The sequence below is a fragment of the Catellatospora bangladeshensis genome (assembly GCF_016862575.1).
GTDB lineage: Bacteria > Actinomycetota > Actinomycetes > Mycobacteriales > Micromonosporaceae > Catellatospora > Catellatospora bangladeshensis.
Genome location: NZ_BONF01000015.1, coordinates 1 through 57,671, shown reverse-complemented (window position 1 = coordinate 57,671; position 57,671 = coordinate 1). Strand labels below are relative to the sequence as shown.

General features: G+C 72.1%; 45 protein-coding genes and 1 pseudogene (1 of these 46 running past the window's edge). 22 read left to right on the top strand and 24 right to left on the bottom strand.

Annotation, left to right across the window (positions count from 1 at the left end; genetic code table 11):
* The 3 genes from Cba03nite_RS14835 to Cba03nite_RS14825 all read left to right on the top strand — a co-directional run.
* On the top strand, positions 1-137 hold the 3' portion of the coding sequence (locus Cba03nite_RS14835) for a DUF6357 family protein (protein ID WP_203746164.1). The gene continues 1,126 nt to the left of window position 1, outside the view; only the last 137 of its 1,263 coding nucleotides appear in the window; its start codon lies off the left edge, out of view; its stop codon occupies positions 135-137.
* Between the two features lie 146 nt (positions 138-283).
* Entirely contained in the window at positions 284-853 is a 570-nt protein-coding gene (locus tag Cba03nite_RS14830) for a SigE family RNA polymerase sigma factor (protein ID WP_203746216.1), read from the top strand.
* Positions 850-2,397: a WD40 repeat domain-containing protein gene (locus tag Cba03nite_RS14825; RefSeq protein WP_203746163.1), complete on the top strand. Its 1,548-nt coding sequence runs from the start codon at positions 850-852 to the stop codon at positions 2,395-2,397. Before Cba03nite_RS14830 ends, Cba03nite_RS14825 begins: the two co-directional genes overlap by 4 nt.
* Positions 2,398-2,937: 540 nt before the next feature.
* On the opposite strand, the gene Cba03nite_RS14820 is transcribed toward Cba03nite_RS14825, so the two are convergent.
* On the bottom strand, positions 2,938-4,059 hold the full coding sequence (locus Cba03nite_RS14820; protein WP_203746162.1) for an AI-2E family transporter: 1,122 nt from the start codon (positions 4,057-4,059) through the stop codon (positions 2,938-2,940).
* A 233-nt stretch (positions 4,060-4,292) separates the two neighbouring features.
* Between Cba03nite_RS14820 and Cba03nite_RS14815 the strand changes: the two genes are divergently transcribed.
* Positions 4,293-5,549, top strand: coding sequence for a GDSL-type esterase/lipase family protein (locus Cba03nite_RS14815; protein WP_203746160.1), 1,257 nt, complete (start codon positions 4,293-4,295; stop codon positions 5,547-5,549).
* Between the two features lie 191 nt (positions 5,550-5,740).
* Here Cba03nite_RS14815 and Cba03nite_RS14810 read toward each other — a convergent pair whose 3' ends face one another.
* The 3 genes from Cba03nite_RS14810 to Cba03nite_RS14800 all read right to left on the bottom strand — a co-directional run bounded on the left by Cba03nite_RS14810 (position 5,741) and on the right by Cba03nite_RS14800 (position 10,526).
* Complete coding sequence (locus tag Cba03nite_RS14810) at positions 5,741-7,462, bottom strand: MFS transporter (RefSeq protein WP_239125740.1); 1,722 nt, start codon at positions 7,460-7,462, stop codon at positions 5,741-5,743.
* Positions 7,432-8,988 carry an AMP-binding protein gene (locus Cba03nite_RS14805; RefSeq protein WP_203746158.1) on the bottom strand — a complete coding sequence of 519 codons (1,557 nt, stop codon included), beginning with the start codon at positions 8,986-8,988 and terminating at the stop codon, positions 7,432-7,434. Before Cba03nite_RS14805 ends, Cba03nite_RS14810 begins: the two co-directional genes overlap by 31 nt.
* A gap of 290 nt (positions 8,989-9,278) precedes the next feature.
* Positions 9,279-10,526 carry an MFS transporter gene (locus Cba03nite_RS14800; protein WP_203746156.1) on the bottom strand — a complete coding sequence of 416 codons (1,248 nt, stop codon included), beginning with the start codon at positions 10,524-10,526 and terminating at the stop codon, positions 9,279-9,281.
* A gap of 64 nt (positions 10,527-10,590) precedes the next feature.
* Here Cba03nite_RS14800 and Cba03nite_RS14795 point away from each other — a divergent pair, with 64 nt between their 5' ends.
* Positions 10,591-11,559, top strand: coding sequence for an ArsR/SmtB family transcription factor (locus Cba03nite_RS14795; protein ID WP_203746154.1), 969 nt, complete (start codon positions 10,591-10,593; stop codon positions 11,557-11,559).
* A 63-nt stretch (positions 11,560-11,622) separates the two neighbouring features.
* On the opposite strand, the gene Cba03nite_RS14790 is transcribed toward Cba03nite_RS14795, so the two are convergent.
* Both Cba03nite_RS14790 and Cba03nite_RS14785 read right to left on the bottom strand, forming a co-directional pair.
* Complete coding sequence (locus tag Cba03nite_RS14790; RefSeq protein WP_203746152.1) at positions 11,623-12,372, bottom strand: GNAT family N-acetyltransferase; 750 nt, start codon at positions 12,370-12,372, stop codon at positions 11,623-11,625.
* An 84-nt stretch (positions 12,373-12,456) separates the two neighbouring features.
* Positions 12,457-14,115, bottom strand: coding sequence for a glycosyl hydrolase (locus Cba03nite_RS14785; protein ID WP_203746150.1), 1,659 nt, complete (start codon positions 14,113-14,115; stop codon positions 12,457-12,459).
* Positions 14,116-14,975: 860 nt separating this feature from the next.
* Here Cba03nite_RS14785 and Cba03nite_RS14780 point away from each other — a divergent pair.
* The 3 genes from Cba03nite_RS14780 to Cba03nite_RS14770 are packed head-to-tail and all read left to right on the top strand — an operon-like array spanning position 14,976 to position 20,441.
* Positions 14,976-15,818: an SCO2525 family SAM-dependent methyltransferase gene (locus tag Cba03nite_RS14780; RefSeq protein WP_203746148.1), complete on the top strand. Its 843-nt coding sequence runs from the start codon at positions 14,976-14,978 to the stop codon at positions 15,816-15,818.
* Positions 15,721-16,662 (top strand): methyltransferase domain-containing protein, encoded by a 942-nt coding sequence (locus Cba03nite_RS14775; RefSeq protein WP_203746146.1) that lies wholly within the window; start codon positions 15,721-15,723, stop codon positions 16,660-16,662. Before Cba03nite_RS14780 ends, Cba03nite_RS14775 begins: the two co-directional genes overlap by 98 nt.
* A 59-nt stretch (positions 16,663-16,721) precedes the next feature.
* Positions 16,722-20,441, top strand: coding sequence for a P-loop NTPase fold protein (locus Cba03nite_RS14770; protein ID WP_203746144.1), 3,720 nt, complete (start codon positions 16,722-16,724; stop codon positions 20,439-20,441).
* A 54-nt stretch (positions 20,442-20,495) separates the two neighbouring features.
* On the opposite strand, the gene Cba03nite_RS14765 is transcribed toward Cba03nite_RS14770, so the two are convergent.
* Positions 20,496-21,482, bottom strand: coding sequence for an FAD-dependent oxidoreductase (locus Cba03nite_RS14765; RefSeq protein WP_239125739.1), 987 nt, complete (start codon positions 21,480-21,482; stop codon positions 20,496-20,498).
* 228 nt (positions 21,483-21,710) lie between these two features.
* On the opposite strand from Cba03nite_RS14765, the gene Cba03nite_RS14760 reads away from it, so the two are divergent.
* Both Cba03nite_RS14760 and Cba03nite_RS14755 read left to right on the top strand, forming a co-directional pair.
* The gene (locus Cba03nite_RS14760; protein ID WP_203746142.1) at positions 21,711-22,628 is read left to right on the top strand and encodes an SCO2521 family protein; all 918 of its coding nucleotides are present in this window, start codon (positions 21,711-21,713) and stop codon (positions 22,626-22,628) included.
* Positions 22,629-22,652: 24 nt separating this feature from the next.
* Complete coding sequence (locus tag Cba03nite_RS14755; protein ID WP_203746140.1) at positions 22,653-23,681, top strand: DUF6879 family protein; 1,029 nt, start codon at positions 22,653-22,655, stop codon at positions 23,679-23,681.
* A 4-nt stretch (positions 23,682-23,685) separates the two neighbouring features.
* Here the strand turns inward: Cba03nite_RS14755 and Cba03nite_RS14750 are convergent, their stop codons facing one another.
* From Cba03nite_RS14750 to Cba03nite_RS14740, 3 genes are read right to left on the bottom strand one after another with little or no spacing between them, the layout of a single operon-like run.
* Positions 23,686-24,759 (bottom strand): SCO2522 family protein, encoded by a 1,074-nt coding sequence (locus tag Cba03nite_RS14750; RefSeq protein ID WP_239125738.1) that lies wholly within the window; start codon positions 24,757-24,759, stop codon positions 23,686-23,688.
* Positions 24,744-25,673, bottom strand: a complete 930-nt coding sequence (locus Cba03nite_RS14745; RefSeq protein ID WP_203746138.1) for an SCO2523 family variant P-loop protein — start codon at positions 25,671-25,673, stop codon at positions 24,744-24,746. Before Cba03nite_RS14745 ends, Cba03nite_RS14750 begins: the two co-directional genes overlap by 16 nt.
* A 2-nt stretch (positions 25,674-25,675) precedes the next feature.
* Positions 25,676-27,523 (bottom strand): SCO2524 family protein, encoded by a 1,848-nt coding sequence (locus tag Cba03nite_RS14740; RefSeq protein ID WP_203746137.1) that lies wholly within the window; start codon positions 27,521-27,523, stop codon positions 25,676-25,678.
* A 277-nt stretch (positions 27,524-27,800) separates the two neighbouring features.
* Between Cba03nite_RS14740 and Cba03nite_RS14735 the strand changes: the two genes are divergently transcribed.
* Positions 27,801-28,955, top strand: coding sequence for an aminotransferase-like domain-containing protein (locus Cba03nite_RS14735; RefSeq protein WP_203746136.1), 1,155 nt, complete (start codon positions 27,801-27,803; stop codon positions 28,953-28,955).
* Positions 28,956-29,051: 96 nt separating this feature from the next.
* Here the strand turns inward: Cba03nite_RS14735 and Cba03nite_RS14730 are convergent, their stop codons facing one another.
* From Cba03nite_RS14730 to Cba03nite_RS14715, 4 genes and pseudogenes are all read right to left on the bottom strand, one after another.
* On the bottom strand, positions 29,052-32,759 hold the full coding sequence (locus Cba03nite_RS14730) for an FHA domain-containing protein (protein ID WP_203746135.1): 3,708 nt from the start codon (positions 32,757-32,759) through the stop codon (positions 29,052-29,054).
* A gap of 49 nt (positions 32,760-32,808) precedes the next feature.
* Positions 32,809-33,252, bottom strand: a complete 444-nt coding sequence (locus Cba03nite_RS14725) for a CBS domain-containing protein (protein WP_203746134.1) — start codon at positions 33,250-33,252, stop codon at positions 32,809-32,811.
* Positions 33,253-33,429: 177 nt separating this feature from the next.
* Positions 33,430-35,319, bottom strand: a pseudogene (locus Cba03nite_RS14720) (propionyl-CoA synthetase).
* Between the two features lie 257 nt (positions 35,320-35,576).
* Positions 35,577-36,701 carry a peptidoglycan DD-metalloendopeptidase family protein gene (locus Cba03nite_RS14715; RefSeq protein ID WP_203746126.1) on the bottom strand — a complete coding sequence of 375 codons (1,125 nt, stop codon included), beginning with the start codon at positions 36,699-36,701 and terminating at the stop codon, positions 35,577-35,579.
* 276 nt (positions 36,702-36,977) lie between these two features.
* On the opposite strand from Cba03nite_RS14715, the gene Cba03nite_RS14710 reads away from it, so the two are divergent.
* On the top strand, positions 36,978-37,769 hold the full coding sequence (locus tag Cba03nite_RS14710) for a DUF6928 family protein (RefSeq protein ID WP_203746124.1): 792 nt from the start codon (positions 36,978-36,980) through the stop codon (positions 37,767-37,769).
* Between the two features lie 57 nt (positions 37,770-37,826).
* On the opposite strand, the gene Cba03nite_RS14705 is transcribed toward Cba03nite_RS14710, so the two are convergent.
* The 3 genes from Cba03nite_RS14705 to Cba03nite_RS14695 form a co-directional block, all read right to left on the bottom strand.
* Entirely contained in the window at positions 37,827-38,192 is a 366-nt protein-coding gene (locus tag Cba03nite_RS14705) for an ADP-ribosylation/crystallin J1 (protein WP_203746122.1), read from the bottom strand.
* A gap of 116 nt (positions 38,193-38,308) precedes the next feature.
* Positions 38,309-39,454, bottom strand: a complete 1,146-nt coding sequence (locus tag Cba03nite_RS14700) for an NUDIX domain-containing protein (RefSeq protein ID WP_239125737.1) — start codon at positions 39,452-39,454, stop codon at positions 38,309-38,311.
* Between the two features lie 108 nt (positions 39,455-39,562).
* Positions 39,563-40,891: an aminoglycoside phosphotransferase family protein gene (locus tag Cba03nite_RS14695; protein ID WP_203746120.1), complete on the bottom strand. Its 1,329-nt coding sequence runs from the start codon at positions 40,889-40,891 to the stop codon at positions 39,563-39,565.
* 232 nt (positions 40,892-41,123) lie between these two features.
* On the opposite strand from Cba03nite_RS14695, the gene Cba03nite_RS14690 reads away from it, so the two are divergent.
* Together Cba03nite_RS14690 and Cba03nite_RS14685 are read left to right on the top strand one after the other, a co-directional pair.
* Positions 41,124-41,663: a DUF3558 family protein gene (locus Cba03nite_RS14690; RefSeq protein WP_203746117.1), complete on the top strand. Its 540-nt coding sequence runs from the start codon at positions 41,124-41,126 to the stop codon at positions 41,661-41,663.
* Between the two features lie 133 nt (positions 41,664-41,796).
* Positions 41,797-43,227: a serine/threonine-protein kinase gene (locus Cba03nite_RS14685; protein WP_203746115.1), complete on the top strand. Its 1,431-nt coding sequence runs from the start codon at positions 41,797-41,799 to the stop codon at positions 43,225-43,227.
* A gap of 57 nt (positions 43,228-43,284) precedes the next feature.
* Here Cba03nite_RS14685 and Cba03nite_RS14680 read toward each other — a convergent pair whose 3' ends face one another.
* Positions 43,285-43,779 (bottom strand): class I SAM-dependent methyltransferase, encoded by a 495-nt coding sequence (locus Cba03nite_RS14680; RefSeq protein WP_203746114.1) that lies wholly within the window; start codon positions 43,777-43,779, stop codon positions 43,285-43,287.
* 83 nt (positions 43,780-43,862) lie between these two features.
* On the bottom strand, positions 43,863-44,216 hold the full coding sequence (locus tag Cba03nite_RS14675) for a DUF1062 domain-containing protein (protein ID WP_203746113.1): 354 nt from the start codon (positions 44,214-44,216) through the stop codon (positions 43,863-43,865).
* Positions 44,217-44,530: 314 nt separating this feature from the next.
* Here Cba03nite_RS14675 and Cba03nite_RS14670 point away from each other — a divergent pair, with 314 nt between their 5' ends.
* Complete coding sequence (locus Cba03nite_RS14670) at positions 44,531-45,922, top strand: DUF1996 domain-containing protein (protein ID WP_239125736.1); 1,392 nt, start codon at positions 44,531-44,533, stop codon at positions 45,920-45,922.
* A 41-nt stretch (positions 45,923-45,963) separates the two neighbouring features.
* On the opposite strand, the gene Cba03nite_RS14665 is transcribed toward Cba03nite_RS14670, so the two are convergent.
* The 4 genes from Cba03nite_RS14665 to Cba03nite_RS14650 form a co-directional block, all read right to left on the bottom strand.
* Positions 45,964-46,365: a carbohydrate-binding protein gene (locus Cba03nite_RS14665; RefSeq protein ID WP_203746112.1), complete on the bottom strand. Its 402-nt coding sequence runs from the start codon at positions 46,363-46,365 to the stop codon at positions 45,964-45,966.
* 253 nt (positions 46,366-46,618) lie between these two features.
* On the bottom strand, positions 46,619-47,278 hold the full coding sequence (locus Cba03nite_RS14660; RefSeq protein ID WP_203746111.1) for a LuxR C-terminal-related transcriptional regulator: 660 nt from the start codon (positions 47,276-47,278) through the stop codon (positions 46,619-46,621).
* Positions 47,275-48,456 (bottom strand): sensor histidine kinase, encoded by a 1,182-nt coding sequence (locus Cba03nite_RS14655; RefSeq protein WP_203746110.1) that lies wholly within the window; start codon positions 48,454-48,456, stop codon positions 47,275-47,277. Before Cba03nite_RS14655 ends, Cba03nite_RS14660 begins: the two co-directional genes overlap by 4 nt.
* 115 nt (positions 48,457-48,571) lie before the next feature.
* Positions 48,572-49,051, bottom strand: coding sequence for a GNAT family N-acetyltransferase (locus Cba03nite_RS14650; RefSeq protein ID WP_239125744.1), 480 nt, complete (start codon positions 49,049-49,051; stop codon positions 48,572-48,574).
* A gap of 178 nt (positions 49,052-49,229) precedes the next feature.
* On the opposite strand from Cba03nite_RS14650, the gene Cba03nite_RS14645 reads away from it, so the two are divergent.
* From Cba03nite_RS14645 to Cba03nite_RS14625, 5 genes are all read left to right on the top strand, one after another.
* Positions 49,230-49,910: a hypothetical protein gene (locus Cba03nite_RS14645; protein ID WP_203746108.1), complete on the top strand. Its 681-nt coding sequence runs from the start codon at positions 49,230-49,232 to the stop codon at positions 49,908-49,910.
* 196 nt (positions 49,911-50,106) lie between these two features.
* Positions 50,107-50,622 carry a serine hydrolase domain-containing protein gene (locus tag Cba03nite_RS14640; protein ID WP_203746107.1) on the top strand — a complete coding sequence of 172 codons (516 nt, stop codon included), beginning with the start codon at positions 50,107-50,109 and terminating at the stop codon, positions 50,620-50,622.
* 94 nt (positions 50,623-50,716) lie between these two features.
* Positions 50,717-51,040 (top strand): PadR family transcriptional regulator, encoded by a 324-nt coding sequence (locus Cba03nite_RS14635; protein WP_203746105.1) that lies wholly within the window; start codon positions 50,717-50,719, stop codon positions 51,038-51,040.
* Positions 51,037-51,732, top strand: a complete 696-nt coding sequence (gene lepB / locus Cba03nite_RS14630; RefSeq protein ID WP_203746103.1) for a signal peptidase I — start codon at positions 51,037-51,039, stop codon at positions 51,730-51,732. Before Cba03nite_RS14635 ends, lepB begins: the two co-directional genes overlap by 4 nt.
* A 288-nt stretch (positions 51,733-52,020) precedes the next feature.
* Positions 52,021-54,843: an AbfB domain-containing protein gene (locus Cba03nite_RS14625; protein WP_239125735.1), complete on the top strand. Its 2,823-nt coding sequence runs from the start codon at positions 52,021-52,023 to the stop codon at positions 54,841-54,843.
* A gap of 48 nt (positions 54,844-54,891) precedes the next feature.
* Here the strand turns inward: Cba03nite_RS14625 and Cba03nite_RS14620 are convergent, their stop codons facing one another.
* The gene (locus Cba03nite_RS14620; RefSeq protein WP_203746101.1) at positions 54,892-55,974 is read right to left on the bottom strand and encodes a glycoside hydrolase family 18 protein; all 1,083 of its coding nucleotides are present in this window, start codon (positions 55,972-55,974) and stop codon (positions 54,892-54,894) included.
* 115 nt (positions 55,975-56,089) lie between these two features.
* On the opposite strand from Cba03nite_RS14620, the gene Cba03nite_RS14615 reads away from it, so the two are divergent.
* The gene (locus Cba03nite_RS14615) at positions 56,090-56,668 is read left to right on the top strand and encodes a DinB family protein (protein ID WP_203746099.1); all 579 of its coding nucleotides are present in this window, start codon (positions 56,090-56,092) and stop codon (positions 56,666-56,668) included.
* 255 nt (positions 56,669-56,923) lie between these two features.
* The coding region (locus Cba03nite_RS14610; protein WP_203746097.1) for a VCBS repeat domain-containing M23 family metallopeptidase at positions 56,924-57,671 on the top strand (748 nt) is incomplete at its 3' end.

Below are 57,671 nucleotides of genomic sequence, written 5' to 3'. Positions count from 1 at the left end.
TCGACGGGATCAGCGGGTACCGGAAACTGGTGAGCGCCTTCGTCCGCGGCGGCTGCGCCGCACTCGAACAGCACGGTCCCTGGATGTCGGACGTCGTCGAGTTCGAACTCGCGCGTCGTCGGCGTGACGCTCGCTAGTCCCAGCGGGAACCCGGGCGGCACCCCGCCGACCGGTCCGTGCCGCCGCGCCCGGCGACCATTCTCCCGGCGGGTTCCCTCCGCGGGCCGTGCCCGTGGCGTCGTGAGGGGCATGGAGGGGCGACGTGACACATGATGAAGCCTGGGTGCCGGCCGGCCCGGGTGCGCCACCCGAGCAGCAGGCGCGGTTCGACGACTTCGTACGGGCCCGCACCGGCGCGCTGTGGCGCACGGCGTACCTGCTCACCGGCGACCGGCATCTCGCCGAGGACCTGCTGCAGACCGCGCTCGAGCGCGCCGCGGTGCGCTGGCGGCGGCTGGACCAGCCCGAGGCGTACGTCCGGCGGGTGCTCTACACCCAGTCGGTGTCCTGGTGGCGCAGCCGGCAGCGGCGGGTGCGCGAGGTGCTGCTCGACGCCGCGCCCGAACCGGCCGGGCCGCCCGGCGACCCCGAGCTGCGGCTGATGCTGGCCCAGGCGCTGCGCCGGCTCACCCCGCGCCAGCGCGCCGTGCTGGTGCTGCGCTTCTACGAGGACTGCTCCGAGACGGAGACGGCCCGCATGCTCGGCGTCGCCGTCGGCACCGTGAAGAGCCAGACCAGGCACGCCCTGCGCCGCCTGCGCGAACTCGCCCCGGAACTCGGCGACCTCATCCCCGATCCGGCCGCCGCGGCCGGCCGCATCCGGCACGACGAGACCCCGGTGGTGACGCGATGAGCCTCGGACAGCACCTGCGTGCCATCGCCGACGAGCAGCCGCAGCCGCCCGTACCCGCGGATCTGTTCCAGCGGTCGCGCCGCCGCGCCCGCACCCGGCGGGTGACCACCGCGGGCCTCGCGCTGGTGGCCATGGCGGGGCTCAGCTCCGCGCTCGGCGCCGGCGGAACAGCGCCGCACCAGTCCGTGGCAGGCCCGGACCTGCTCCGCGACCTGGCCGGACCCGGCCTCGGCGGGCCGCTGGGCTGGCTGCTGCTGGCGGCACTGCTCGGCCTGCTGGCCTGGCGCTGGCGCGCCGCGCCCCGCGCGACGCTGCTCCGGCGGCTCGCACTCACCGCGGTCGCCGGAACGCTGCTGGTGATCGCCGCGCCGCCCGGCGCCGCGCTGTGGGGCGAGCCGCACGGGCAGCGGCCCGGCCTGCCCGACCGGTTCGCCGCGCCGTCGACCTGGACCTGGGTCGCCGAGATACGGCAGTCCCCGCCCGGCCGGGTCGCAATGGTTCTCAGCGGCCCGGACACACACGGCGGGTTCGAGGAGGGCCGGGCCGTGTTCGTCGCCGCGGACGGCGACCGCTACCGGGTGCTCGACGTCTTCAGCGACCCGCTGGACCAGCCCTGGACGTACGAGGTGGGCTTCGGCCGCATCCAGCTGCTGTCCCCGGACGGCCGCTACCTCACGGTGAATCAGGACGTCGTGGACCTCGCCACCGGCGCGGCCCCGCCCGTCGGGCCGCCGCGGCCGCCGGTCGCGTGGTCGGCCGACGGCAGCCGGATCGTGGTCGGCGTCCCCGACGTCGTCGACGGCGGCCAGCGCGCCTGGGAGGTGTGGGACACGCGGTCGCACGTCCTGGCGCGCACCATCACGCTGCCCGCCGGGGCGACCGCCGGTGGTGTCGCGCTCTCGCCCGACGGCGCCCGCGTCGCGGTCGAGGAGGGCGACCGCCTCGCGGTGTACCCGGTCGACGGCGGCGAGCCCGTGCAGTGGCAACTGGCAGGCTGGCGGCTCGGCGACGGCGTCGCCTGGAGCACCGACGGGAGCCTGCTGGCGCTCGTCCGGCGCGACGGCTGCCCCACCTGCTACCACGAAGCCGGGCAGGCGCGCGCGATCCGGATGGTCGATCCGGACACCGGGCAGGTGGTCGCGGGCGGCGAGTTCGCTCCGCTGCCAGCCGGCGCCGAACTGGCGGTGCAGGGCTGGCGCGGGCCCGACCAGCTCGTCGCCCAGGTCGGCGGGGCGGTCGAGGTGTTCACCCGGGGCAGGGCGGCCCCGGCCCGGCTGTTCGACCTGCCCGCGGGCGTCACCCACGTGGAGATCGCCACCGACATGCTGCGCCTGCCGCCGCGCCCGGCCGGACCGGCGACCTACGGGCCGCCGAACCTGTTCTTCTGGTACCTGCTCGCGACGTTCACGGCACCGCTGGCGGCACTGCTGTGCATGGACCTGATCATCCGGCGAGTCGTACGGCGGCAGTCGGCGGCGGCCCGCCCGCCCGGCCCGCCCGCCGAGGGCACCGGCCCGCCCGCCGAGGGCACCGGACCCGGCTGAGGGCGCGGCCGGGCGTCGCAACATGATCGATGATCGTCGTTCTCGGACGGTAGGGGCGACCGGTCGGCGCATGGGACGTGGCGCAGGTGACCGTTTCGGCCGACCGGCAGCGGGCATTTGATCACTGTTCGGGTAAGGAGGAAAGTCCATGTCCCCGCGTTGCTCCAGCCGCCAGGACCTGACGGTGCAGGACCTCGTTCCGTTCGCCGGTCAACGGTCACGGCCGCCGCGCCGGGTGCGGTGCGAACGGCCACGGGGCCACCACGGTGACCACATCGCGTTCGTCCAGCGTACGGGCGGTAGCAGTCATTACGCGTGGTGGCTCAGCTGGTCCCCGGACAGCGGCGCCCGGTGCATGATCGAGCTGGCCTGCAACTGCCCGGCATGCGCCCCGGCCGTCACGTGCCCGCCGGAGGCGCGTCAGCCGCGCGGTGCCGGCGGAGGGTTGGTGCTCGGGTAGCCCCACCAGGGGCGAAAGCCCGGTCACCCAACCCGTCCGCCACCCGGCACGCCGACATCGGGAGCCGGACCGGACCGGTCTCAATCGGCGGCGGCCCTCATCGCCGGCACGGCAGGGTCCGCTTCAGCGGCGAGCTGACTCAACTCGGGATCGTCGACCGGATGGTCGATCGCATAGCCGGGCGGAGGCAGGGGAGTGCGCAGCTCGGCGATCACGGCCTTGATCGTGGCGGCGATCGGGATGGCCATCAGCGCGCCGATGAGACCCAGCAGCGCCGCGCCGACGAGGCCGGCGAGCAGGACGGCCAGTGACGGCATGTCCAGGCTGCGTCGCATCATCCGCGGCACGATCCAGTAGTTCTCCAGCTGCTGGTAGGCCAGCAGCCACAGCACGATCGCGATCGCGGCCGGCCAGAGCCCGGCGGCCATCGCGGCGACGGTGCCGCAGACCGCCATACCCAGGGTGGCCCCGACTAGCGGGATGAGATCGGTGATCGCGACGATCAGTGCGAGCGGGAGCGCGAACGGGACGTCGAAGATCATCAGGCCCAGGTAGGCGACGGCGCCGGCGATCAGCGAGATTACGGCATTGCCGATCATGTAGGTGCCGACCTTGTCGACGGCCGTGTCGACGATGCGGCGCACCCGCTCCCGGTGCCGGTCGGGTGCGATGAGCTGGGCCCGGCGCCGCAGCCGCGGCATGTCGGCGAGGAAGTACAGCGACAGGACCAGGACCGTGACCGCGGTGGCCAGGCCTTCCAGGAACGTCTGGAACATGCTGAGCAGGTTCGTGGCGATCCAGGCCGGCACGGACGCCGCGAGTTCGTTGAGCCGGTCGTCCAGCCCGTAGCGGGTGCTGAGGTCACGGAAGAGGGGCGAGCGCTCGTCGAGGCCGGCGATGTAGCCGGGCAGATCCCGGACCAGGTTGCCCGCCTGGCTGACCAGGGACGGCCCGACGCCGATCACCAGCGCCGCCAGCGAGCCCACCACGATGACGAGGATCATGGCGACCGCGTACGGCCGGCGAACGCGGTGCCGGACCAGCCAGCGCACCGCGGGGTCGAGGCTGACCGCCACGAACAGGGACACCAGCACCAGCGCAAGCACGCCGCGCACGGTCCACAGCGCCACCAGAACCAACCCGACCAGGGCAAGGCCGCACGCACCTGCCGCCGCCCAGCGGAAGACCTCGCCGGCGGTCACCCGTCCGCTTCTCACGGCCTGCGGATGCCCACGCTCCGTGCAGGCAAACCTTCGCTGAGGCAACGCCGAGCGGCTCGACGCCCGCGTCCCACGACGACCCCGTGCCGAGCACCGGCTCGCCCGCCGCTCGGCTGATCGACGTATTGACGTGCGTACCGTGAACTGACTTTGATGACCTCCTACGCGGACACCGCGCGACGTGGCGCACCGTCCCGGCAGGAAGGTCGACGCCTGTGGCCCATCCCTCGCAGCGGCGGATCGTCATCGCCGCGGCCGTGCTCGCCGCCACCGTGCTCGCCCTGGCCGTCGCGTGGGGGCGGGCGGGCGGCCGGGCCGAGGCCGCCGGGGGCGAGGGCTGGGTCGGCACCTGGTCCGCGGCGCAGGCCCCCGCGGGCGGCGGCATCGCGGGCAAGGGCTTCACCAATCAGACGGTACGGATGACCGTGCGCACGTCCGTCGGCGGCGACGAGCTGCGGGTACGGCTGTCGAACACGTTCGGGACGCAGGCGCTGACGATCGGGCGGGCCACGGTCGCGCTGCCGGTCGCCAACGACACCCCGCAGATCCAGCCCACCACCCTGCGCGAGCTGACCTTCGACGGCCGCCAGCAGGTGACCGTGCCCAAGGGCGGCCAGGTGCTCAGCGACCCGCTGCCGATGGCGGTGGGCCCGTTGCAGGAGCTGACCGTCAGCGTGTTCCTGCCCGTGGCGACCGGCCCGGTGACGTTCCAGTTCAACGCCCGCGAGCCGGCCTACATCGGCGCGGGCGACCAGGCGGCCAAGGCCGAGTACACCGTGGCCGACAGCCGCAACTACTGGTTCTTCCTCAGCGGCGTGGACGTGCGCACCCGGCACGCGGCCGGGGCGGTGGCCGTCATCGGCGACTCGCTGGTCGCCGGCAACGGGTCCACGCTCGGCCTGCACCGGCGCTGGACCGACTACCTGGCGGCCCGGCTGCGCGACGAGCCCGGCGAGGCCGACCCCGGCATCCTCAACCAGGGCCTGGCGGGCAACGCGCTGACCCACGACGGCAGCGAGATCGGCTTCCCGGAGCTGGGCGTCAACGGGCTGGCCCGGTTCCTGCGCGACGGCCCCGGGCAGACCGGCGTGCACACCGTGGTCGTGGCGCTGGGCGTCAACGACATCCAGATCTACGACGATTCCCCCGAGCGCATCATCTTCGGGCTGCGCCAGCTCGCCGCCCAGGCCCGCCAGCTCGGCCTGCGGGTGCTGGTGTGCACGGTCGCGCCCTTCCAGGGGTTCAGTTCGTGGACGCCGGGCAAGGAGAACACCCGGCTGGCGGTGAACGCGTACATCCGCGACAGCGACCTGTTCGACGAGGTGCTCGACCTCGACGCGGTGCTGCGGGACCCGGACGGGACGGGAAAGCTGAAGCCGGCCTTCGACAGCGGCGACCACATCCATCCCAACGACGCGGGCAACGAGGCGATCGCCGACGCCGTCGCGCTGGAGTGGCTGCTCGACTCGTAATCAATCGAGATATCTACGTGCTTGACACTTCATTGCGTGCGCAGGAAGCTGGGTTCAAGCACGTCAGGCAATCCTTCGGAAGGTGGTGTTCACCATGTCCGCATTGGAGTTCGCTCTCGAGTACGCGCTGGAGTTCGCGCTCGAGTAGGCCGTTCCCGGCCTCTGACGCAAGCGGCGGCGGCGCATCCCGGTCACCCGGGGTGCGCCGCCGCTGTCTGTGCCCCGGCCGGCCCGGCAGGGGGCGCGGTGGCGGCTGAGTCGAGGGCGTACAGGCGGGCCTCGGCGGCGGCGAGCTGGGCGCGGAGGCGTTCGGCCTCGGCACGGGCCTGGTCACGGTCGCCGGTGACGATGTGCTCGGCGGCGGCGTACGCCTCGGGCAGGTCGAGCCCGGCCACCGTGCGCAGCGCGTCGGCGGCGTCGAGGTCGCGGGGCGGGCCCAGGCCGGTGCGGCCCCTGGCGGCGGCGAGCCGCCACGTGCCGTCGGCGTAGGCGAGGGTGACGGTCAGCGGCGGCACGGGTTCGGGCAGGGCGAACGCGGTGGTGGTGTGGTCGAGTTCGCGCCAGGTGCGGTAACCGAACACGGGGCTGAGGGTGGCCGCGAGCAGCAGCAGGCCGCAGACGAGCAGGCCCGCCGTGAGCCCCGCGCTCTGCGCCAGCCAGCCGCCGAGCAGGCTCCCGACCGGCAGCCCGGCGTACGCGAACGCCGCCGCCAGCCCGAACACCCGCGCCTGGTACGCGACCGGCACCCGCTGGTACAGCACCGCGCCGATGATCGGGTTCACGGCGGCCAGGCCGACGCCGGACAGGAACAGCACGGCGACCACGGTCGGCAGGTCGTCGGTGAACGCCAGCACCAGCAGCCGGGGAGCGCCGCCCACCAGGTAGCCCGCGGTGAGGGTGAGGTAGCGGGGCAGGCGCTTGGCCATCGCGGTGAAGGCGAGGTTGCCCACGACCGCGCCCAGCGCGAACGAGCCGAACACGACCCCGAGCCCGGCCGGGGTGCCCAGCTGCCGGCTCACCCACAGCGGCACGAACACGACCTGGTGTGCCTGCGTGGCCAGGTTGCTGACGAACAGCATCACCAGCACCCCGAGGATCAGCCGGTCGTGCCGCAGGTACCCGAACCCGCCGCGCAGCGACTCCAGGTAGGACTCCGGCGGGGCGGGCGAGGACGCGGGCAGCGAGCCGGGCAGGCGTACCAGCGCCGCGACGAGCAGGCCGGAGACGGCGAAGGTGATCGCGTCGACGCCCATCACCGTCAGCGGGTCGGTCCAGGCGATGAGCAGGCCGCCGACCGGTGCGCCGATCAGCGTGGTGAGGCGGCCGATGCCGTCGTACACGGCGGTGACGCGGGTGGTGTCCGCCCCTGCCAGTTCGATCATCGGGCGCAGCAGCACCGCGCGCGAGCGGTCGGACAGGCCGCGCAGGCCGCCCGCGACGGCGACCAGCACCAGCAGCGCGCCGCAGCCGAGGTCGCGGTAGCCGAGCACGATGCCGACCAGGGCCAGCGCGCTGAGCAGGTCGGTGTCGACGGTGGTGCGCCACGCGCCGAGCCGGTCGATCCACGGCGCGCCGAGCACGCCGGCGGCGACGTACGGCACCATCTCGGCGGCGGCGACCAGACCCATCATGGTGGGGCTGCCGGTGTCCGCGAGCACCAGCCAGGGCAGCGCCACGAAGGTCATCTTCGTGCCGACCTGCGAGACGGTCTCGGCGGTGAGGACGGCGACCAGCCCGCCGCGCCGCCGCGAGCGGCCCTCGGGCGGGCCGCCGGCGGCCTCACCGCCGGGCGTCACGCTGCCGGAGGCGACGCCGCCTGACGTCGCCCCGCCGGACGTCGCCCCGTCGGGCGTACCGGAGTGGGGCGCCGACCCGTCGGAGGTCACGCGGCGGCCGGGGCGGCGGCGAGCCACCGCGCCCGCAGCGCCTTCTTGTCGACCTTGCCCATCGCGGTGAGCGGCAGCGCGTCGACGAACGCGACCGTGCGCGGCGCCCACATCTCGTTGAGCTCGCCGATGACGAAGTCGCGGACCTCCTCGGCGGTGATGTCCGCGCCGGGTTCGGCGACGACGTACGCGTGCACCGCCTCACCGGTGTCGTCGGCCGGGACGCCGATCACCGCCGCCGCGCGGACCTGCGGGTGCGCGGCGAGCGCGTCCTCGACGGGGCGGCTGTAGATGTTCGTGGAGCCGTACCCGGTGATGATCATGTCTTTGGCGCGGTCGACCAGGAACAGGTAGCCGTCGGCGTCCAGCCGGCCGATGTCGCCGGTGCGCAGCCAGCCGTCGACGATCGTCTCAGCGGTGAGTTCGGGCTGGCCGTGGTAGCCGTCCATCATCAGGCTGCCCTTGATCCACACGTCGCCGGTGCCGCCCGCGGGCAGCACCGTGCCGTCGGAATCGCGGATCTCGACGCGCATGTCGCCGTAGGGCAGGCCGCACGAGCCGAGCCGCTCGGGATGCGCCGGGTCGAGCGTGAGATTCGGCTGGGCGGTGATGAAGGGCGCCTCGGTCATGCCGTACACCGGGCGCAGCACCGGGCCGAACCGGGCAACGGCCTGGGCCAGCCGGACGGGCGCGGCCGCGCTGCCGCCGCACGAGATCATCTGGAGGCTGCTGGTGTCGCAGGCGTCCAGGCGCGGATCGTCGAGGAACTGGTAGAGCAGCGGCGGCGGCAGCAGGATGCTGGTGATCCGGTCCTGCTCGACGGCGTCGAGGAACGCCTGCGCCTCGAATTTGTCGTGCATCACCAGGGTGCCGCCGGTGAACAGCGTCATCAGCACCGGCACCTGAGCGCTGACGTGCCAGAACGCCGACACCGCGAGGTGGCGCAGCCGATGGCCGCCGGTGGCGGTCCAGTGGTCGGAGAACAGGGCCAGGGTCTGGAAGAACGCATGCCGGTGCAGCACCAGCTTCGGGGTGCCGGTGGTGCCGCCGGTCTGGAACAGCGAGTGCGGCTCGGCGCCCGGCCCGTCGCGGCCGATCGGCGCGGCGTCGGCGGGCTCCCGCGCGAGCAGGTCCGGGCCGAGGCCGCCCGGCCCCAGGCACAGCACGGACACGTGCGGCACCTCGGCCAGCAGCTCGCGGCCCAGCTCGTCGTGGGTGCGGGCGTCGTACACGAACACGTCGGCCTCGGCCAGGCGCAGGAACTCGACCCGGTGCCGGTGCGGGGCGGACGGGATCATCCACACCGAACGGCAGCCCAGCAGGTGCAGCGCCAGCTGCAGGAAGATCGCCTCGCAGGGGTTGCCGACCAGCACCGCCACCGAGGTGCCCGCCCGCACACCCTGCTCGTGCAAGGCCGTGGCCATGGTCAGCACGGCCGTGCGCAGCTCGTGATAGGTCAGGGTGCGGCCCGGGGCCCGGATCGCCTCGGCGTCGCCGTATGCGGCGAACGAGTCCAGCGCACGCCACACGTAACTACGGACACCGTCGTCCACAGCCGAGCCCCCTCCGCCTGGTCAGAAGCGTCACAGTAGCGGCGCACGGCTCGCTACGTCCAGATCCATCGATACGATGCCGGGCCGCCGACCGGATGATCGGCCGCCGCCGTCCCGGAAGCGGACAGGTACACCGGTGCGCTGCGAGAGCTGCCTGATGGTGAGGCGGTGGTTCACGAGAGAAGTCTCGACCTTCCAGCAGATGAAGGGTCAAGCCTATTCGCCGGAGGGGAGCCGACCTGCTCCAAGAACACGCGGAGTTCGCAGTCCCGCCGGCAGGCATCACGGCACTACGCACGCTGCGCGCCGCCGGCCTGCTGGCGGCTTCCCGGCCACGAAGCCAGCGGGCGGAGCGCGAGCAACGCCGCGAGCAGCCGCACCCCACCGGCGATCAGCCACGGCGCGGCCAGCCCCCACCATCCGGCGACGAACCCGCCGAGCAGCGCGCCGACGGGCTGGGTGCCCCACGCCAGGAGCAGGCCGACGCTGCTCACCCGGCCCATGAGCGCGGCCGGCACCGTCCGCTGCCGCACCGACGACGACGCCACGTTCCACAGCGACGCGCAGAACGACGTGACGCTCGCGAGCAGGGTCAGCGTCAGGACGTCCTGGGCGAACAGCCCGAGAGCGATCATCGCCACCGGCGTTGCGAAGATCGTGACGGTGACCGTCCGCCGGCCGCCGAGCGTGCCGACGATCCGGTCGCTGAGCAGGCTGCCCAGCACCCCGCCGACCCCGGTCAGCGCGACCACGACGCCGTACGCGGCGTCGCTCACGCCCAGTCGTTCCCGCGCGAACAGCACGAAGGTCGCCATGGCCATGAAGTTCGCCAGGTTCGCCACTCCCGACAGCAGCGACAACGTGCGCAACAACCGGTTCGAACCCAGCCACCGCACGCCCTCACCGATCTCCACGCGCAGGGTGCGCCGGTGACCGGGTGTGGTGGGCGTCCGGATACGCCACGCCAGCGCAGCGGACACGGCGAACGTCGAGGCGCACCACCACAGCGGCAGCGAGGCCGCCAGCGAGAACAGCAACGCCCCCAGCGGCGGCCCCAGGAACATGCGGTTGGCGAACACCGTCGCGTTCTGCCTGCCGTTGGCCCTCTCCAGATCCCGGGCGCCGACGACCGCCGGCACCAGTTTCTGCGCCGACACCTTCACCATCGTCTCGGCCAGCCCCACGGCGAACGCCGCGGCGTACAAGACGGCGACCCCGCACACGGCGGTCAGGGTCGCGGCAGCCAGCGCGCCGAGCAGCAGCGCCTGAGCCACCTGGAATCGGGCCATCGTCCGGCGGGCGTCCCACCGGTCGGCGAGCGCACCGGCCGGCAGCGCGGCCAGCAGCCAGGGCAGCGTTCCCCAGGCGGTCACCCCGGCGATCAGCCTGGGATCCGCGGTCATCGAAGCGGCCAGCAGCGGCAACACGGCGAGGAACGCTCCGTCGCCGATCGTCGATACGGCGCTCGCCGTCCACAGCAGATGCCAGTCCCGGCGCGGGCGGCGCGAGGCGTTCGGCACGGTGTCGGTCATGGTCATGTCCGGGATGCTGCGCCCACCGGCCCGGCCGCGGCCATCATTTAGCCCAGGCTAAATTGTCGTCGTGGCGGTGCGGATCTCCCTGGCCGGGCTGGAGCTGGCCCGTGTGCGCTTCGCCGTCTCTCCCGCGTACGAGACGGTCATGGCGCTCGCGGCGATACAGCGGCCAGGCGTCCACGCCGTACACCTGCCGTGGGTCAGCTGGGCACGACCACGCCTGCCCGACACCCCGGGTCTGCGGCTCCTGCTCGACCTGACCGGCGACGACAGGGCCAAGCCGGGCTTCCTCATCCCGCCGCCGGACACCCGCCTGCCCACGCTGGCGGGCGAGCTGCGCCGTATCAGAGCTGTCGCCCCCGCTCGAGTACGTGAGGAGCTGACCACGCTGACGGTGCACACCTCCAGGACCCGCCGTCTGGCCGACCACCCGTCCGCCGGCCTGCGCGAGCTCGCCGAGGCGATCGCCTGCTGCCACCGCGAGCTCATCGCCCCGCACTGGACCCGGATGGTGCGGCTGCTGGAAGCCGATATCACCCACCGGGCCGGGTTGCTCGCGGCCGGGGGACTGGAGCGGCTGTTCACCGATCTGCATGACGAAGTGCTCTTCGACGGCGGCGAACTGGTGGTGCACCGTACCCGGCCGCCGCTGGACGCCGAACCCGTCAGCTTGCACGGCAACGGGCTGGTCCTGTGCCCCAGCGTCTTCTGCTGGCCCCGGGTCACCGCCGCGACACGACCGGTCGCGGCCGGCACGCTCCGCTACCCTGCGCGGGGAGTGGTGACCCTGTGGGAGCGGCCGGCACCGGTCTCCGACGCCCTGGCCACGTTGCTGGGCCGCACCCGGGCGCAGATCTTGGTCAGTCTGGCTCAGCCCGCGACGACCGCAGACCTGGCCGGCCGGCTGGACGTGACGGCTGGCGCGGTTTCACAGCATCTGGGTGTGCTGCGTGCATGCGGGCTGGTCAGCACGAGCCGATCCGGCCGTACGGTGCTGCACCTGCGGACCGATCGCGGCGACCACCTTCTGGGCTGATGCCTACCGCGCCGGATTACCGGGGCGGGGCCGTTCCTCCCGGGGGGCCGCGGTCCCGGGTCCTCAAGAGAGCCGGATGCTCAGCTGGGTGCCGAGTTCATGGAAGCCGAGCGCCCGTGCCACCCGACGCGACGGTTCGGGACGGGCCCGCCATTGCGGCAGAAGGCCGCCGGTCAGGGCGTCAGCCACCGCCGTGCCCGCGACGAGGCGGGCAAGCCCGCGCCCACGCTGACGCGGCGCGGTCAGTACGCAGACATGCGCCGCCTGACCCGGCCAGCGCCGGTAGCCGGCCGCCGCCAGGACCTGTCTCCCGCCGCGCACCACGAAGGCGGGCGAGGTGATCTCTGCGAGCCCGCACTCGTCGGCGTCGTCCGGAGGAACCGAGGCGAGGAATGCCGCGAGATCAGCATGGCTCGCGGGGATGACGTCGACCACGCCGGGTTCGGTTGGGCGGAAGCTGCGCTGGTCACAGTAGGCCAGGGTCGCCGGACCCAGCAGCTCGGCGACAGGCAGGGCGTCGTACACCCGGTCAGGGTGGGTCAACGTGGCGACCGGTGCTCCGCCCAGCCGCTCCCGTACCAGCGCACCGGTGCGCTCCGCGGGAACGGTGATGATCGCGGCGTTGCCCAGCGTGACGATCCCGACCCAGCCGGGCGGACACAGCAGCGACCTCTCCGAGACCACCACCTGCATGCCCTCGGCGGGGAAGGTGACAGGGACGCCGGCCAGCTCAAGCCAGACCCGCTGCGCCCGCGTGATCAAGAAGTCATCGGCCATGATCGCATCCTGATGGTTGCCGAGCACGCTCGCCACCGAGTTGCGGCTGAAGATCCCCGTTTCAAGGCCGGAGCCCTGAAACGAGGATGTCGCCGGCGATCAGGTGGTGAGGCGCCGGGATCAGGGTGCGGCGCAGTTGCCCGCCGCGTAGCCGACCGCCGCGTCGAAGAGCGCCCCGCCACCGGACTCGAAGGCGGCCGGGCTCGTCGCGCTCGCCGGGAACGCGATCCGGCAGCCCGGCGCGGGTGCCCCGCCGACCATGCTCGCCCCGGACTCGTACACGAAGATGCCGGGCTGCCCGGAGACGGTCGCCACCGTCGTGGCACCGCCCGCACCGGTGTTGGGTATCCCGAAGCCGATGGTCTGGTTCGTGGCGTAGAGGCCCACCGTGCCGGTCCGGCCCGCGGCGAGCGGGTGACCCGCGGCGGTGACGGCGGCGGAGGACGCGGAGATGTTGCCGTAGCTGACGTCCGCGGTGGTGCCCGTCATCCGCATGTCGTCGTAGATCCACGGCTTCCACGTCAGCACGGGCACGGTGACCTCCCGGAACCGCGAGGTGAGGCCGGAGGACACCGACGCCGAGATCAGCACCGCGGCCTGACCCGTGGCGTCACCTGCCGTGACCGTGCCGTCGTCGGCGAGGGTCACGGTATAGCCCGCCGCGGTCAGCCGGTTGCGGACGGCGGTGTCACCCGTGGTGAGTGCGGCCGGATCCCCGACCACGAAGAGCAGTCCGCTGCCGGGCGGCGGAGGCGGGGGTGGGGGTGCGCCCTCGCCACCGAAGTACGGGTCCGCCCCCATGGCCGCGAAGGCGTCGCGGGACTGCGCCGAGGAGTCGGCCCACCAGTCGCACGCCGGGTACTGGCTGTTGTCGTGCTCGGTGTGGAAGTAGAGCGCCCCCCGGAACTGCTCCCACCCGGGCTGCTTGAACAGCGACTGCGCGGCGGCGAGCCACGCCGCCTTCCGGCTGGGCTGGGCGGGGTCCTCGATCGTGGCGAACTCGGGCAGCCAGAGCTCCTCGTCCGGGTGCTGCGTCCCGAACTGCCGCAGCGGATCGATGATCGACTGCAGCGACTTCCAGCCCTCGTTACTGCCCCGGCAGGTGTACCAGTTGTAGGAGTCCGCGCCGATGCCGTCGACGACGTCGTCACCCGGATACCACTTCTCCGCGCGGCGGCGGTCGGTCGGATTGACGAAGAAGCTGTAGTCGGTCATGGTCAGCAGGTACTTCGCGTTCGTCACGCCCTGCTCGCGGAACACCGTGACGATCCGGCGCCAGGCGTTCTTGAAGTCCGTGGCGTCTCCGTTCTGGAGGTTGGTCGACGCCTCGGGTTCGTGGTTGAAGATGAAGTAGATCGGTGCGCCCCAGTTCTTGATCCTGGTCGACCACGACACGATGTCGTCGTAGATCGCCTGGCCGGGTGCCGCGTTCGCGATGCTGCTCCACGGGATGCGCTGGCCGTTGAGCCGGCGCGCCTTGACCGACAGCAGCAGCGTGTGGTTCGTGCTGCGCAGCCAGTTGTGGTAGCTGTCGGGGAACTGCTGGTCCCACAGGACGAAGATGCGCGAGCCGCGCAGGCTCTGGCCGAGCGACGCCTCGAGGTTCTGGACCGCCTGCTGCTCGCTCTCACCCCCACGGCGGGCGACGTGCGCTCCCCAGATCATGGGCTCGGCGGCGGCCGTCGCAGGCGCGATCGGCCCCAGTAGAGCGGTCATCAGCACCATGGTCAGGGCCAGCAGCCCTCGGCGCGGTGCGGGACGTGGGCGAATCCTCTTCATGCTGGCAGCCTCCGTGCGTTGTCGGCGCGAACTGAAGGTCCCCAGGGCCGCTAGATCATCTCCCCACCTGGGCGCGTTCAGGCTAGTTGCTGCGGAGGGCGCGCAGCGGTACCACGCCGGGCGTGGCGGTCGTTGTCGCCGGGGTGGTTGAGACGCTTCGTCCGCTCGGTGGGGCGGCTGCCGTCCAGTTGCCAGTGAACTGTCCGCCGTCCGGCTGCCGACGGCGGCGAGCGGTCCTCAGCGATTCATCCATGTCGTTGTCATGGGATCGACCTGTGGACAGATCTGTGCGGGTCGCGGGGCAGTCGGGGAGTTGTCAGCCGGGGCGGGGGCGGTTCGGGAGCAGCTCGGATCGACCATGTGGACCGTTATCGGCGGGCAATCTCGGATCCTGCTGTTTCCGCAGCTCAGGACATTCGAAGGTCGCCGGTGTGAGGCATGTCCGTCGATGTCGACGGCCCTTGGCCGCGATTGTTCGCCGAGGATCTTCGGTGAATGGGGGCGATCGGCCGGGCCGGGTGGGGGATGCTGAGCTAACGATATGCCCGCGACGTCGTTGAACGTCGCGTGCGCGGCTGCTCGAGCTGGCCCGCGCGAGGTACTATAGACAGTCTCCAATCTAAATGGCTGTGCGAATCGAACTCGTTTCGGGTGGCGTGGGCCGCCCGGCGGGCGTCGATGAGCCGCCAGGTCGTCGCTGACGCCCAATCGGACGAATCGGTGCAGGTCCGACACGCGGTTACGGTGACGGCGCGTATGCAAAAACCACCCAGATTGATAGAGTTCCGCCACCGCGGTCGGCGCACCTTCCGGACACCAACGGGAATGCTCTGCGGCAGTCATCGACCGAACGGAGCAGAGTGTCCGCCACCGGGAAGGCAAGCCTCGTGCCAGCTGTCAACAACGCCGAGTGCCCCTGGGACCTGTTCGACTCCGAGTCGTATCAGCAACGCAACTATGCCACGCTGCACGAACTGGACCAGATAATCATCCCGAAGCTGGCCGGCTTCTTCGCGAAGCAGAACCTCGGCAGCGATCTGGAGGCGATCGACGTCGGTCCGGGGACGAACCTCTACCCGGCGATGTCGATGCTGCCCTTCACGAAGAGCATCACTCTGCTGGAGTACTCCTCGACCAACATCGCCTGGTTAGAGGACGAGATCGGCAACTACCGTGAGTCATGGAACGCGTTCTGGCGGGCGCTGGCCGACAGCTCCGACCACTATGGCGCCATCGCCGATCCGGGCGTGCTGCTGAAGAAGGTCGCCGACGTCCAGAAGGGCAGCATCTTCGATCTCAAAGAAGGCCGGTGGGACCTCGGGACGATGTTCTTCGTCGCCGAGTCCATCACCGGGATGCGAGACGAGTGCGCCAAGGCGACCACCAGGTTCGTACGTTCGCTGAAACCCGGGGCGCCGTTCGCGGCCACGTTCATGGAGAACTCCCGGGGCTACGTGGTCGGCGGACACACCTTCCCGGCCGTGGCCGTCACGGAGGCGGACGTGCGGACGCTGCTGAGGGGCGTCGCCGGTGACATCGAGCTGCACCACATCCGGTCACCTCACCTGTTCCGTCACGGCTACGACGGAATGATGCTGGTCACGGGTGTTCGCAGCGACACTCGAAGCGAACCCTCGCGTGAACCCGGATGGACCACAATCGGAAGGACGGGCCGACGTGACCGACAGCACGCCGCGCGCTAGCCTCGAGACGAAGGCTGCGATCGACAAGGCATTCACGACCTACGACATCCAGGCGTGCCTGTACGACACCCGCCGGGTCAAATACCTCCAGGACGCGATCGTCAAGACCGTCAAACCGGGTGACGTCGTGGTGGACGCCGGCAGCGGCACCGGCCTGCTCGGCCTGCTCGCCGCCAAGGCGGGGGCCAGGCGCGTCTACTGCCTCGAGTTCAACGCCGACTTCGTCCCGGTCATCGAGGAGAACGCCCGGCGCAACGGCCTGGCGGACCAGATCATCGCGATCCACGCGGACGCGACGAGCTGCGCCCTTCCCGAGGCCGTCGACGTCGTCATCAGCGAGGTGATCAGCGCCGGGTTCTTCTACGAGCCGCAGCTGCAGATCACCAACAATCTCCGCCGCTTCCTCAAGCCGGGCGGCGCGATGATCCCGATGGGCATGCAGAACTATGTCGAACTCATCTCGGCCCAGGAGGACATCTACGGGCTGAAGCTGAACTTCGACACCAGGTTCACCGAGCTCGAAGAGGACCGCCCGCTGACCGACAGCCGGCAATACCTCGACAACAGGTTCGAGGACTGGACGGATCCGGCGATTCGCGGACGAGCGCGGCTCAAGGCGTCGACCGCCGGCCGCGCGAACGCCGTCAAGATCGCGTACCGGATCGATTTCGCCGAGGGGATCTCCGGCGACAAGCCGACCGACTTCCTGCTGAATCCGCAGGTGGTGTTCCTGGAGAAGCCGATCGACCTGCAGCCGGGCGACCAGTTCGACATCTGTTTGGACTACCTGGCGAGCAACAGCCCGCTGGAGGCCGACATCACCATCACGCCCGTCCTGTCGTAGGTCCGCGGTGTAGCGTCCACATCGGATGACAATGGATCCATCCTCGAGATGGGATCCGGATGTCGGTGACGGACGAAGGCACGTGGATCGGCAGCGAACCAGGCGGTGTCGGCGCCCTCGCCGCCTGGACCGCGCTTGACGGGCGGCCCCGGGTCGCGTCGTCCGGCACCGACGGCTCCATCCAGATCTGGGATCCCGAGTCGGCAGAGCCGGTGAGCGCGCCGGTGCCCGGCCAGGCTCAGCTGGTGCTGCATCTCGGCGCGTGGGCGTGGCCAGGCGGCCGGCTGCTGGTGTCGACCAGCGAGGACGGCTCCGTGTACGCCTGGGACGTCTCGTCGGACGACCCTGTGGGCAGCCGCCTCGACGGCCACCGCGGCTGGGTGCCGGCGGTGTGCTTCTGGGACACGCCGGCCGGGCCGCGGCTCGCCACGGCGGGCCAGGACGACGGCACCGTACGCCTGTGGGATCCCCTCGCCGGGACCGAACTGGGTCCACCCCTGCTCACCGGCCAGGGCCACCTCGCCGCGCTGGCCTCGTGGCCGGCAGTCGGCGGTGACCTGCTCGCGGTCGGCTTCAACGACGGCCGCATCGAGATCTGGGACATCGACGGCCGGCGCCGCCTCGACCGGCACACCCTGCGCCACGACGGCGGGCTGTGGGCGCTGTGCGCGTGGACCGACCCCTCCGGAGCGGCCCGGCTGGCCTCCAGCGGACCCGACGACCGGATCCGGCTGTGGGACCCGGACACCGGTGCGGCAGCCGGCGAGCCGCTCGCCGGCCACAGCGGATGGGTGCCGATCCTGACCGCCTGCCCGCAGCCCGGCGGCGGCACCGCGCTCATCTCCGCGGCGGCCGACGGCACCGTCCGCATCTGGGACGTGTCGGCGCCCGCACCCACCGGGCGGCTGATCGAGGGCACGGGCGGCGCGCTGCCGTCCGCCGCCGTGTGGACCTCGACGGGCGGATCGCCACGGGTCGCCGTCGCCCAGCGCGCCGGGGTGTGCTCGTACGACATCGCCACCGGCCAGGCCGTAGGGAACCCGCTGGTCGGTCACGTCGCGGGCATGTGGGCGCTGACGAGCTGGCAGGAGCCGGACGGCACCCGTCTGGCCCTCGGCGGCGACAGCGGCATCGTCCAGGTGTGGAACGCCGACACCGGCCAGACCGCCGGCCGGCCGCTGACCGGGCACACCGCGGCGATCTGGCAGCTCGTCCACTACCGGGACGCGGCCGGCCGGTCGATGCTCGCCTCCACCGGCGACGACGGCACCGTGCGGCTGTGGGACCCGCAGGCCGGGACGGCGCTCGCCACCCTGGCCGGGCATCGGGACTGGGTCCCCGCGCTGATCGCCTGGACCACTCCCGCGGGCACCCCGATGCTGATCTCCGCCGGGATCGACGGCACCATCCGCCGCTGGGACCCGCTGACCCGGTCCGCGATCGGCGCGCCGCTGACCGGCCACGAGGGGCGGGTGCTGTCACTGGCCGCATGGGACGGTGCGGCGGGGCCGCGGCTCGCCTCCGGCGGCGACGACGGCACGATCCGGATCTGGGACCCGGTCACCGGCGAACCCGCCGCCGAGCCGTGGACCGGCCACGACGGGTGGGTGCGTACCCTGTCGGTCTGGCAGGGCCCCGGGCGCCACCTGCTGATCTCCGGCGGCTACGACGGGACCGTGCGGCTGTGGGACCTGGACACCGGAGCGCCGGTCCACGAGCCGCTGCGGGCCCACGCCGGCCGGGTGGGCGCGGTATGGACCTGGGCCGAGCCCGACGGCGGGGCGCGGCTGGTCACCGCAGGCGCGGACGGCGTGATCTGCCGCTGGGACCTGGACCGGGTAGCACCGATGGAACCCGCGCTGCGGGGGCACGAGGGCGGCATCTGGGCGGTGACCGGCTGGACCGACGCGCAGGGCGAGGTAAGGCTCGCCACGTCGGGTCAGGACGGCACCGTGCGGCTGTGGGACCCGCGGCGCGCCCGGGCCGTACGCACCCTGGAGATCGGCCCGGTCTCCATCTGGGGTGTGTCCGACGCCCCCACCAAACGCGACGTCATCGGCCGGCAGGCCCTCGCCGAGGCCATCGCCCAGCAGATCCGGCACCCCGGCGGCGGGCCGGCCGGGGACGGGCCCACGGTGGTGGGCATCGAAGGGCCATGGGGATGCGGCAAGAGCACGCTCATGAACCTGGTCCGCGAGCTGCTGCGCGAGGGCCGGCCCGTCCCGGCGGCTCCGCAGGGGCGTGGCCTGACCGTGCGCGCCGCGCTCCGGCACATCGCCGCGCCGGGCGCCGGGCCGCAGCCGGTGGCGGCCGGGGTCAGCGCGGGGGTGGTCACGGCCTGGTTCAATCCGTGGGCGTACCAGTCCGGCGAGCAGATCTGGGCGGGGCTGGCCAGCGAGATCATCGACGCGGCGGACGGCGTGCTCTACACGACGACGGCGGACAGGCAGGCGTACTGGCTTCGCCGCAACCTCGGCCAGGTCGACCGCTTCGCGCTGCGGCGGGCGCTGCGGCGCCGGACCCGCTCGCCCATCTTCGGCCTGTCCGCCGCGGCGTTCCTCGCGCCGGCGGTCGTGACGCTGCTCGGTGTCGAGGAGCCGGTGTCCCTGGCCGGGATGTCCGTGGGCGCGACGTGGCTCGCCACCGGCGTGGCGGTGACCACGATGCTGGCGGGCGTCGCGCACACCCTGTGGCGGCGCCGGTTCGGGCTGGCGTCGGCGTACCTCCCGCCGGTGATGCTGGACGGCCCGGCCATGGACGTGCCGCGCCTGGACGCGCCGGCCGGCGCCGAGCCGGAGCCCGATCCGCTGCGCCGGGCCCGGTCGGGCGCGCTCTACCTCTACCAGCACCACGTGGCCGATCTGATCGACGACCTCACCGAGGCCGGTCACCAGCTGGTCGTGTTCGTCGATGACATCGACCGGTGCCGTCCGGGCACGATCGCCGAGGTGTTCGAGGCGATCAACGTGTTCCTGGCCGACGTGGTGTCGCGCAGCGGGCTGCGGGCGCGGTTCGTGGTGGGCCTGGACTCCGGGGTGGTCGCCGGGCACCTGGACCAGATGTACCGCGATCACGGCGACCCGACGGCGGTGCACCACGGCGAGGATCCCTCGCCGGGCTGGGCGTTCCTGCGCAAGCTGATCCAGTTGCCGGTGCTGGTGCCGCAGGTGTCCGACCGGGGCCTGGCCCGGCTCGTCGACTCGGTGACCGGGCAGGGGGCACCGCCGCCGCTTCCGGCCGTGCCGGTGCAGCGGGCGGCCGCGCAGCTGCCCGCGCCGCTCGTGGCAGCCGTCCCGGCGCACCGGCCCGCGAGCCGCCCGGTGCGCGCGGCGCACACCCGCGTGCGGACCCTCACCTGGCGCTCGGCGGAGCGGCATCCGCAGGTGCGCGCTCTGCTGCTCGATCGGCTGCGGGCGCAGCCGGTCCGCTCGATCCGCGAGACGAAACGGCTCATCAACGTGTGGCAGCTGTACGCCCGCCTGATGGAGGGCCTGGAGCCGCTGTCCCGGCCGGACGCGCTGATCGCCAGGGCGCGTCACCTGCTGATCCTGGCCGAGATCGTCACCCGCTGGCCCGCGCTGCAACGCGGGCTGCACCGCCACGTGGGCGGCACGCGCGGCCTGCGGCTGCTGGCCGGGGCCGCCGCGGACGAGCAGGCCTGGCAGGCGGCGGTGCGAGGGCTCGGCCTCGACGGCTCAGCCGGGTTGACCGGCCTGCGGGAGCTGCTGATCGGGCATGACGGGGCCGCGGTCGCGGACCTCGCTGATCAGGTGCTGTGACGGCGGCGATGCCGGTCGTGTCCCGCGGCGCCGGAGGCCACCACCGGCAACGGCTCAGTCCGGCCGGCCCGGCCCGTCGAGGGCGGCGCGGACCAGGGCGGCCGCTTCCAGGGCGCAGCCCCACGAGACGGTCAGCCCGGATCCGCCGTGGCCGTAGTTGTGCACGATCACCCGCCCGTCGACGTCGGTGCGTTCGAGCCGGATCTGCGGTCGCTTGGGCCGGGTGCCGGTGCGCACCTCCACGATCTGGGCGGTGGCCAGCTGCGGCTCGATCTCCGCGCACCGGCTCTTGATCTCTTCGGCGACGGCGTCGTGGTCCAGCGCGGAGCCCTCGGCCACGGCGCAGCCGCCAAGGACGACGAGGTCGCCGTGGGGGAGGATGTAGGTCAGGTCGCCGTGTTCGGCGTCGTCCTGGAAGAAGCGCACCACCGGCGGGTCGGGGTTCTTCACGACCACCAGCTGCCCGAGCACGCCCTGCATGGTGGCGTCGGGCACGAGTTCGCGGGCGCCGATGCCGGCGCAGTTGACGATGACGCGGCCGAGGTCGGAGAGCTGCGCGAACGAGTCGACGGTGCGTTCGGACAGGGTCGCCCCGGCGGCCAGCAGCCGGTCCTGCAGGTAGGTGAGGTAGGTGGGCATGTCCACCAGGGGCACCTCGTAGTGCCAGCCGCTGCGGAACCTGCCGCGCAGCTCGTGGGGTTCGCAGCGGCGGAAGCCGGGCATGGCCACCGCCCAGGCGGGCGGTTCGGCGTCGGCGGCTTCGGCGGCGTCGATGCCGGCCACGATGCGCACGCCGCAGCCCTCGGCCGCGAGCTGTTGCAGGATCTCGCGGGTCTGGCGGCTCCATTCGAGCCCTCGGGCGTCGCCCTCGAGCATGTACGGCCCCCAGCTGGCGCCGGCCGCGTACGACGTCCGCTCCGGCAGCGCCTGGTGGGACAGCACGTGCACGGACAGTCCGGCCTCGGCCAGGCACACTCCGGTGGTCAACCCGGACACACCCGCGCCGACGATGATCACGTCAGGCTTCACTGGAATCACCATTCGATTACATTAACGTGTATCTACGCACGAAGAGGAGTCGCTTCGTCGCGCTCGGCGACGAATTCCTTGCCCGGCAACGAATCCGGAAAGCGGCACGGTGCATGACTGTCAATGCCTGAATGTGTCGTGCAGCCGATCGGATGACACGTGATCAGGGACGCGTCGGCCCATTGCATCGATCGGCCACCATGGGGTGCAATGAATGCAGCGCATGCCGGGGGGTGCGGGGTGGCCGAACATCTGGTGACGGTGGGCGAGGTGCACACCGGACTGCTGCGCACCTCCACCGCGCTGGCCGCCACCGACACCGAGGCACTGCTCGACCTGGTGCAGGGTCGGCAGGTGCGCCGCTCGGAGCGGCCGATCGCCCACGCCCAGTCACCCGACCGCCATATAGGCGTCGACTGCCCCCTCGCGAACTCCGGAGCCCGGGTCCGCGGCGTCGGCACGGTCTGCACCCGCGCCACGATCACCGGCGGTCACGTCGCCCAGGCGTCGGCGTACGCCCGGGTGGTCCGCGGCACCGCCGGCCGCCGCCTGCCCTGGTCGCACTACCTGGCCACACCCGGCACCATCGAGACGATCGGCAAGGTCGACGCCGGCCGGATCACCGACGCCGTCCTGACCGGCGAGCCCGGCGACGCGCTCAACCTCGACGCGATCGGCAACCGCACCCTCGACCAGGTGCAGCACGACCACCGCCTCGACCACCGGCCCGCCTTCCGCACCGCCCGCACCCGGCTGCGCTGGGCGGCCGGACCCGCGGGCACGCCTGTCGCGGTCAGCCTCCGCGTCGACGACCCGACCACCCGCACCCTGCGGCTGCGCCACACCGCCGCCGACGACCGCGCCGTCGTCGAGTTCTGCGAGGACCTCGCGCTGCACGACTGGCTGCTCACCACCCTGCTCGCGATGGTGGAGAGCCGTCCGGCCGGGTCCGCGCGCGCGGAGACGGTCGCGCGGGTGCGTCCCGCGATCGACTTCCTGCTGCACCTGTGGATGCCGGCCGCCCGCACCGACCCCGCTTTCGAAGAACTCTGGCGCGACCTCGAACACCGCCCCGGGTTCAGCCGCCAGTGGCGCGTCAACGTCGACCGCATCCGGGATCAGCTCGCACTGGACACCATCGAACGGCTGGGACGCTGACCGCCTCGACCGATCGGAGAGCGCATGGCCGCCCCCAAGTTACCGACGACCCCGACCAGCAGCTTCCGTTCCCGGATCCTCACCAAGGTGGGGGTCTCCGTGCTGTTCGGCCTGGTCGCGTTCACCCTCGCGCAGGCCCTGGGCGGCGACCTGACCTCCGACATGGTGCTGGGTCTGGGCCTGTCGGTGTTCATCTCCGGCGTCGCGTTCATCACCCAGTTCCTCATCGAGGTCGACCACCGCGTGGCCAGGGTCGGCGCCGGGCTGGCCGTGCTCGACCACAGCTTCGCCCAGCACGTCGCGGGCACCAGAGTCATGATCAAAGACGAGTTCGCGAAGGTGAACGAGGCCACCCAGCTGTTCGGCGCCGTGGAGGCGTCGGCGCTCAACACCGACGCCATGACCCAGCTGGTCAAGAACGCCACCACGATCGGGCGTACGCCGCGCTCGCTGCTGTTCGACTTCTCGCGGGCCGAGATCGCGCGCCTGTCCGGCTACCTGAAGGACCTCGGGCAGGCCGGTGACGTCACCTACGAGGGCGAGGACCGCGACTGGCTGCTCGGGCTGACCAAGGTCGCCGCCGAGTCGATCGACGCGACCAGCCTCACCACCGTCGATGCGGGCGGCCGCAACTCCGTCGACGGCGGCCTGTGGACCAGCGACCTCGGCCAGCTCTACATGGAGGCGCAGCGCGAGGCGGTCCGCCGCGGGGTGACCATCCGGCGGGTGTTCATCATGGACCGCCCGATCCAGATGGACGGCGAGTTCACCAACATCCTCGACCAGCACGTCGCGATCGGGGTCCAGGTGCGCACGCTCAACCCGGCCGACATCAAGGGCACCCGGCGGGCCACCCTGTTCGACTTCATCGTCTTCGACGGCGTGCTGAGCTACCAGTCCACCACCGCCTCGCGCATCAACGAGACCAACCGGCCCATCATCATCACCACGACCCTGGTGACGAACCTGGACCGGGTCAGCGAGCGCAAGGACCGCTTCACCGACCTGTGGGCGTCCGGCAAGCCCTACCCCGGCCCGGCCGCCGGGTCCTGAGCCGTCACCGCCAGCGGCTGCCGGTGAAGGCGTACTCGATCCGATCGACGACCTCCGCCGGCAGCGCCAGCTGCTCCCGCTTCGCCCGCGCCTGAACCTGGGCGGTCACCGCCCGCTCCACCGCCACCTGGCTCAGGATGGTGCGCACCGCCTGCTCCACCGGCAGGAACCGGCCCGCCAGCACGGAGAACGTCCGGTATGCCGAGAAGTGCGCCGCCTCCGGGCGCAGCCGGATCACCGGCGGCAGGTCCGCCCAGTCCTCGGGGAACTCGCCCTCCCACAGCTGCGGCTCGGCCACGATCGCACCCCGGTCGCGCACCATGCCCAGCCGCAGCAGCTGCCACACCGAGGCCAGGAACGCGCACGACCAGAGCCGTCCGTCCGGCTCGTCGCGCCACAGCTCCACGTCGATGAAGACGGAATGGTTGCCGGCGCCGTTCTCGCTCGGCCCGCGCCAGCTCGCCCCGGACCGCATCGCCTCGGCGACGTCCACGGCGGGGCTGCTCGCCCCGTTGCTGCGCCAGCCTGACTCGGCCGTCGGCGGGCGCAGGTCCCGCTCCTGCTCGCGGGTGCCGTTGGTGAGCCAGCCCGCCTCATGCTCGGCCTCGCTCACGCCGCTGGCGCCCGGTGCCGGATCCGGGACGAGCTGCGCCTGCACCAGGCTCGCGAGCGGCACCCCCGACGCGACGGCGCACGCCGACTCCCGGGCCAGGTAGTCGATCGTCAGGCCGGCCTGCTCGGCCGCGAGTAGCAGCTGCGGGATGACCGCCCGCGGCGACCAGGGCAGATCGCTGCGGGCCAGCCGGCCGGCCACGTCCGGCCGGGTGAAGTAGTCGTCGACCAGAAAGCAGGTGCTGATCCTGGCCGTACGCGGCGCCACCCCGGCCCCGCAGACCGCCATGGCCGTCCGCACCCAAGGCGCGACCTGCTCGAACGTCTCACGCAGCCGGGCCGGGCCGGCGATGTAGTCCTCCATGTACAGATGGCCCAGCTCGATCGACAGGTGCGCCAGGGGCAGCTCCGCGACCCGGTCCTGCGCCGCGGCCTCGACGTATACGGCGCTCACAGCATCGCCCACGCATTCTCGCTGTCCAGATTGCGGGCCAGCGCCACGAACGCCTCCACCGTCTCGGCATTGGCCACCTGCCGCGAGACCGTGTCCGTGTCGGTGATCAGCTGCTCGCGCCACTGCAGCACCGGGTCCAGCGGGACCGAGCCGATGGTCGTCGTACGGCCGATCCGCAGCTTCGTGGCCAGCGCCTTGAGGTCGGTGTCGCACTTGCGCAGCCAGGCCACCTGCTCCGGGCGCAGCCCGGCCAGCGAGTCGGACTCCGGGTCGACCACGGCGGTGCGCACGAAACGCACCCGCTCCAGCAGCCAGGCGGGGTCGAGTTTGGGCGTGCCGTTGTTCTCCCTGCCCAGCTCCAGCAGCCCGTGCTTGCCGAAGACCAGCCCGTGGGCGGCGATGATGTGCTGGCGGGTCCAGCGGTGGAACACCAGCCAGCGGCTGTCCACCCGCTGCAGCTCCGGCAGCGCCGTCGCGGCCAGCACGATCTCCGTGGCGTGCGAGCGCCCGGCGCTCAGGTCGATCAGGCAGACGTCGAACTCGGCGTCCAGGCGCGCCAGCAGGCGCGCGCAGCGCTTGACGATCTCGCGGGTGCCGGGGAACTCGCCGCCGAACTCGTCGCCGGGAAACAGCACCAGCTTGCCCGCCCGGCTGGGCCGTCCGCGCAGGCTGGACCGGTCGGAGTGCGACCACACGTCCAGGCGCAGCGGCGGGTCGGCCCGGCCCTGCAGGTAGGAGTGGATCCCGCCGCTGGCCGCGCCACGGCGTACCGAGTCGATGTCGAAGATCGTCCCGGCGGTCGGCGAGCCGAAGTCGAAGTCCAGGTAGGCGACGTTGCTGCCGGTCAGCGCCCTGCGATAGGCGAGGTTGCTGCTGGTCACCGACCGGCCGGTGCCGCCCTTGTCCGAGGTGGCGAAGACCAGCATGATCAGAAGACCTCCGTCGTGTCCCGGGACGCGACGAGGGAGTCCAGGTCGGCCAGCGCGAGCAGCAGCAGCGACACCGCGGTGCCCGGCCGGGAGGGCATGATCTCGCGGGCTCTGCGGATCCGCTGGCGCACCGCCTCCAGCCGCTTGCGTTCCGGCGCGCCGCTCTCCGACGTGCCCGCCAGCAGCTCCTGGGAGTAGAGGTGGTCTGCCTCGGCCAGCAGGCTGTGCGCGTGGTCGAGCAGCGACTCGCTGCGCAGGGGCTGGTCGTAGGCCAGGCGCGCGGCCAGGACCAGGCTCTCCACCACCCGGACCGTGTGGTGCCAGGACGGGCTCGGGTCGCCGGGCTGCAGCGGGTAGACCCGGCTCGGGTCGTCCCACAGCCCCGGCTCCTCGTCGACGACGCTGCGCCGCTGCGCGACGTGGTCCCACAGGTCGTCGGCGAGGTTGACCGCGTCGCCGCGCAGGTCGATGCGGTCGACCAGCCCCGCGACCATGACCGCCCGCTTGAGCAGCAGCGGCGCGAAGTCGGCGGCCACCCAGCTGAGCCGCGGCGAGAACTCCGTGGCGCCCTCGACCTCGATCGCGACGCCGGGGGAGTGCAGGTTCAGCGCCGGGTCCTCACGCAGCGGCCGCCGGGTCATCCGGCTGCGGTTGGCCAGCTCGGCGAGGATCTCGCCGAGCCGCTGCAGGTCCAGGTCGTTCGGGCGGACCGACAGGTTGCGGGCCGCGATCGAGGTCACCAGAAGGCTGAAGTAGTCGGACTCGACGCCGTCCACGGTGCGCCACGGGATGTCCTGCAGCGGCCACCGCTTGGTGCCGAACGAGGCGACGATGGACCAGTACCGCTGGGTGAGGTCCCAGCGCAGGCGCAGCGCGGTCGCGATCTTCAGCTGCTCGTCGTCGAGCAGGCGCAGCAGCCGGGTGCGGTCGTTGTTGAGGTCGGCGATGGCGTCGAGCGCCACCACGGTGAAGTACAGGTAGGGCGCGTCGAGCGCGACGCCGGGGACCTGCTGGCCGAGGTCGACCGGGAAGTCGACCGGCGTGGCGTTGCTGTGCACGCTCCAGGACCAGCCGCACTCGAAGAGCATGTCCTCGCGTTCGATCTGCTCGACCTGGGTCAGGCCGAAGGTGAGGTCGCGCAGGCCGGCCGCGACCTCCCGCAGCGACACCCGCAGGTCCTCGACCACCCGGCGGTGCGGCTCGTTGCCCTGGTTCACCGTGCGCAGCAGCGTCGTCGCGAACTCGCTGTCGACGGGGAAGACACTGATCGAGAAGCTGCGCAGCAGGCCGATCATCGCGGCCGACAGGCGCCGGCTGGCCGCCTCCTCGACCTTCGCCAGCCGCGCCCGCAGCTCGGGGCGGGTCACCGACCGGCTGAAGACCTTGATGAAACCGAGCGACGACAGCATCAGCGGGATCGAGGCCGCGAACGACTCCACCACCGGCAGCGCGCGCTGCTCGGCGGTGGGCTCCTCGCCGGGGAACAGGGGAGAGAAGTAGCTGCCGCCCGAGAAGATCGGTGTGCCGTCGGGGGCGGTGTAGCGCTCCAGGTACTCCATCACCAGCCCGATGAGGAACTGCGGGATGTCGATCGCGCCGCCGAAAGGGCGCAGCACCGTCAGCAGATCCTCATCGGTGGAGTTGGGCTCGTCCAGCCGGAACTGCGGGATCTCGGTGGACGGCAGCATCAGGCAGAGCAGCTGCTCGGCGTCGGAGATCGAATTGGAGCCGTCCCGGCCGCCCCAGCGCCATTCCCGCTTTCCCCGCGAGCCCGGCACCGGGACGAAGGCGACTCTGGCGGTCGCGCTCCAGATGTCCATGAGTTCTTGCCTCGGCTTGATTCTCATGCGCCAGGACACCATCCCCACGGTAACGGCCTGCCGCCGCCCTGCCCTGCTCACGCGGCGGCTCAGCAGGCATCGCAGCGCAAGCGGACGGCGGTCTAGATTAGATTGCTCGCCACATCGTATGTCACGGATGCCACGATGTCGTTTCTTGCACATGCGAAAACACACCGACGATAGACGGCGCCGCGGCCGTATGAAGCGACCGGCAGAAAGGCGCATGAATCCGCCTTTCGAGATCCGGGCTTCCGCGATTCGCCGACATCCCTATGGTTGGTCGGTGGACATCCATCAGGCGAAGATCCAGTACGTCGGCCGGCCGGGGATCCTCGACCTGGCGTGGGGTCATCCGCGGCCCGAGCTGCTGCCCGTCGAGCAGTGGCTGGACGCCGCGGGCGGCGCGCTGCGCGCACACGGGTGGCAGGCGCTGACCTACGGCGCCGCGGCCGGCCCGCGACCCCTCGTCGAGTGGCTGGCCGACGTCGACGGCGGCGGCACGCGCACCTCGGAGGTCTTCGTCACCAACGGCGCCTCGCACGGTCTCGCGCTGGCCGCCGAGCTGCTCGTCCAGCCCGGCGACGTGGTGCTGGTCGACTCGCCGACCTACCACCTCGCGTTCGGGACCCTGTTCGACCGGGGTGCCGAGCTGGTCGGCGTGCCGGCCGACGCGGAGGGCATGGACGTGGCCGCCACGGCGGAGCTGATCGGGCGGCTGACGCGCGGCGGGCGGCGCGTCCCGATGCTGTACCTCGTGCCCACGTTCGCCAACCCGACCGGCCGCTGCCTGCCCCGGCAGCGCCGGGTCGAGCTGGTCGAGCTGGCCGCCCGCACCGGGCTCACGATCGTGGAGGACGACACGTACCGCGAGCTGGTGTACGAAGGCGCGGCTCCGCCCTCGCTGTGGAGCCTGGGGGAGCGGGGCACCGTCGTCCGGCTCGGCACGTTCGCCAAGACCGTCGCACCGGGGCTGCGGCTGGGCTGGATCAACGCCGACGATGCGTTCGTGCGGCGGCTGACCGGCCTCGGGTACATCACCAGTGGCGGGGGCGTCAATCACACGACCGCGCTGACCATGGCCGCCTTCGGCGCGTCCGGGGCCTACCTGAGCCATGTCGCCGACCTTCGCCGGCAGTACGCCGCACAGCGTGACGCGCTCCTGGCGGGCCTGCGCGAATCAGCACCGGACCTGCGGGTGTCGACACCGGACGGCGGCTGGTTCCTGTGGGCCGAGCTGCCCCCGCCGCTGACGGCAGGCGCGCTTGCGCCGTCCGCCGAGGCGAACGGGGTCGCCTTCGTGGAGGGATCCCGGTTCTTCGCCGACGGCACCGGCGGCCGGTCCCACCTCCGGTTGTCGTTCTCGATGCTGGCAGCCGACGACCTGGCCGAGGCCGCGGCCAGGCTCGGCCGGGCAGTGGCGCAGTGCCCACGCTCTTGAGGTCCGGCCGGCCGCGGTCATACCGGCCGCGGTCTTGCGGGCCGCCGGCAGGGTGCTCGGCGCTGGAGTTCCAGCACGTCAGCTCGCGATGGGCGGTCAATCGGGGAGCAGCAGCGGACCGCCGTGACCGGGCAGCCCCCGGTCCACCGGAATCGGTTCCTCGACCGCCCCGTGGGCGACGACGCCCTGAGCGCGGGTCTGCCCGGCCAGGCGCTCGTAGTAGGCGGACACCGCCGCGAGCACGTCACGGACGGCCGTCAGCAGCGTGCCTCCCGCCTGCTCGACGACGTCGGCCTCGTGCACCTCGAAGGCCCGGATGCCCTGCAGCACGGCGGCTTTCAGGTCGCCGAGCAGTTGCACGTCGGCGTGCGCGTACGTCCGGCACAGCGCGGTGACCCGGGGGAGGTCCTCGCCGATCAGCAGCAGCTCCTTGACGGCGCTTACGGAGCTGCGCACCAGGGTGACGTCCGGCCGTTCCGACAGGGCGGCGAGTTCGGCGTCTAGCTGCCGGACGTCCTGCCGCGGGTCGCAGAAGCCGACGGTGTGCTGCCACAGCGTGCGCAGGTCGTCGTGCAGGAGCCCGTCGAGATAGCTGACCAGGAACCTGCGGTGCCCCTCGATGACGTACTGCGCCTTGAACGGCGTCAGCTCCCGGGGGTCTTCGCCCATCGTGGTGACCGAGGTGGTGAAGCCGTAGTCGGCGGTGAGCGCGTTCCGCATCGCGACCAGCATGTACAGGAACCGCACCCAGGTCCGGAACAGCTCCTCCAGCGGCAGCGAGTGCAGGCCGTCCTCGTCGAGCACCACGCCCCAGCGGGCGCCGAACTGCAGCCGGCGCAGGTGGCCGATCTGGTACATCGACAGCTGGGAGTCGATCTCGGCGTGGGCGTGGTGCAGCACCTTGCGGTACGCCGCGGTCGCGTCCATGCCGACGTAGTTGCGCACGATGTGCGGCCCGCCGATGTGCAGGTGGATGAACTCGCTGACGTCGATCACGGCGCCGCCGATCGCCATCCAGTAGCCCGCCTCGGGCGTGTCGTGCTGCGCCAGGTCCGAGATCTCGAAGCGAGGGGTCTGCTGCGCGTGGCCCAGATACGTGGTGAACACGTCCTGGGCGAGGCGTCCGTCGGCCACCAGCTGTCGCAGGAACTCGCGGCCGTCGCCGGGCACGATGCCGGTAAGCGCCTGGAGCACGGCGACGGCGAAGCGTGAGCTGCCGCAGACGTACACGAACGCGCCGCGGCCGCCGTCGGCGACGGGCCGCAGCAGCTCCCACAGGGCGTCGGCCTCGGCGCGGATCACGTCGTCGACGCGGCGCCGCTGCCCGGCCCCGACGCCGTGACGCCGGCCGTCGAACTGGATCGCGGCATCGGCGCGGGAGAACGCGACGGACAGGTGCAGCCGGCCCGCGGCGACCGCCGTATCCAGCTCGGGGTGTTCGACGAACTCGTCCGGCGTACGGATGCCCAGGTAGAGACGGTTCTCGCCGGGCCCGGTGCGGGCGGCGACGAACCCCAGGAACGGGGCGATGCCGGAGCCGGCGGCGAACATGACGACGGGCCGGGCCGGGTCGGCCGGCAGCCGGAACCTGGGCGTGGCCACGATCTGCAGGGCGAGCCGCTGCCGCCCGTCGAGGCCGGCCCGGCGCAGGAAGTGCGAGGCCGCACCCTGGCGCTTGCGCGGGTACGACCACGGCGTACGGGCGGAGGTGTAGTCGAGCCCGGCGACGACCAGCTTCAGGGCGGTCGCCGGTTCGCCGGGCGGCGGAGCCGAAGCGATCGAGTACAGCCGGAACGGCTCGGGCGCGATGACCGCGCAGAAGGCGTCGTGCTCGCCCGCGTCGGCCTTCCACAGCCGGGCGACGTCATACCCGCCCGCGTACAGCAGGTTCAGGACGTCCCACAGCTCCCACTGGTCCTCCATGCGGGCGTCGACGACCCGCTGCCACGCGCCGACGGCGGTGAGCTTCACCAGCCGTTTGGCCACCTCCCGGCCGATCGGCCGGAGCCGGGCGAAGCGCAGCAGCGTCCGCAGCGGCAGGACGTCGACCTCGCCGTAGCCCTCCCGGCAGGCCACCGCCGCACGCCAGCTCGGGGTGAGCGGCACCAGTTCGTCGCCGGTGGCCTGCAGCGCGGCGACGGTGCGGCGCACCAGGTCGTCGTCGTGCTCGGCCAGCACCCCGACCCGGTCGCCGGGCAGGTGGTGCACGCCCTGGCCGGTGACGTCGATGTCCAGGTAGCAGGTCCAGGCGCCGGACTCGCCGGTGACGACCCGGCCCCGGCGAGCGGTCCCGAACACCACGGGCGCGCCCACCGGAGGGCGGCGCTCCTCGCGGACGACGGCCAGCTCCCCGTCCACCTTGTCCCAGGTCCGGTCCTTGAACAGGCCGGTGAACCGGGCGCCGGTGGTCACCTGCCGGCCGACCTTGAACGCCACCTCCAGGAAGCCGTACGCCTTGATGCGGTGCAGGCCCATCCAGCCGCGGTCGCCGACGTAGGCGTTCAACATGGCGTTGTAGACCCCGCGCAGGGCGCTGCTGCGGCTGTCCTCCACGTACTGGCGCACCGACACCTCACGCAGCGCCGCCACCAGTTCCTGCCAGTGCCGCGGGAAGTAGCCGGCGAGGTAGGTGCTCTGCTGCCCGACCAGCGAGCCGTAGTCCCGGCGTTCGAGGAACGCGTCCAGCGCGTGGATCTGGGGCTGGGCGGTGCCGCTCGGGCTGGGCGCGCCGTCGAAGATCGGCACTCCGGCCGTGCCGACGGTCTTGGCCCACAGCACCTGGTCCAGCGGATGCCGGGCGCGGGGGTTGGGATCGATCTGGGGGTAGATCGCCTGGGTGACGTGCTGCAGCTGGTCGAGGATCACCAGGAGCGCGCCCTCCAGCGCGGCCGGGTCGTCGGCGACCACCGCCTCCTGGGCGTCGAGCATGGCGCCCAGGACGGGGGTGAGCCCCATCGCGAACTCGGTCGTGACCAGGTAGAACACCCGCTCGGCGGCGTTGTTCCACGTCGGCACGAGCAGATCCATGTTGTCCAGCGCCCGGGGGCCGGCCGGGTCGCGCAGGCGCCAGTTGTAGAAGAACAGGTCGATGTACGACACGGCCGGCGTCTGCTTGCCCAGCCGCCGGGAGACGGTGGTCCACGGCCGCAGCAGCGAGTCGGGCAGCGCGGCGGGCGGGTCGATCGCCATGTACTGGTAGGCGTGGGCGAAGACGCCCAGCATGGTCGAGGCGCGCAGCAGGTACCGGTCGGGCAGCGCCTCCGGTCTGGCGTCGAGGACCGGCATCGCGTCGAACGCCCGGCGCAGCGTGAGCCGCCGGAACAGGTCCGGCAGCCGGTCGGTCATCTCGTCCCAGGCGCGGTGCGAGTCGGGAAAGGCCAGCAGCGGCGGCTGCGCGGGCAGGAACCCGTGCGCGACCGACAGGAAGCCGTCGAGCTCGTGGCCGACCCGCTGGTTGTGCGCCTGCGCGGCGGTCACCACCCGCCGGGCGGCGACGTCGGGCGGGGCGTCCGGCCGGTGGACGGTCAGGTGGGAGCCGTCGACGGACATCGTGGCGTTCGGGTCGACGTACCGCCACGTCAGGTCGTACCGGCCGATCCGGATCCGGTCCCCGGGAGCGAGCGCCTGGCGGCGGGTCAGCCGCTGGTCGTTGACGTAGGTGCCGTTGGTGCTGCCGAGATCGGTGAGCACGAGATAGTCGTCGACCATCTCCAGGCGGGCGTGGCGCCGGGAGACGCTGCTGTCGTCGAGCGCCACCGCGGCCATGCCCGCGTCACGGCCGAACGTGATCGGCAGCGCGCACACCCGCTCGCTGGTCGCCTGGGTGTGCCGATCGGTCAGGATCAGCCGGAGTTCAGGAATGGTAGATCACCGCTCGGCACAGGTCGGCGCGGGACAGCGTGCCCACGAGCTTGCCGTCGTCGACGACGGGAAGCCGCCGGATCCCGCGGTCGAGCATCACGATCGCCGCGCGGGCGAGTTCGTCGGTCGAGCGGACGCTCGCCGTGTCGCGCACGACGAGCGGGTCGACGGGGCGGTCGGCGAGGGTGCGGCCGCGCTCCAGGAAGATCCGGAACGCGTCGGCGAGCGTGCCGCCGCCGGCGGTGACGTCGTCGAAGCCGGGCAGCATGGCCCGCACCAGGTCCTCTTCGGACAGTGAGCCGACGAACCGGCCTTCGTGGTCCAGCACCATCAGGTTGCCGACCTCCGACACGCTGACCACCTCGGCCGCCCGCCGGATCGTGGCGCCGAGCCGTATGTACGCCGGGAACGCCGACATCACGTCGCTGACCCGCACGCCACCTCCACAAGGGCTCTGGACCGGCTTGCCGCCCGTCCGGCGTACGGCCTGATAGGCGAATCGGCCGCCACTGTCGAGTTTAGCCAGACCGGTGCCCGGCGATGATCCGATGATCGGCGAATGCCGGGATCCGTTAGGTCGACCTCGGCGTCAGCGGCGCGACGTGGGCCCTGTTCACCACTGTGCTGATCGAGGCGTCAACAGCGGCCGCAGCGTCTCCAGCACCGCCGGATCCTCGATGGTGGACGGGGCCGGCTCGTCCCGCCCGTCCGCCATCGCGCGCATCGTCTTACGCAGGATCTTGCCGGACCGCGTCTTGGGCAGCGCAGATACGACGTCGACGGCGGACGGCGCGGCGATCGGGCCGATCTGCTCGCGCACCAGCCGGACCAGGTCCTGGCGCAGAGCGTCCGCCTCGACCTGGGCACCGGCCTTGAGCACGACCAGCGCCCTCGGCACCTGCCCCTTGACCGGGTCGTGAACACCGATGACCGCGCATTCGGCCACGGCCGGGTGACCGGCGAGCACCTGTTCCATCGCACCCGTCGACAGGCGGTGGCCGGCGACGTTGATGACGTCGTCGATACGGCCCATGACGTAGAGATAGCCGTCGGGGTCGACGTGCCCGCCGTCGCCGGTCAGGTAGAAGCCCGGGTGCGCGGACAGGTATGACTCCACGAACCGGGTGTCGTCGCGCCACAGCGTCGGCAGCGTCCCCGGCGGCAGCGGCAACCGGATCACGATCTCCCCGTCCTCGCCGGCCGGCACGGGCCTGCCCAGCGAGTCGACCACGCGCACGTCATAACCCGGCACCGGCACCGTCGCGGAACCGGGCCGCGGCTCACGCGGCTCCAGCCCCATCAGGTTCGCGGCGACCGGCCAGCCCGTCTCCGTCTGCCACCAGTGATCGATGACGGGCACGCCCAGCAGCCGCGCCGCCCAGCCGTAGGTATCCGGGTCCAGGCGCTCGCCGGCGAGGAAGAGATACCGCAGGCCGGACAGGTCCGCGTCCCGGACCCGAAGCCCCTCGGGATCGTCACGGCGGATCGCCCGGAACGCCGTCGGCGCGGTGAACAGCGCCTTGACCCCGTGCTCGGCGATGACCCGCCAGAACGCACCGGAATCCGGCGTGCCCACCGGCTTGCCCTCGTAGAGCACCGTGGTGCAGCCGGTGATCAGCGGCCCGTACACGATCTAGGAGTGCCCCACCACCCAGCCGATGTCGGAGGCGGCCCAGAACACCTCGCCGGGGTGGGTGTCATAGATGTACCTCATGCTCCAGCGCAGCGCCACGGCGTGCCCGCCGTTGTCCCGGACCACCCCCTTCGGGCGGGCGGTCGTGCCGGAGGTGTAGAGGATGTAGAGCGGGTCGGTCGCCGCGACGGGCACGCAGCCGGCGGGTTCGGCCGTGGCCATGGCCTCGGACCAGTCGACGTCGCGTCCCGCCGTCAGCGCGGCGGCGGCCTGCGGCCGTTGCAGGATCACGCAGGCACGGGTCTCATGAGCCGCCGTCTCGATCGCCCTGTCCAGGATCGGCTTGTACTCGATGACCCGGTTGACCTCGATGCCGCACGACGCGGACACGATCACGGCAGGTTCGGCGTCCTCGATGCGCAGCGCCAGCTCGTGGGCGGCGAACCCGCCGAACACCACCGAGTGCACGGCTCCGATCCGCGCGCAGGCGAGCATCGCGACGACCGCCTCCGGCACCATCGGCATGTAGATCAGCACCCGGTCGCCGTGCCCCACGCCCAGGCCCCGCAGCACGCCGGCGAACCGCGCCACCTGGTCTAGCAACTCGGCATAGGTCAGCGTCCGGTCGGCGCCGGTGACCGGCGTGTCGTACACGAGCGCGGCCTGCTCGCCTCGGCCGTCGCGTACGTGCCGGTCGAGCGCGTTGAAGCACGTGTTGAGCACACCGTCGGGAAACCAGCGGTAGAACGGCGGCCGCGTGTCGTCCAGCACCGTGGTGGGTGCGCGGAACCACTCGATGTCCGCGGCCGCCTCACCCCAGAAGCCGGCGGGGTCCCGGATACTGCGGCGGTACGCCTCCGTGTAGTCCATGATCGGCACCCTCGGCAATGCGTGGACCGGCGCCGGGCCGGATGCCCTTCCGGCTCGGGCCAGCCAGGCTCGGCGTTCGTCGACCTTCGTCACGGACGTGCCCTCAGCAGTACCCCGGATGGCGCCGGATGATGCATCCGGCAGCGCGCCCTGATCCCCAGCATTAGAGGGCAAAGTCCACAAGTACTGCAAAGTTTGTTGCCGGAAACGTGTGCCGCGGTGCGGCCGGGAGGGTGCCGCCCTCCCGGCCGTACTCGTCAGCACCAGCCGTTGACCGCTCCGTTCACGCCGGTCCACAGGAACGCGTCGGAGACCCAGCTGCCGTCGGTGAGGCGGTTCCACAGGGCGGTGGCGCCGTACCGGCCGGTATGGGTCGTTCCGTTGGCCGAGCAGGAGATGCTCACGGTCGCGCCGTCGGCCAGCGAGCCGAGGGCGGCGTAGCCGGTGCCGGGGCCCGCGCGCCGGGTGAGCGTCCCACCGCCGTTGGCGTCGACGATCCCCTGGGTGAAGCCGAGGACCCCGTAGTTGTAGAGGCCGCTGCCGACACCCGCCCAGGCCGATCCGTGGCGAGCCCCGCCCTGGTAGGCGGCGCCGCCGACGAACACCCACTTGCCGATGGCGTGGTCGCTGATCGGCACGTAGGCGCTGTTCTGGCGCAGTGCGAAGTGGACGTGCCGTCCCGACGCCGCGCCGCCGCAGGTGACGTCGGTGCCGGTGTAGCCGAGGTACGCCCCCTGCGCGACGGCCGCCCCGTTGACGGAGATGCTGCTCCACAGGTGGTAGTAGTCGGTCGAGTAGCCGCGGTCGTGGATGACGCGGATCCAGCCCTGGCACATCGTGTACGCGGTGCCGCCGCGCGCCGCCCGCACCACCTGGTCGCCGCCGGCCAGGTCGATCGAGCTGAACGGGGTTTCGCCGCCGCCCCACCCGTGCGGTCCGCCCGACAGCGTCCAGGTCTGCCCGATCGTGAAGGGCAGTGCCATACCGGTGCGGAAGTCCCCGCCGGCGAACGCCGGGGCGGGGGTGGTGAAAACCTCACGCTCATGCCGCGTGACCACCGGCGACTCGGCGGCCAGGGCGGCGAACGCGGCTTCGCCGTCGAAGGCGACCCGCCATCGGCCGGCCTCGGCCCGCGCGACGAAGATCGACCCGGTCGGATGGGCGTCGTGGCTGCGCGGCGCGATCAGGACGGCCGTGCCGAAGGCCCAGCTCCCGCTCCGGCGGGTGATCGTGACGCGGGCGTCGTCGCCGGTCGCGGGCGCCGCTGCCGTGGTCGCGGTCTGGGCGAGTAGTTTCGCGGTGACCGCTTCGGCGACGGCGGCGTCCGAGCGCGGTGCGGCCTGCGCCGCCACCGGTGCGGCGACGACGAGGCTTGCCGCCATCAGCAATATCGCCAGGCCGCGAGCCTGCCGTCGAGGACCGGCCACCCCGGACTTCCGTGGATAAAAATTTATGTTCATCGTTGTACGGTAGGACCGTGTTTGAAGCTTGTCTACTTCGATGGATACGTCGATGAAGGAAACATGCCAATCATGGCGCGAGCCGCCTGCCGCCTCAGCTGCCCTGCGGCGGCGGCTCATGCACCGACTTTGCGAATAGCTACGAGGTAGGGTCTGCGCGGCCAAGGCGGGAGCGGTCAGCGATCGGGAGGAAGCTCGGTGGGTGCCAAGACCGGTGTGTTGGTGTACGCGGACGGTGATGCTCGCGCCGCGTTGCGGCGGGTGCGGGCGTGCCAGGCCGACATCGGAGCCACGACGGACCTGGTCCGGCTGCTGCGGCCCGGCTGGCCGCTGGAAGCCGTCGACGGCGACACTCTCGGTGAGGCGGCCTACCCGCCTGACGGCGTCGCCTACGCTGCGGCGTTCCCCGGCATCGACATCGTGTGCGATCGGCGGCTCATGCTCGACTACCCGTCGCAGATGCCTGAACACCTTGTCGAAGCTGGCCGGGGCCGCACCATGGCGCTGCACGCCATGCACAGCGTCGTGGACTGGCTCGCCTTCGCCGTCTGGGTGGACGGGCGCCTCGTCCGCTCGCTCAGCCTGTCGCCGGACGGCGGCATCGTGGAAGACATCGGTGAACGCCTTCCCTTCGAGACCGCCTACTGGGCGGGGGAGCGCCCGGTGGAGCCAGAGCCGAGATGGGACGACGACGAACCATACGCGCTGCCGTTCCATCCGCTGGAACTCGGCGAGGAAGCGCTACGGGCGCTGTTCGGGTTCGTGCTCGAAGGCCGCCTCGATCCGGACGGCGTCAACCCAGACGACATCCAGCTGCACGGCTACCGCCTGACCGATCCCGATGCGGCGGCACGCGCGGCGGAGCAGGCGCGGCTGATAGACCAGATGCGCAGAATCGGGCCGCGCCGCTTCGGCTTCGGTCCCGAGGGCCGCCTCGTGGAGCGGTCCGGGCCGGGTGGCACGACCGTGCGCGACATGCCTCAGGAGTGACCAGGCGGGCCTGTCGGCAGATGCCGGGCCCCGCGTGCTCGGCGGAGCCCAGGTCGCTCACTCGGCCGAGTCCGCCACCGGGCGGAACTCGCGCACGACCTCGATGAGCCCGACGATGTGCCGGTTGAACTCGTCCAGCTCTTCCGCGGGCACCCAGAGCTCCAGGATGTCGCGCCCGCCGGCCTGCCGGACCGGGTAGCGGGACGCGAACCGCCGGTCGACCTCGAAGCGGGTGACGTAGCCGACGCCGGAGGCCGGCACGTTCCAATCCCGGGCGATCATGATCGCGTACTGCTCGTTGAGTACCGGGTAAAAGATCGGCTGGTCGGGCAGGCGGGGCGGCCACGCCTTCCAGCCGGAGGCGCGCACGAGTTCAAGCTCCTGGGGGCCGGTCGGCCGCCACAAGGTCATCGTCTCCGTCATCTCTTGCCCCCTTCCTGGTCGAGGCAGGGTACCGGCCGGTTGAGGACGCAGACCACCGGTATTCGGGTGCAGGCCGTGCGGTTCCGACGGGCCGTCGAGCAGGGCGCGGTCGCGGCTCAACGTTTGCGCCCGGCCGGTGGTGGGACCCGGCCCGCCCCGACCTGGATGCGGTATGCGACTTGCCGAGCCTCCTGGGCGTACCAGTCGTGGTCGAGCAGCGGTGAGAGCAGTTCGAGGGCCTCGTCGGCGCGGCCGGGGTCCCCGCCGATGTGCGCGGCCAGCCAGATGCGCAGCCGTGGCACGGACTCGGTGTACCGGCCGAGTGCGGTCTCCAGATCGGCAGCGCGATGGCGGTGCTGAAGGTACTGGTAGAGCGTGACGGTGGCGCGGTCGTCTCCGGCCGCGGCTATGGCGTGCAGTTCGTCGACGCGGTCGCCGTCGACGTACCACTGCATGAGCCGGACGAACGCGCACCGGTGACCGTCGTTGGCCATTGCCCGCAGCGCGTCGGCCCGCTCCTGTGCGAGCAGCAGATTCGCTCGGCGATGGCAGGTCCGGTGCTCGTCGGCGAGCGGGCACACGTACCGGTCACCGAGATAGTCCCAGCCCGCGAACCGTTCGTCGTCCTCCCGGTCGCCGTCGTACGGCTCGGGTACCCCGCCGGCCAGCCGTGCGTACTCCGGCGAACGAAGGAAGCGTTTGAGGACCTCGGCCGTACCGGGTGTGAACTCGCGACCGGCGACGGCCTCCGGCGCGGGGACGAAGATCATGGCGCCCCCGTCGTCCCGGATGACATCGTCCTGGACAGCCACGGTGCCTGCCGCGAAACAGTGTTCGATCAGCCCGTCGGTCCACGCATCCACGTGCCGCTCAAACAGCACGACGGCGCCGTCCGGGCGAAGGCCCGCCTCCTCCCAGAGTTCACGTACGGCCGTCTGCTCGGGGGCCTCGCCGGGCTCGCAGTGACCCCCGGGCACGCCCCACGCGCCCGGAAACCGCGCCGAGCTGCTGCTTCGCTGCTGAAGTAGGAGGTCACCGGCCCGATTGACGAGCAATATCACGGCCACCTGCACCGCTGCCCTCACGACATACCACCGGCGGAGCTCGCCCCGGCAGTGGGCTTGACCTGCGTCAACGGCTGTTGTGGCTGGCTGCGTGGCTGCCACCCGCGCTGCGGCGTCACCGGATTCGGCATAGCCGGTGAGCGTAGTGGCAGACCGGCACGAGGGCTCGCGTATTGTCCCGTCACGCACGGTGGCCACCGGGATCCGTACCCTGCCCGGAGTGGAGCTGCGATCATTCCGTGGTTGCTGGCGGCTCGGTGAGGCGTCGCGAAGGTGCGTCGGTGCACTGTCGAGAACGTCACGAGCTCATTGCCGCCAGCCCCAGATCTCCATCTCGGAGTCGGCTGCGGCGGTCAGCAGCCGCCGGGCCCAGCCGTAGGTCATCGGCATCCAGTTGAAGTGGTAGTCGCGTCCGACGATGTCGGACAGCCCCACCAGCTTGAGCATCTCGATCACCGCGGCCAGCGGCTTGGCATGCCGCCACGCCCGCCACAGCACGTCCGGCGCCGTCGAGGCGGCCCATGCCTGCACGAACGCGGTGACATGTGCCCGCGCCGCGGGCTCGGTCATGTCGAGCAGCCAAGGTGCGAGGTCGAACATCGGATGTGCCACCGCCGCGAAGCTCCAGTCGTGCAGCAGCACGCCTTCGTCACGCAGCACGACGTTGCCGGGATGGAAGTCGCGATGCACCAGCGTATCGGGCATGCCGAGCGCCTCCAGCCGCTCGCAGCACTCCGCCAGGTAGGGAGCCAGCCCGAGCAGCCGTACGCGTTCGTCCGGCGCCAGGGCCCGGTGGCCGTTGTGCGGTGCACTACGCGCATTCCAGATGTCATCACGGGCCAGCAGTCCCGGTAGCGCGGACGCGAGCTGAGGCAGGCTGATCCTGGGGCAGCCGACGCGCCGCAGGCCGGCGGTCTGGCCGACCATGGCCAGCTGGAGGCGGCAGAGCTGCTGCAGGGCCTTCCTCCGTTCCGTTTCGGGCAGCGACCAGCCGTCCACCCCGCCGAAGTCCTCGGCGATCCACCAGTGATCCTGCGGGGAATGCGCGATGATCTGGGCGAAGTCGCCCACGCCCTGGGCGGCGAGAAAGCCCGTGACGAGCGGTTCGTGCGCCAGCTGCGGCAGCACGGCCTTCAGGTAGACGGCGCCGGTGTCGCTCTCGGCCCGCAGGACCGACGACATGCTCCACAGCTTCATCTGCCGGGTCGGCGCAACACGGGATCGCCCCAGCCGCGCGAGCGTGTCGTCGATGTATCGGTCTGCCCGGCCCAACCAGCTCGGTGTGAACCAGGGCAGCCTGGCGTCGCCCGACCGCACGGCCCACTCCGCCACGGTGGTGCTGTTCCGGGCGACCCCGCTGAGCGCGTGCCATCCGTATCCCGCGGGAAGCTCGGGACCGGGCGAGCCCAGCGCGAGCACGGCGGTCGTGAAGTCGAGCGGCTCGACGAGCCTGACGCTGACCCCGGTCGCGGCCCGGAACGCGTCGGTCAGGCGTTCGTTCATCGGAACGTGCCTGCCGGGGAACTCCAGCCGGGGAAGGCGCGGAACGCCGTGCCGCTCGTCGGCCAGGACGAGCCCGGTCGCGGCATCGGGCAGGACCAGTTCCACGACCACGAACCCGTCGGCGTCGACCATTCGGCTGCTCCACATGCACGGCTGCCGCAGTGCGCGGCGCAGACCTTCCGACGGCGAGCCGCGTGAGCCCCCGTCCACGTGCCGAGAACAGTAATGCCGGCCGTCCATGCCGGCGGATGCCGAGCCGCACCTCGCAGCCGTGCACGATCCCGCACGGCGGCAACGGATACGGCGGCTGTCCGGTAATTGACTTCCCGTTGCCGCGGTGAAGATCGTCTTCTGTCATGTTCGCATGACTCACGTTCTGCGCCCGTCCCGCACGTTCGCCGTGCTCGCCCTGCTCGGCACGCTCACCGTGGCGGCGTGCGGGTCGCCCGCGGCGGGGCCCGCGGCGGACCCGCCCGCACCGGCTGCCCCCGGCTCGCCCGGGCCGTCTCGTGCCGCTGCCGGGCTGCCGGACCTGTGCACGCTGCTGAGCCCTGCCGAAGTGGCGGACGCGGCCGGAACCGACATCCCGTTCCACCGCGCCGAGCCCGGCAAAGGCCTCATCATCTGCGCCTACCACCAGGGCACCGACGCCGCGTCGCCGGCGATCTACGTGCAGTACCAGCTCGGCACGGCCGGCAGCCTAGACTCCGGCACCGGCGCCGAGGAGCTGCGGATCTCGGGGATGCGCGCCAAGTGGTTCGAGCACGGCGCGCGGCTGCTGGTCGCCGTCGACCAGGACCTGCTGGTCGTCAACCTCGGCATCGCCGGCAGGGACCTGCGCCGCGGCGACCTGCGTGCGCTGGCCGTCGAACTCGCCGGCCGTGCCCTGGCTGACCTACGTTGACCAGCCTGCTGCCGTCTGCCTGACTGCGGTCGGGCGCCTGGCCCTTCTCAGTATGCGATCACGGGGCCGGGGTGTCGGGGCACGACGCTATCGTCGGCGGGCCACCCGATCACAGCGAGGAGCGAGACACGTCATGCACAGCCCAGGAGCGCTGCTCGGCGGCCGTTACCGCCTGGACGAGCGGATCGGCGCAGGCGGCATGGGGGAGGTCTGGCGGGCGACCGACACGGTGCTCGGCCGCGTCGTCGCGGTGAAGACGGTGCTGCCCGCGCTGCTCGACGATCCCGGGTTCGTCCGCCGGTTCCTCGCCGAGGCGCGCGCGATGGCCGGGGTACGCCACCGCAACGTGGTCACCATCCACGACTACCACGGCGACACCGGCAGCGCATACCTGGTGATGGAGCACGTCGAGGGCGAGTCGCTGTCGCAGACGCTCGCCCGCCACGGCCGGCTGACCGTCGAGTCCACCCTTGCCGTGGTCGCGCAGACCGCCGAGGCGCTGCACGCCGTGCACGAGCGCGGCATCGTGCATCGCGATGTCAAACCCGGCAACCTGCTGGTACGCCCCGACGGCACCATCGTGCTGACGGACTTCGGCATCGCCCGAGCGCAGGAGCACACCTCGCTGACCACGCCGGGCGGCATCCTGGGCACACCGTCCTACCTTGCTCCCGAACAGGTGCTCGGCCGGCCCGCCGGTCCGCGCAGCGACATCTACGCGCTGGGCGTCGTGGCGTACGAGTGCCTGGCGGGACACCGCCCGTTCAGCGGCGACAACCCGTTCGCGGTCGCCATGCAGCGGGTGAACCAGCCGCCGCCACCGCTCGGCGCCGACATTCCCGCGCCGGTGGCCGTAATGGTCGAGCGGGCGCTCGCGGTCGATCCCGAGCAGCGCTGGCCGTCGGCCGCCGCACTGGCCGAGGCCGCCCTCGGCGTGCTGGGCGGTGCCTCGCCCGAAAGGCAGGCCCCGGCCCGGAGTCCACACGCGAGTGAGGTCACCGGTCCGGCCAGTGGAGGCGGCGGGACGCCCGCGCGCCGCCGGATCCCGGTGGTCGTCGCGGCCGCCATCGCGCTCGTCGTGCTCGCGGGCGGCGGGCTGGCCGGATGGGCGGTGTGGCGCTGGAACTCGTCTCCCGGGTGGACGGCCCCGGATGGGACCACCACCGGGGCGAAGGTGCCCGCCGGATTCGTGGTGTGCGGCGCGGCCGCCTGCCCGCCCACACCCGAGTGCTGGGCCGGCCTGACCATGTCGAGCGGCGCGGCGCAGCGGCCGAGGCGGCTCGCCTGCGATGAGCTGCACAATTGGGAGACATTCGTCGTGGGGGTGCTGCCGGCCGGGGCTCAGTTCTCCGACCACAGCAAACTCATGGAGCGGGACGAGGTCGCCGCCCTCTGCTCCGCGCAGACCATGGCGCGGCGAACCCGGGCCGGTGCCACGACCGAAGGCTGGCGGCGCGAGGCCTGGCCGATCCAGGTCGGCGAGGACGCCTGGCTGCTGTACTGCCTGGCCGCCCGCAGCGAAGGCGGCGAGACCACCGGGTCGGTGTTCCAGACGGCAGGCTGACCGGCGCGGACCCGGTCCTGGCGGCGCAGGGCAGCCCGGTCGGTCTGACGGGCGGCGTCAGCCGTGGTGCTCCGGCGGCGGCAGCAGGACCAGGGCGTGGTTCTTCGGGCCGCGGAACGCCAGCTCGACCTGCTCGGCCCGGCCGCCGAGGGCGCGGTGATGGGCGGTGATCGCGGTAAGCAGCTCGTCGCGACCCAGCTTGCGGTCCCTGTCCCAGAAGTTGCAGCAGGGCACGACCAGCACGGGACGCACCCGGGCCGAGTCCACCACCTCGCGCAGCGCCTCGTCCGGGTGCAGGCCGACGATCAGGTCGTAGTAGTCGGCCAGCGTCGCCAGGTACGGCTCCGCCCGGGCCGGCACGCCCTTGAGCGTCCAGCCGCGGGGGTCGACGACCTCGGCCTCCAGACCGAACCGCTTACGCAGCAGCCGGGTCAGCATGCCCTGCCCGCCGGCCACGTCGGCGACATACCGGGCCTGCGGGAACCGTGCCGTGATGAACTCGGCGAGCACGTCGAAACGGGTCTCGTCACCGTGGAACCGGTGCCGGGTCACGGCGCGCGGCGTGAGCTGCCGGTCATGTGAGCGCCCTCCTCCCGCCTCCGTAGACCATCAGATCAGATCACCTGCGCCCGGCGTCACAGTGGTCCGATCCGCCGGTGGCGGCGGGTCAGGCGTCGCGCCAGTTCGAGGCGAGGCGAGTGCGGCATCGCACGACCTGACCCGCGAGCAGCTCGGCTGTCGGACCGACGCCGCCAGGTGTCCGGTCCGACACCTCGCGTCGTGCGCAGCCGCACCGTCATCCGCTCCACGACCGTGGGCTCCGCCGTGTCCGCACGGGCGGTGCACAGCGCGAGGAGCCAGGCGTCGCGCAGCTCGTGGTCGATGTCGACGCGGAAGATGACGCCGGCCGGCCTGCGCTCGGCTGCGCAGGGGTGGCGGCGAAGGGCGAGCGGCAGGCAGATGGGCACGGCTGCCCGGTTGTCGAGCATGGAGGTACACCCGTTTCAGTGAGAAGTCCGCAGCAGGAAGGTGCGCGGCGCACAGGCGCGACGCGCGACAGGTTCAGCGCTCGGTGGTTCTCAACGGGAGTACAACGGCCGGTCCTTGGCTCGACGGTCTGGCTGGGCAGCAGGCTAGCGGCGCGCGGCGGCCCCGGTCCACCGGTTTGCGTACGGCCGTACGCCCGCCTGCCGGCATGTGGGCCTTGAAACCGGCGGTCCATGAGGCTTTCGCCTCAGGAACAGACCCGGCTCCGTAACTACGTTGAAACGAATCGTTCGTCATCGACGGCAGGAGGTCACGCATGACAAGGGGCTGGATGAGACGGCGGCGGCTGCTCCCGCTGGGCGGCGGTGCCGCGGCGATGGTGCTCGCGATGGCCGTGGTCGCGCTGACGCCGTCGGCGGGCGCCGCCGCCGAACTGGTGGTGCAGGCCGAGGCGTACGCGGCGCAGTCCGGTGCCGTCGTCGAGCCGACCGTCGACACCGGCGGGGGTTCCGCCGTGGGCTACCTGGCCCGCGGGGACTGGCTGCGCTACGACGGCGTGGACCTGGGCGCCTCGGGCACGATGGCCGTCTCCGCGCGGGTCGCCTCCGCCGTCGGCGGGCAGGGCACGATCGAGCTGCGTACGGCGTCGCTGACCGGGCCGGTGCTGGCCCGGTTCACCATCACCGCGACCGGCGGCTGGCAGGCGTGGGTCACCCAGACGGTGAACCTCACCAGCCACCCGGCGGGCGCCCAGACGGTGTACGCGGTCATGGCCAACACCGGCAGCGGCGCCGACTTCGTCAACCTCAACTGGCTGTCGTTCGGCTCCGGCGGCACCGGCTCCGGCACCGGCTGGGTCGACGTCGATCCGGTGGCGTGGAACGCGCAGCTCGCCGCCTTCCGGGCGATGGCCATGGCACCGGCGCCGGCCAACGCCGTGCGGGTCCCGGAGTTCAACGCGACCTGCACCTACAGCCACTCCTTCCGGGACGACCCCATCGTGTTCCCGGGGCTGCCGGGCGCCTCCCATATGCACAGCTTCTTCGGCAACCGCAGCACCAACGCCGCGTCCACACTGGCCACCCTGCGCGCCAACGCCACCACGACGTGCACCCCGGCCCCGGCCGACCTGTCGGCGTACTGGGTGCCGACCCTGTACGAGCGCGGCGCCGTGGTCGAGCCGAAGGGGGTCGTGGTGTATTACGGCTCGCGGCTGGCCGACCCGAGCCGGACCGTGCCGTTCCCGCTGGGCTTCAAGATGATCGCGGGCAGTGCCGGGCGCCAGGTCCCGACACCTGCCGGCGCGGTCAACCAGTTCTACTGCGTCGGCGGGACCACCGGCGGCGAGATCGGCCGCAGCGCCGACGGCAACTGGCCGGTCTGCTCGCCGGGCGGCACGCTGATGTACCAGCTCGTCTTCCCCGACTGCTGGGACGGCGTGCACCTGGACAGCCCCGACCACAAGTCGCACGTGGCATACACCCCGAACGGAACGTGTCCGAGCGCGTTCCCGGTGGCCATCCCGTCGGTGTCGTTCGTCATCGCCTACCCGGCCGTGGGCAGCGCCGACGGGTTCACGCTGGCGTCGGGCATGGCGTCGTCCATGCACGGCGACTTCGTCAACGTCTGGGACAACGACGCGCAGGGACACCGGGTGAAGAACTGCATCGTCCAGTCCGCCAAGTGCAACAGCGCCGGGCAGTTCTGACCGGCCACCCGGGCGGGCGGCGTGCGAGGCGCCCGCCCGGGTCAGCCGACGGTGACGGTGTTGATGTCAGGGGCTGAGCCGGTGTCGTTGAAGAACCTGATCCAGCAGGCGCCCTTCGGCAGCCGCAGCCGCACCGACACCCGCACCGGGATCAGCCAGCTCCGGGCTCCCGCGAGGTGCAGCTCGCGGACCGGGCCGCCGTCGACGGCGAGTTTGAGGGTACGCGGCTGCTCGGTCTCGTAGACGACGGTCAGCGTCCACTCACCGGCCCGCGGTACACCCGTGATGCGCACCGCGAGGGTGTTCGGGCCGCCGATGTAGCCGACCCGGCTGCCGTCCACACAGGTGGGACATTCGATGATGCGAGCACCCACCCGTAGGTTGGCCGGGTCGGCGGCATGCACGGTGATCGGCCTGAACGCCGCGGGCGCGGTCGTCCTCACCGGCGGGAGGGCCGCATCCGGGCGGTCCGGCCGCGCCGACGCCGGTGAGTTCCGCGGCGGCGCGGGGGTAGACGGAGCGGTCGGCGCGGATGACGGTTGCGCGGTCGGCGACCCGGGCGGACCTCCGGCCGACGGGGGGCGCTCCGCTCCCGGGCCGGGCATGATCAGCGGCGGTACGACGGCGATCGTCGCCGTGACGGCCAGCACCAGGGCGGCCCAGCCCAGCACCCGGGTGGACAGGACGGACACGCCGCTACCGCTGCCCGGTCCACACGACGACCGCCTCGGTGCGGCTGGCCACGCCCAGCTTGGCGAAGATGTGCTGCAGGTGGTTCTTGACGGTCTTCTCGGCCAGCATCAGCCGGTGGGCGATGGCCGCGTTCGACAGGCCCTGCGCGAGCTGCGACAGCACCTCCTGCTCGCGCCGGGTCAGCCCGTAGCGGGACTTCGCGAGCCGCCGCCGCTCGGCGAGGTCGCGGCGGGCCCGCTCCTGATCGGCCTGCTCGCGCAGGGTCGCGGTGGCGACCGCGGCCGCCGCCGGTGACAGCCAGCCCTGCCCGGCCACGACGGCCAGCACCGCGCGGTGCAGCTCCGCCGGATCGAACGCGCCGTGGACCAGGTAGCCGCGTGCGCCGCCGCGCAGCATCTGCCCGATGAGCTGTGGGCTCGCGTCGCTGGTGAGCACCAGCACGCGGGTGTGGGCGACCAGCTGCCCGAGCACCGACAGCCCGTCGGCCACCGGCATACGGTGGTCGAGCAGAGTGACCATGGGCCGGTCCCGCCGGGCCAGGCTGACGGCTTCGCGCCCGTCGGCGGCCTGGGCCGACACGCGCACCTGCGGGCAGAGCGCGAGACTGCCGGACAGGGCCGCGCGGACGATGGGATTGTCGTCCACGACCATCACCGAGATCATGCCGGTGCTCCCGCGGGGAGGTGCAGCGCGATGTCCGCGACGACGGTCGTGCCCGCGCCCGGTGCGGACACCACGCGCAGCGTGCCGCGGATCGCGGCGGCCCGCTCCGCCATCCCGATCAGGCCGAAGCAGCCGCTCCACTCGTCCGGCACGCGGAACCCGGCTCCGTCGTCGGTGACCCGCAGCCGGACACCGCCGTCGGCGTACGCCAGCTCCACCGTCACGAAACCCGCCCCGGCGTGCCGGGCGACGTTCTCCAGCGACTCGTGCAGGATCCGCACCAGCTCGTAGCGCACGTCCACCGGCAGGTCCCCGGTGGTGACCGTGCTGCGCACCGGGACGCCGGCACCGTCGGACCACCTGCGGCAGATCCTGTCCACCGTCACGCCGAGCTCGTGGTCCGGGTCGTCGAGGCGGAGCCCTTCCAGGACCTCCTGCGCCTGGCGCACCGCCGCGGTGGCCCCGGCCGACACCGTCGCCGCCAGCTGCTCGGCCAGCGCGGGCTGCCGCCGCAGCGACGTCGGCAGCGCCAGCGCCGCGAACGACACCCCGCGCAGCGTCTTGGTGACCGAGTCGTGCAGCTCGCGGGCGAGCCGGGACCGTTCCGCCGCCGCGGCCGTACGCTGCGCCGACGCCACCAGCCGGACCGACAGCTCGACGTGGGCGGCCAGCGCGGCGGTGGCCACCGCGGCGCCGACGGCGGCCAGCACGTTGGCGATCGGGAAGGCCAGCACGAACCCGGCCAGGTGCGCGGTGTCCGGGGCCGCGCCGAGCACGTGCCCGGCCACCAGGTAGCCGAGCCCGGTGTAGCAGGCGGCCGGCAGCAGCGCCCAGAACCCGGCGAGCACTCCGGCCAGCGCGCTCGCTCCGGCGGCACAGCAGAAGAAGGCGACGTCGGCGCCGCCGATGCCGAGCACGGCGGCGACGAGCGCGGCGTCGGCCGTCAGCACCGGCACGGGACGGGCGACGATGTGGGGGTCGCGGGCCAGCGCCACGAGCGCGACGGCCGCAGTCAGCGCGATGATCAGCAGCACGGTGACCAGCGGTGCGGGCCGTTCGCGCAGGCGCAGCACGCCGCCCGCGACGGCGAGGGTGGCCGCCGCCCGTCCGAGCAGGACCGCCCGCGCCACAGCGGCCCGCGCGACCACACGGTCGAGGTGTACAGCTGTCGTTGTCATAAATCCTGCCGCGCGCGTGGGCCGTACTCCGACGATCTTCGAGGGAGCGCTCTCTCGAGGATCGGGGAACCCTTCCGCGGTTGTCAAGACGCCCGTCGATCTCCGGGCGCGGGGCTCAGCTGTTCATGATCGCCGCGAGTACACCGGTCGGGTCGGCGCCGATGTTGCCATGCTCGCGAATGCTGAACCCGAGCCCTTCGAAGAAGACCTTCCTCGCCGTGAGCCCTGGCGATAGGTCGATCGACCCGCCGATGAAGGTGCACTCGCGTTCCATGGCCTCGAACGCGAACGCCTCGATCAGCGCCCGCCCGACGCCCCGGCCCCGCGCGGCCTCGCGTACATGAATCCTGTCGAGAAAGGCGTGAGGTGCGGGTGGAAGCTCGAACACGTCGAAGACGCCGGTCACCGCAAGGTCCGCATCGAACGATCCGCCCAGCATCCCGTCGATCTGCTCGCCACGGCGGGCGACGAGCGTCGTGTGGTGACTTCCCGCGCGCCGGTAGAGGTACAGCAGGTGCTGCGGAAAGTCCTCTGAGTCCGCCAGCATCCGGCACAGCGCCGGCCGGTCGGTCTCCTCGAAGACTCCCACGCGCATGGTGTCCACACGCCACCTCCTCGCAGCACGTCCTGGAAGCCGTCAAATGGTCGAAACCCGAACAAATTCGGCGTGTCGGGCGTCCAGTGCCTCGGGAACTTTTCATACGCTTCGCACCGGGCCAGGGGGACTGGCCCAACCACGTACGAGGTCAGCGTACGAGCTACGGGGGTTCAACATGACCACTGTCCTGCGGTCCGCGAAAGCGGCCGCGATCCTGGCGGCGCTGGGGCTGAGTTTGGGTCTCATGAACGGCGTCGCCCAGGCGGGGCCACCGCGCCACCGCGAGTGCATCAGCCCCATCTTCCTCGGCGGCAGCGAGCAATGGAGGGATCTGAACCAGCGCTACGACGTGCGGGAACGGATCATCGGCCCGCCCGCGCCCGCGACCGACGACATCCCCGACCCGCCCGGCGGGCCCGGCTGCCGCACGGCGCTGGCGGGGGAGAAGTGGGTCCGGGCCGTCCCGCCCTGGATCACGGCGACGCAGACCGAACAGGCGGCGTTCATCGCCGGCTTCAAGAGCGCCCGCTACGTGATCGACGCCGGGACCGCCCACGAGCGGTCCATCACGGTGGGCCCGGAGATCCTGCGCTCCGGGACGATCCCGAACGACGTGCAGCCGCCGGCGACCCGCGGGCTGCCGTACGTCGTGCCCGTGTCGCCGGTCCTCCGTCCGCTTCGCCCGGGCACTCACACCAGCACCCTGTTCGTGACCATGAAGGAGAGGGTGTGCACCGGCCGCGGGCCCGCCCCGGGGCTCAGCGCCGACTGCCTGGAGGCGGGCGAATCCGAGTACCCGATCGCTGACAACGGGCCTTTCACGGTGCTGACCGGCCCGCCGCCGCCGACCCCCTAGGGCGCCTGGCTCGGTGCTCCACGGATATCGGGGCCGAAGGGCGGACGGCCGCCGTCCTTCGGCCCCTTCCCGCGCGAGAATCCGGGAGAACCGGGCGATCCGCCTTGTCAGGGTGCCCGGATGCATGCTCAGCCGGCCCTGCTGCCGCGGTCGACACCGGCGGCTTCGGGAGTCTTCGTCCCGTTCCGTCGCGGTGTTGCTGGACCGGCTGGAAGCGCGATCCGTCGAACTGCACTCCATCATGGTCGTACGCCATGGGCACATCGTGGCCGAAGGCTGGTGGGCGCCGTACTCGGCCGGGCGCCCGCACCTGCTCTACTCGCTGACCAAGTCGTTCACCTCGGTCGCGGTGGGCCTCGCGATCACCGAAGGGCTGCTGTCACTGGACGACCGCGTGGTCGAGGTGCTGCCCGACCGCGTTCCCGCCGGCATCTCCGCGCAGGGACGCCGCATCACCGTGCACCATCTGCTGTCCATGACCGCCGGGCACGGCACGGACAGCCTCGCCGAAGCCTGGCGGCTGCACCCGGACGACCTGGTGAAGGGCTTCCTGAGCGTCCCGTTCGCCGAGCCCGAGGGGACCCGGCACACCTACGACAACGCGACCACCTACGCGACGGCGACAGCGACGTGGAGCACGGTGCCCTTGACCGGCCCCAGCCTGGAGTTGCACCTGCGGTCGCCGTTGACGACCCGGCCCGACGTCGCCTGAGCACCTTCGGCAGGTCGGCAGTGGACGGTGGCCGTGGTTCTCGTGCTCGCGGCGGACCCTTGTCGCCCAAACTCTTCATATATAGACTTTGGACATGCCGCGAATACCTGACAGCTCACCGCAGACCCTGAAGGTCTTCGGCTCCCTGGTGGACGATCCATCGGCCTGGCACTACGGCTACGGCCTCAGCAAGCAGACGGGCCTCGCGCCCGGCACCCTCTACCCGATTCTGGCCCGCCTGGTCGAGCGCGACCTGCTGGAAACCCGCTGGGAACCCTCCGAGCAGCCCGGCCGCCCGCCGCGCCACCTCTACCGGCTCACCGGCGACGGGCTCGAACTCGCCCGCGCCCGGCTGGCGGCGGCGAAGCCGCGTGCCGCCGCCAACCCCATCACCGCGACACCGAGGACGGCATCATGACCGAGCCATGGCTGCGGCGCGCCGCCCGGCGCACGCTCGTCCTCGGCGTGCGCGGGCGCGGCGCACGCGGCAGTGAATGGGGCGAGGCGCTCATCGGCGAGTTCGAGCAGACCTCGGGCTCCTGGGAGGCGGTGCGGTGGACCCTGAGCGGCCTGCGGGCGACATGGCGGGCGGCGCGGGTCCCCCGGCGGGTCCGTGTCCGGCGACGTACTGTCGTGGCCGTGGTCGCCGCCGTGGCCATCGGTGTGCCGGTCAACGCCTATGCGGCGGGCGTCGCCTACATCCCGTCGGGCTCGATGGAGCCCACCCTGCAGATCGAGGACCGCGTTCTCATCGACAAGCTGAGCTTCCGCTGGAGCGGTCTCGACCACGGCGACATCGTGGTGATCCAGGACGCCACCTGGGGGACCGGCAGCGAAACGTGGATCAAGCGGGTCATCGGGCTGCCCGGTGACGTGATCGAGTGCCGGGACGGCGCCGTCTACCGCAACGCGGCCAGGGTCGACGAGGGCTACCTGGCGGACGGGACCGTCACGGAGTGCTCGGCCGTGACCGTCCCGGCGGGGGAGATCTACGTGCTCGGCGACCATCGGGAGGCCTCACGTGACTCCCGGCAGCTCGGCACGCTCGCGGCCGCCGGCGTGACCGGGCGCGTCCTGACTCGCATGTGGCCGGTCCGGCCGGCGGGCTGAGCACAGCCGAGGCAGCATCTAGGCCGGCGCAGAGCGGGTGGCTCTGCGCCGGCCTCGCCGTCCCCGGGGTGCCGACGGGATCGAAGCATTGACCCAAAGCATTGACGCTGCCGGGCATCGGGCTCTATAACGTTATAGAGCGCGGCTCATAGTCGACATCCGTCTCTTTTCCGGCGGAACGCTGCGCGCTGCCCGCAGCCCGCGGGCGGCACCGCCGTGCTCGCCTCACCGCGTCGTGCCCGGCGCCGCCCGTCCCCCGATCGTCCCTTCCCGATCCCAAGGAGCACCATGCGCCGCCTCACCGCTTCCGCGGCGGCCGTGCTGACTCTGGCCGGAGTGCTGGTCTTCAGCGCCGCTCCGGCCGCAGCAGTCACGCCCAAGACGCCACCGCTGACGACACCGTGGACCAGCCAGGTGTCCACGACCAACCCCCTGCCGGAGTATCCGCGCCCGCAGATGACCCGGCCGGACTGGCAGTCACTGAACGGCGAGTGGCAGTTCCTCAACCCCGCCACCGACGGGGCCGGCAACGTCAACCGCAACGCCGCGCCGCCGCTCGGCCAGACGCTGCCCGAGCGCATCCTGGTGCCGTACCCGGTGGAGTCGGCGCTGTCGGGCATCATGCGCAACGACAACCGCGACCTGATGTTCTACCGGCGCACCTTCACCGTCCCGGCGTCGTGGTCCGGCCGCCGCGTGCAGCTGCACTTCGGCGCCGTCGACTACGAGGCCACGGTATGGGTCAACGGGGTGCAGGTGACCAGCCACCGCGGCGGCTACGACCGGTTCGAGGCCGACATCACCCCGCAGCTCAACGGCGGCACGAACGAGATCGTGGTGCGGGTCTACGACCCGACCGACGGGCGCGGCGAGAAGCAGCCGGTGGGCAAGCAGGTCAACAGCCCCAGCGGCATCTTCTACACGCCGACCTCGGGCATCTGGCAGACCGTGTGGCTGGAGCCCACGCCGGTGTCGTCGATCTACTCGGTGGACGTCTACGCGAACCTGGCGAACAACACCGCCCGGGTGCGGGTCTTCACCCGGGGCGACGTCAGCGGGCACACCGTGCTGGCCGAGGCCATGGCCGGTACGACCGTGGTGGGCAGCGCGACCGGCGGCTTCACCGAGTTCACCGTGCCGGTGCCCAGCGCGCGGCGCTGGTCGCCCGACGACCCGTACCTGTACAACCTGCGGGTCTCGCTGCGCAACGGCTCCGGCGCCGTCGTCGACCAGGTCGTCAACTACTTCGGCATGCGCGAGGTCGGCACGAAGCTCGTCAACGGGGTGCTGCGCCCGACCCTCAACGGCGAGTTCGTGTTCCAGATCGGCACGCTGGACCAGGGCTTCTGGCCCGACGGCCTGTACACCGCGCCGACCGACGCGGCACTGGCCTTCGACCTGCAGAAGCACAAGGACCTCGGGTTCAACATGGTGCGCAAGCACATCAAGGTCGAACCCGCCCGCTGGTACTACCACGCCGACCGCCTGGGCCTGCTGGTCTGGCAGGACGTGCCGTCGACCCCGGCGTTCGACGCCGGCCGCACCCCGGCGCAGATCGCCCAGTTCGAGACCGAGGCCCGCGAGATCATCGACGAGCACCGGTTCTCCCCGGCGGTGATCACGTACGTGCCGTTCAACGAGGGCTGGGGCGAGTGGAGCCTGGCCGACACGCAGCGGATCACCAGCCAGCTCAAGAGCTACGACCCGACGCGGCTGATGAACGCGCACAGCGGCTACAACTGCTGCGTGTCCAAGGGCGACCCGGGCACCGGCGACATCATGGACTGGCACGTCTACACCGGACCGGACGCGCCGCGCCCGTCGGCGACCAGGGTGTCGGTGCTCGGCGAGTTCGGCGGTCTGGGCCTGCGCACCCCGGGCCACGAGTACAGCCCCAACGGGCAGTTCTTCGCCTACGAGCAGATGGGCAGCGCGGCCCAGCTCAACGACCGCTACACCGGCATGGTTCGCGACGTGCGGCAGCTGATGACCGTCAAGGGCGTGTCGGCGTACATCTACACGGAGATCACCGACGTCGAGGGCGAGTACAACGGGCTGTTCACCTACGACCGGCAGGTGCAGAAGGTCGACACGAACCTGGTCCGCGCGGCCCACGCCGGGCTGATCGCGGCCTCGCGCAACCTGAACGCGCCCGTGGTGCTGACCCTCGGCCACGTCAGGTCGCTTCGGGTGACCACCCCCGGCTTCACCGACCGCTACCTGCGCCACGCCGACTCCCTGGCCCGCACCGACGTGCTGACTGCGGCGAGCGCCGACGGCGCGCGGCAGGACGCGTCCTTCCGCACCGTGCCCGGCCTGGCCGACCCGCGCTGCTACTCGTTCGAGTCGGTCAACTTCCCGGGGCGGTACCTGCGCCACGCCGCGTTCCGGGTCCGCCTCGACGGCGACACGGGCGGCACGTTCACCGCCGACGCGACGTGGTGCAGCCGGACCGGCCTGGCCGCGGGCGGCATGTCGTTCGAGTCGCTGAACCTGCCGGGACACTACCTGCGCCACTACGCCGACAACGTGTACCTGGCCCGCAGCGGCGGCCCGAACGCGTGGGACGGCGCCGCCGGGTTCGCCGCCGACAGCACCTGGGACCTGAACGCTCCGGCGCTGTGGCGCAGCTCGGTGCTGCTGGCGACCAACGTCCGGCAGTCACTGCGGGTGACCACCTGGGGGCACACCGACCGGTACCTGCGCCACGCCGACAGCCTGGCCTACACCGAGATCGTGAACTCCGGCAGCAGCGCGCTGCTGAAGGCGGACGCGACGTACACGATCCGCCGGGGGCTGGCCGACTCGTCGTGCTACTCGTTCGAGTCGGTGAACTTCCCGGGGCAGTTCCTGCGCCATGCCGCCGGCCGGGTGCGCAACTCGCCCGACGACGGCACGGCGCTGATGCGCCAGGACGCCACGTTCTGCGCCCGGCCCGGCGTCGGCGGCACCGGGGTCACCTTCGAGTCGCTGAACTTCCCGGGCTCGTACCTGCGGCACTTCGAGTCACAGGTGTACATCGCCTCCGGCGGTGGTGACGGGGGCTTCAACCGGCCCCAGACGCTGACTGCGGACAGCAGCTGGGCCGTCGCGGCGCCCTGGGCGCCGTGACCCGCGGCGCGGGCGGCGGTGGGTGATCCCCGCCGCCCGCGCCTGACCTCACTTCGGGCCGGGCCGGAAGGGGCGGGCCATCGCGGCCAGCAGCGTACGCTCGTCGTCGTCCCCGCCGAGATGCCAGGTGAACGCGCCCCGCAGCCCGCGCTCGGCCGCGAACGCGGCCCGCTCCTCGATGGACGGGGCGTCCTCGTAGCTCACGAATCTCCGGTCGCCGGCGTGGTAGAGCCACGGTGAGCGGGCCACCGGGTGGCGGTGGCGCTGCCAGGCCGGGTCGGGCAGCAGGTCGCGCTCGATGTCGCGCCAGTCTCCGGCCCAGAAGGTCTCCACCTGCGGCTGGAACAGCCCGGCCTGTTCCCCGGGTGCGGCGACGCGAAAGCCGCGGCCGTAGAAGGGCACGCCGAGCACGAGTTTGTCCCGTGGCACGCCGTGGTGCTCGTAGTAGTCGACGGCCCCGGTGACGTTGTTCCACCGGCGCAGGCCGGCGTCGAGCGGATCCTCCGCCACCTCCACCAGCGGCGCGTTGAACGTGGCGATCGGGGAGAAGCCCGTGCCGAAGTCATAGGTCATCAGGTTGACGAAGTCCAGCACGTCGGCGAACGCGGCCAGCTCGTAACTGTCCGCCGGGTCGTACGGGCCGGCCGACTGCAGCCGCCCGGCCGGCAGCGCGGCGACCAGCAGCCGGGACGGCCCGAGGCCCGCACGCAGCTGCTCGGCCAGCAGGGTGGCGTTGCGCCGGTCCTCGGGCCGGTGGGTCAGCTCGGCGGGACCGCCCGCCACCGGGAACTCCCAGTCGAGGTCCAGGCCGTCGAAGCCGTCGGCCAGCTCCAGGGCCTGCTCGGCGAAGTCGGCCCGCGAGTGCGGGGTGAGTGCCGCGTCGGAGAACCCGCCGGCGCCCCAGCCGCCGATCGACAGCACGATTCGCAGGCCGGGGTCGGCCTGCTTGCGCGCGGCGAGGGCCGCGAGGTGCGTGGGCGCCTGCGGCGGCAGGCTCAGGCGCCCGTCCCTGAGGGTGGCGAACGCGTAGAAGACGTGGGTCAGCAGGCCCGGCGGCAGGCCGTCGAGCGGCCGGGTGTCGTCGTCCGTGCCTTGGAAGTAGGCGCCCAGAACCGTCTGCCCGTTGATCATCTACGCACGCTATCAGGGACGGCCGAGACCGGCGGCCCGGCTTCACCCTGATGGCAAGTCCGCCCGCCGCAGGGCGCGGGGACGCAGACGATCATCGAAGTGGCAGGATGGCGGGGTGACCTCTCCGAAAGCCGACCTCCACCGCTACCTGCAGCACGGCCGCGACGCACTGCTGTGGAAGCTCGACGGCCTGTCCGAATACGACGTGCGCCGCCCGCTGGTGCCGACCGGCACCAACCTGCTGGGCGTGATCAAGCACGTGGCCAGCGTCGAAGCGGGATACTTCGGCGACACGTTCGGCAGGCCGTTCCCCGAACCGCTGCCGTGGTTCGCGGCCGACGCCGAGGACAACGCCGACATGTGGGCGACCGCCGAGCAGTCCCGCGAGGACATCGTCGGCCTCTACCGCCGGGTGTGGGCACACTCCGACGCCACCATCGAAGCGCTGGAGCTGGACTCGCCCGGCCGGGTGCCGTGGTGGAACCCCGAAACCAACACCGTCACGCTGCACCGGATCCTGGTGCACATGATCGCCGAGACGCACCGGCATGCCGGGCACGCAGACCTCGTACGCGAGCTGATCGACGGCGCCGTCGGGATGCGGGCGGACGCGACGAACATCCCGGGGGCCGACCCGGACTGGTCCGCCCTGCGCGACCGCATCGAGCAGGCCGCCCGCGACGCCGCCGGCTGAGCCCCGCCGCCGTCTCGCGTCACTTCGACGGCTGCCCTACGGCCGGCCAGGGCAGGGGCCATCCGGCAGCGGTCCAGGGTCCTAGGACACCCTCAGAGGCTGTGACGTGCGCACGGGCAGCGGGCTGCTTCGCTCCGCAGTGCGTCAAGCAGTAGCGGATCGCAGTCCGGCGGTACGCGGAATGTACGCGCCCTATATATGCACCCATCTATGCTGCGGCCCACCCCGGGCCACACTCCAGATGGGACACCACCCTTGTCGACCAGAATCCTGCGCGCCGTCGCGAGCGCGTCAGCCATGCTGCTGGCGCTGCTCGCGGTCGGCGCGGGCCCGGCCCGCGCGGCCGGGCCGATGCCGTTCTTCCAGCTCCCGTTCCCGTGCGGGGAGACGTGGCGGATGGCCACCTACAGCGGCCACGGTGCCTACAGCATCGACATGACCTACACGGGCGGTGGCAGCAGCGGCCGCGCGATCGTGGCCGCGGCGGGCGGTGTCGTCGCCGAGACCGGATACGGCAGCCGCAGCGGCAACTACGCGATCATCGACCACGGCGGCGGCTGGCGCACCAACTACTACCACATGATCGAGGCGCCGTCGGTCGGCCGCGGCCAGGGCGTGGCCCAGGGCCAGCAGATCGGCCGGGTGGGCAGCACCGGCAACTCCACCGGCCCGCACCTGCACTACGAGGTATGGCGCGACGGCGGCACGACCGAGGCCTACTTCAACGGCGTCCCGTCCGGCATGAACTGGGAGGGCGCGGGCGCGCGCAACATCACCAGCGCCAACTGCGGGCGGCCCCGGCGCGACCACGTCTCGGACTTCAGCGGCGACGGCTACGCGGACGTGCTCGGCGTGAACTCCGCCGGGAACCTGCTGTACTACGCGAACAACGGGCTGGCGCTGAGCGCTGCGGCGCAGATCGGCCACGGCTGGGGCACGTTCCGGCACGTCATGGCGGCGGACTTCAGCGGTGACGGGGCGGCTGACGTGCTCGGCGTCGACT

Coding starts and splice junctions, on each gene's coding strand:
- Cba03nite_RS14825 (WP_203746163.1), top strand. CDS start 850: ATGAGCCTCGGACAGCACCTGCGTGCCATCGCCGACGAGCAGCCGCAG.
- Cba03nite_RS14800 (WP_203746156.1), bottom strand. CDS start 10,526: ATGACCATGACCGACACCGTGCCGAACGCCTCGCGCCGCCCGCGCCGG.
- Cba03nite_RS14785 (WP_203746150.1), bottom strand. CDS start 14,115: ATGAAGAGGATTCGCCCACGTCCCGCACCGCGCCGAGGGCTGCTGGCC.
- Cba03nite_RS14770 (WP_203746144.1), top strand. CDS start 16,722: ATGTCGGTGACGGACGAAGGCACGTGGATCGGCAGCGAACCAGGCGGT.
- Cba03nite_RS14765 (WP_239125739.1), bottom strand. CDS start 21,482: ATGGTGATTCCAGTGAAGCCTGACGTGATCATCGTCGGCGCGGGTGTG.
- Cba03nite_RS14755 (WP_203746140.1), top strand. CDS start 22,653: ATGGCCGCCCCCAAGTTACCGACGACCCCGACCAGCAGCTTCCGTTCC.
- Cba03nite_RS14745 (WP_203746138.1), bottom strand. CDS start 25,673: ATGCTGGTCTTCGCCACCTCGGACAAGGGCGGCACCGGCCGGTCGGTG.
- Cba03nite_RS14740 (WP_203746137.1), bottom strand. CDS start 27,523: ATGAGAATCAAGCCGAGGCAAGAACTCATGGACATCTGGAGCGCGACC.
- Cba03nite_RS14715 (WP_203746126.1), bottom strand. CDS start 36,701: ATGGCGGCAAGCCTCGTCGTCGCCGCACCGGTGGCGGCGCAGGCCGCA.
- Cba03nite_RS14705 (WP_203746122.1), bottom strand. CDS start 38,192: ATGACGGAGACGATGACCTTGTGGCGGCCGACCGGCCCCCAGGAGCTT.
- Cba03nite_RS14695 (WP_203746120.1), bottom strand. CDS start 40,891: ATGGTCGACGCCGACGGGTTCGTGGTCGTGGAACTGGTCCTGCCCGAT.
- Cba03nite_RS14690 (WP_203746117.1), top strand. CDS start 41,124: ATGACTCACGTTCTGCGCCCGTCCCGCACGTTCGCCGTGCTCGCCCTG.
- Cba03nite_RS14685 (WP_203746115.1), top strand. CDS start 41,797: ATGCACAGCCCAGGAGCGCTGCTCGGCGGCCGTTACCGCCTGGACGAG.
- Cba03nite_RS14675 (WP_203746113.1), bottom strand. CDS start 44,216: ATGCTCGACAACCGGGCAGCCGTGCCCATCTGCCTGCCGCTCGCCCTT.
- Cba03nite_RS14670 (WP_239125736.1), top strand. CDS start 44,531: ATGACAAGGGGCTGGATGAGACGGCGGCGGCTGCTCCCGCTGGGCGGC.
- Cba03nite_RS14660 (WP_203746111.1), bottom strand. CDS start 47,278: ATGATCTCGGTGATGGTCGTGGACGACAATCCCATCGTCCGCGCGGCC.
- Cba03nite_RS14655 (WP_203746110.1), bottom strand. CDS start 48,456: ATGACAACGACAGCTGTACACCTCGACCGTGTGGTCGCGCGGGCCGCT.
- Cba03nite_RS14650 (WP_239125744.1), bottom strand. CDS start 49,051: ATGCGCGTGGGAGTCTTCGAGGAGACCGACCGGCCGGCGCTGTGCCGG.
- Cba03nite_RS14645 (WP_203746108.1), top strand. CDS start 49,230: ATGACCACTGTCCTGCGGTCCGCGAAAGCGGCCGCGATCCTGGCGGCG.
- Cba03nite_RS14635 (WP_203746105.1), top strand. CDS start 50,717: ATGCCGCGAATACCTGACAGCTCACCGCAGACCCTGAAGGTCTTCGGC.
- lepB (WP_203746103.1), top strand. CDS start 51,037: ATGACCGAGCCATGGCTGCGGCGCGCCGCCCGGCGCACGCTCGTCCTC.
- Cba03nite_RS14625 (WP_239125735.1), top strand. CDS start 52,021: ATGCGCCGCCTCACCGCTTCCGCGGCGGCCGTGCTGACTCTGGCCGGA.
- Cba03nite_RS14620 (WP_203746101.1), bottom strand. CDS start 55,974: ATGATCAACGGGCAGACGGTTCTGGGCGCCTACTTCCAAGGCACGGAC.